Origin of the sequence: Streptomyces albiflavescens, from assembly GCF_014645835.1 — a bacterium.
Classification (GTDB): domain Bacteria; phylum Actinomycetota; class Actinomycetes; order Streptomycetales; family Streptomycetaceae; genus Streptomyces; species Streptomyces albiflavescens.
The window spans coordinates 315276-372946 of the sequence record NZ_BMMM01000012.1; the positions used below are offsets into that span (position 1 = coordinate 315276).

At 70.2% G+C, this 57671-nt stretch carries 44 protein-coding genes and 2 tRNA genes (1 of these 46 only partly in view); 11 read left to right on the plus strand and 35 right to left on the minus strand.

The genetic code is table 11. The features are described 5' to 3' along the window. Positions 1–147: 147 nt before the first annotated feature. Positions 148–540 carry a CBS domain-containing protein gene (locus IEY95_RS30455; protein ID WP_189189360.1) on the plus strand — a complete coding sequence of 131 codons (393 nt, stop codon included), beginning with the start codon at positions 148–150 and terminating at the stop codon, positions 538–540. A 70-nt stretch (positions 541–610) separates the two neighbouring features. Here IEY95_RS30455 and IEY95_RS30460 read toward each other — a convergent pair whose 3' ends face one another. Then, a complete protein-coding gene (locus IEY95_RS30460) occupies positions 611–2062 on the minus strand; it encodes a catalase (RefSeq protein WP_229703475.1) in 1452 nt (483 codons plus the stop codon). Positions 2063–2205: 143 nt separating this feature from the next. Here IEY95_RS30460 and IEY95_RS30465 point away from each other — a divergent pair, with 143 nt between their 5' ends. Next, positions 2206–2622, plus strand: coding sequence for a Fur family transcriptional regulator (locus tag IEY95_RS30465; protein WP_189189362.1), 417 nt, complete (start codon positions 2206–2208; stop codon positions 2620–2622). 143 nt (positions 2623–2765) lie between these two features. On the opposite strand, the gene IEY95_RS30470 is transcribed toward IEY95_RS30465, so the two are convergent. The 4 genes from IEY95_RS30470 to IEY95_RS30485 all read right to left on the minus strand — a co-directional run bounded on the left by IEY95_RS30470 (position 2766) and on the right by IEY95_RS30485 (position 8231). After that, positions 2766–2839, minus strand: a tRNA-Met gene (locus tag IEY95_RS30470). A gap of 261 nt (positions 2840–3100) precedes the next feature. Continuing rightward, on the minus strand, positions 3101–4969 hold the full coding sequence (locus IEY95_RS30475) for a tetratricopeptide repeat protein (RefSeq protein WP_189189363.1): 1869 nt from the start codon (positions 4967–4969) through the stop codon (positions 3101–3103). Between the two features lie 229 nt (positions 4970–5198). After that, a tRNA-Met gene (locus tag IEY95_RS30480) sits at positions 5199–5272 on the minus strand. A 43-nt stretch (positions 5273–5315) separates the two neighbouring features. Further along, entirely contained in the window at positions 5316–8231 is a 2916-nt protein-coding gene (locus IEY95_RS30485) for a UPF0182 family membrane protein (RefSeq protein WP_189189427.1), read from the minus strand. A gap of 163 nt (positions 8232–8394) precedes the next feature. Between IEY95_RS30485 and IEY95_RS30490 the strand changes: the two genes are divergently transcribed. Further along, positions 8395–8937: a PPA1309 family protein gene (locus tag IEY95_RS30490; RefSeq protein WP_189189364.1), complete on the plus strand. Its 543-nt coding sequence runs from the start codon at positions 8395–8397 to the stop codon at positions 8935–8937. A gap of 72 nt (positions 8938–9009) precedes the next feature. Here the strand turns inward: IEY95_RS30490 and IEY95_RS30495 are convergent, their stop codons facing one another. The 4 genes from IEY95_RS30495 to IEY95_RS30510 form a co-directional block, all read right to left on the minus strand. Further along, on the minus strand, positions 9010–10107 hold the full coding sequence (locus IEY95_RS30495) for a YlbL family protein (RefSeq protein WP_189189365.1): 1098 nt from the start codon (positions 10105–10107) through the stop codon (positions 9010–9012). Between the two features lie 118 nt (positions 10108–10225). Next, positions 10226–10429, minus strand: coding sequence for a hypothetical protein (locus tag IEY95_RS30500; protein ID WP_189189366.1), 204 nt, complete (start codon positions 10427–10429; stop codon positions 10226–10228). Positions 10430–10743: 314 nt separating this feature from the next. Then, complete coding sequence (locus IEY95_RS30505; protein ID WP_189189367.1) at positions 10744–11205, minus strand: molybdenum cofactor biosynthesis protein MoaE; 462 nt, start codon at positions 11203–11205, stop codon at positions 10744–10746. 128 nt (positions 11206–11333) lie between these two features. Further along, positions 11334–12446 (minus strand): SDR family oxidoreductase, encoded by a 1113-nt coding sequence (locus tag IEY95_RS30510; RefSeq protein WP_189189368.1) that lies wholly within the window; start codon positions 12444–12446, stop codon positions 11334–11336. 191 nt (positions 12447–12637) lie between these two features. Between IEY95_RS30510 and IEY95_RS30515 the strand changes: the two genes are divergently transcribed. Next, positions 12638–14068: a zinc-dependent metalloprotease gene (locus IEY95_RS30515; protein ID WP_189189369.1), complete on the plus strand. Its 1431-nt coding sequence runs from the start codon at positions 12638–12640 to the stop codon at positions 14066–14068. Continuing rightward, positions 14065–14586: an NUDIX hydrolase gene (locus IEY95_RS30520; RefSeq protein WP_189189370.1), complete on the plus strand. Its 522-nt coding sequence runs from the start codon at positions 14065–14067 to the stop codon at positions 14584–14586. Before IEY95_RS30515 ends, IEY95_RS30520 begins: the two co-directional genes overlap by 4 nt. Positions 14587–14667: 81 nt before the next feature. Here IEY95_RS30520 and IEY95_RS30525 read toward each other — a convergent pair whose 3' ends face one another. From IEY95_RS30525 to IEY95_RS30540, 4 genes are all read right to left on the minus strand, one after another. Further along, positions 14668–15423 carry an AIM24 family protein gene (locus IEY95_RS30525; protein ID WP_189189371.1) on the minus strand — a complete coding sequence of 252 codons (756 nt, stop codon included), beginning with the start codon at positions 15421–15423 and terminating at the stop codon, positions 14668–14670. Between the two features lie 16 nt (positions 15424–15439). After that, on the minus strand, positions 15440–16120 hold the full coding sequence (locus tag IEY95_RS30530) for an AIM24 family protein (RefSeq protein ID WP_189189372.1): 681 nt from the start codon (positions 16118–16120) through the stop codon (positions 15440–15442). An 11-nt stretch (positions 16121–16131) separates the two neighbouring features. Beyond that, positions 16132–17880, minus strand: coding sequence for a TerD family protein (locus IEY95_RS30535; protein ID WP_189189373.1), 1749 nt, complete (start codon positions 17878–17880; stop codon positions 16132–16134). Positions 17881–18002: 122 nt separating this feature from the next. Further along, a complete protein-coding gene (locus IEY95_RS30540) occupies positions 18003–18599 on the minus strand; it encodes a M48 metallopeptidase family protein (RefSeq protein ID WP_189189374.1) in 597 nt (198 codons plus the stop codon). A 217-nt stretch (positions 18600–18816) separates the two neighbouring features. Between IEY95_RS30540 and IEY95_RS30545 the strand changes: the two genes are divergently transcribed. Then, positions 18817–20022: a TOMM precursor leader peptide-binding protein gene (locus tag IEY95_RS30545; RefSeq protein WP_189189375.1), complete on the plus strand. Its 1206-nt coding sequence runs from the start codon at positions 18817–18819 to the stop codon at positions 20020–20022. Further along, positions 20015–21379, plus strand: coding sequence for an ABC1 kinase family protein (locus IEY95_RS30550; protein ID WP_189189376.1), 1365 nt, complete (start codon positions 20015–20017; stop codon positions 21377–21379). Before IEY95_RS30545 ends, IEY95_RS30550 begins: the two co-directional genes overlap by 8 nt. An 18-nt stretch (positions 21380–21397) precedes the next feature. Here the strand turns inward: IEY95_RS30550 and IEY95_RS30555 are convergent, their stop codons facing one another. From IEY95_RS30555 to IEY95_RS30575, 5 genes are all read right to left on the minus strand, one after another. Next, entirely contained in the window at positions 21398–21622 is a 225-nt protein-coding gene (locus tag IEY95_RS30555; protein ID WP_189189377.1) for a hypothetical protein, read from the minus strand. A 118-nt stretch (positions 21623–21740) separates the two neighbouring features. Beyond that, positions 21741–22064, minus strand: a complete 324-nt coding sequence (locus IEY95_RS30560; protein ID WP_189189378.1) for a putative WhiB-interacting protein — start codon at positions 22062–22064, stop codon at positions 21741–21743. Further along, on the minus strand, positions 22061–22429 hold the full coding sequence (locus tag IEY95_RS30565; RefSeq protein ID WP_054228178.1) for a WhiB family transcriptional regulator: 369 nt from the start codon (positions 22427–22429) through the stop codon (positions 22061–22063). The genes IEY95_RS30560 and IEY95_RS30565 overlap by 4 nt, the downstream gene beginning before the upstream one ends. 174 nt (positions 22430–22603) lie before the next feature. Next, positions 22604–22927: a hypothetical protein gene (locus IEY95_RS30570; protein ID WP_189189379.1), complete on the minus strand. Its 324-nt coding sequence runs from the start codon at positions 22925–22927 to the stop codon at positions 22604–22606. A gap of 163 nt (positions 22928–23090) precedes the next feature. Beyond that, positions 23091–25286, minus strand: coding sequence for an ATP-dependent DNA helicase UvrD2 (locus tag IEY95_RS30575; protein ID WP_189189380.1), 2196 nt, complete (start codon positions 25284–25286; stop codon positions 23091–23093). A gap of 195 nt (positions 25287–25481) precedes the next feature. Here IEY95_RS30575 and IEY95_RS30580 point away from each other — a divergent pair, with 195 nt between their 5' ends. Beyond that, the gene (locus IEY95_RS30580; RefSeq protein ID WP_081219297.1) at positions 25482–25724 is read left to right on the plus strand and encodes a mycoredoxin; all 243 of its coding nucleotides are present in this window, start codon (positions 25482–25484) and stop codon (positions 25722–25724) included. A gap of 6 nt (positions 25725–25730) precedes the next feature. On the opposite strand, the gene nudC is transcribed toward IEY95_RS30580, so the two are convergent. The 5 genes from nudC to IEY95_RS30605 all read right to left on the minus strand — a co-directional run bounded on the left by nudC (position 25731) and on the right by IEY95_RS30605 (position 36101). After that, positions 25731–26678, minus strand: coding sequence for an NAD(+) diphosphatase (gene nudC, locus IEY95_RS30585; RefSeq protein WP_189189381.1), 948 nt, complete (start codon positions 26676–26678; stop codon positions 25731–25733). A 121-nt stretch (positions 26679–26799) separates the two neighbouring features. After that, the gene (locus IEY95_RS30590) at positions 26800–28212 is read right to left on the minus strand and encodes a dipeptidase (protein WP_189189382.1); all 1413 of its coding nucleotides are present in this window, start codon (positions 28210–28212) and stop codon (positions 26800–26802) included. Between the two features lie 10 nt (positions 28213–28222). Then, on the minus strand, positions 28223–31834 hold the full coding sequence (locus IEY95_RS30595) for a UvrD-helicase domain-containing protein (protein WP_189189383.1): 3612 nt from the start codon (positions 31832–31834) through the stop codon (positions 28223–28225). 122 nt (positions 31835–31956) lie between these two features. Then, a complete protein-coding gene (locus tag IEY95_RS30600; RefSeq protein ID WP_189189384.1) occupies positions 31957–35433 on the minus strand; it encodes an ATP-dependent helicase in 3477 nt (1158 codons plus the stop codon). Positions 35434–35735: 302 nt separating this feature from the next. Continuing rightward, a complete protein-coding gene (locus tag IEY95_RS30605) occupies positions 35736–36101 on the minus strand; it encodes an MGMT family protein (RefSeq protein WP_189189385.1) in 366 nt (121 codons plus the stop codon). Positions 36102–36287: 186 nt separating this feature from the next. On the opposite strand from IEY95_RS30605, the gene IEY95_RS30610 reads away from it, so the two are divergent. From IEY95_RS30610 to IEY95_RS30620, 3 genes are all read left to right on the plus strand, one after another. Next, positions 36288–39113 (plus strand): lysylphosphatidylglycerol synthase domain-containing protein, encoded by a 2826-nt coding sequence (locus tag IEY95_RS30610; protein ID WP_189189386.1) that lies wholly within the window; start codon positions 36288–36290, stop codon positions 39111–39113. Between the two features lie 207 nt (positions 39114–39320). After that, the gene (locus IEY95_RS30615) at positions 39321–40868 is read left to right on the plus strand and encodes an alpha/beta hydrolase (protein WP_189189387.1); all 1548 of its coding nucleotides are present in this window, start codon (positions 39321–39323) and stop codon (positions 40866–40868) included. A gap of 115 nt (positions 40869–40983) precedes the next feature. Further along, positions 40984–42540, plus strand: a complete 1557-nt coding sequence (locus tag IEY95_RS30620; protein ID WP_189189388.1) for an alpha/beta hydrolase — start codon at positions 40984–40986, stop codon at positions 42538–42540. Between the two features lie 161 nt (positions 42541–42701). Here the strand turns inward: IEY95_RS30620 and moeZ are convergent, their stop codons facing one another. The 12 genes from moeZ to IEY95_RS30675 all read right to left on the minus strand — a co-directional run. Continuing rightward, positions 42702–43880 (minus strand): adenylyltransferase/sulfurtransferase MoeZ, encoded by a 1179-nt coding sequence (moeZ, locus tag IEY95_RS30625; protein WP_189189389.1) that lies wholly within the window; start codon positions 43878–43880, stop codon positions 42702–42704. 63 nt (positions 43881–43943) lie between these two features. After that, positions 43944–44693, minus strand: coding sequence for a spherulation-specific family 4 protein (locus tag IEY95_RS30630; protein ID WP_189189390.1), 750 nt, complete (start codon positions 44691–44693; stop codon positions 43944–43946). Then, positions 44681–45640 carry an NAD-dependent epimerase/dehydratase family protein gene (locus IEY95_RS30635; RefSeq protein WP_189189391.1) on the minus strand — a complete coding sequence of 320 codons (960 nt, stop codon included), beginning with the start codon at positions 45638–45640 and terminating at the stop codon, positions 44681–44683. Before IEY95_RS30635 ends, IEY95_RS30630 begins: the two co-directional genes overlap by 13 nt. Positions 45641–46144: 504 nt before the next feature. Then, the gene (locus tag IEY95_RS30640; RefSeq protein WP_229703476.1) at positions 46145–47641 is read right to left on the minus strand and encodes a hypothetical protein; all 1497 of its coding nucleotides are present in this window, start codon (positions 47639–47641) and stop codon (positions 46145–46147) included. After that, entirely contained in the window at positions 47641–49413 is a 1773-nt protein-coding gene (locus IEY95_RS30645; protein ID WP_229703477.1) for a DUF3492 domain-containing protein, read from the minus strand. Before IEY95_RS30645 ends, IEY95_RS30640 begins: the two co-directional genes overlap by 1 nt. A gap of 304 nt (positions 49414–49717) precedes the next feature. Beyond that, positions 49718–51313 carry a dipeptide ABC transporter ATP-binding protein gene (locus IEY95_RS30650; RefSeq protein WP_189189393.1) on the minus strand — a complete coding sequence of 532 codons (1596 nt, stop codon included), beginning with the start codon at positions 51311–51313 and terminating at the stop codon, positions 49718–49720. Continuing rightward, the gene (locus IEY95_RS30655) at positions 51310–52308 is read right to left on the minus strand and encodes an ABC transporter permease (RefSeq protein WP_189189394.1); all 999 of its coding nucleotides are present in this window, start codon (positions 52306–52308) and stop codon (positions 51310–51312) included. The genes IEY95_RS30650 and IEY95_RS30655 overlap by 4 nt, the downstream gene beginning before the upstream one ends. After that, entirely contained in the window at positions 52305–53444 is a 1140-nt protein-coding gene (locus IEY95_RS30660) for an ABC transporter permease (protein ID WP_189189395.1), read from the minus strand. Before IEY95_RS30660 ends, IEY95_RS30655 begins: the two co-directional genes overlap by 4 nt. Before the next feature lie 4 nt (positions 53445–53448). After that, positions 53449–55167, minus strand: a complete 1719-nt coding sequence (locus IEY95_RS30665) for an ABC transporter substrate-binding protein (protein ID WP_189189396.1) — start codon at positions 55165–55167, stop codon at positions 53449–53451. A gap of 193 nt (positions 55168–55360) precedes the next feature. Beyond that, on the minus strand, positions 55361–55453 hold the full coding sequence (locus IEY95_RS50795) for an Ms4533A family Cys-rich leader peptide (RefSeq protein WP_361527425.1): 93 nt from the start codon (positions 55451–55453) through the stop codon (positions 55361–55363). A 56-nt stretch (positions 55454–55509) separates the two neighbouring features. Then, positions 55510–57153 (minus strand): DUF3152 domain-containing protein, encoded by a 1644-nt coding sequence (locus IEY95_RS30670; protein ID WP_229703478.1) that lies wholly within the window; start codon positions 57151–57153, stop codon positions 55510–55512. Positions 57154–57160: 7 nt separating this feature from the next. Next, positions 57161–57671, minus strand: partial view of an alpha/beta fold hydrolase gene (locus IEY95_RS30675; protein WP_189189398.1) — the 3' portion only. 479 nt of this gene lie beyond the right edge of the window; 511 of the gene's 990 nt are visible here — the last part of the coding sequence; its start codon lies off the right edge, out of view; the stop codon is at positions 57161–57163.

The following is a 57671-nucleotide window of genomic DNA, read 5'->3' on the forward strand; positions in this document are numbered from 1 at the left end:
ACTATTGAGTAACCCCCGGGCGCCCCCGAACTCACCGCACGCGCCCCCTTGTTGACCCTCCCTTTAACTGCGACTCTGAGAGTCCCCCCACTTGTGAACTTGTGAATCGCTTCTCTTGGCGTTTCACCAAGGAGGTGGCTCCAGCCCATGCTCGTCCGCGACGCCATGAGCACGGTGGTTCTGACCATCGGCCCGGCACACACCCTCCGCCAGGCGGCCCGACTGATGTCCGCACGCCACGTCGGCGCGGCCGTGGTCCTCGACGAGGACTCGTCCGGCCTTGGCATCCTCACTGAGCGCGACATCCTCAATTCCCTTGCCCTCGGTCAGAACCCGGACACGGAGACCGCAGGCACCCACACCACCACCGACGTCGTCTTCGCGGCCCCCGCCTGGACCCTGGAGGAGGCCGCGACCGCGATGTCGCACGGCGGCTTCCGTCATCTGATCGTGCTCGACTCGGCCGGCCCGGTCGGCATCGTCTCGGTCCGCGACATCATCCGCTGCTGGGCACCGACGCGACAGCAGGTACCGGCCTGAGCATGTGAGTGGGCCGGAATCCCGAAGGATTCCGGCCCGTCACCCACGACAAGCGTTCCAGTGCTGGTTGTCAGCCGCGCAGGGCCTGGACCGCGGCTTCCAGCCGCTTGCCGAAGTCGCCGTCCGCCTGGCGGAAGTTGTTGATCGCGCGCTCGGCGATGTCGTCACGGGAGACCTTGGCGACGAAGCCCGCCAGGTTCTCGACCAGGCGGCCCTTCTCGTCCTCGGACATCAGGCGGTAGAGGTTGCCCGCCTGCACGAAGTCGTCGTCCTCGGCGTGGACCGGAGCCGCGGTGTCGCCGGTGACCCCGGTGACCGGGATCGGCTGCCACAGCGGACGGTCCGTCTGGAACGGGCCGCCGAAGCTGTTCGGCTCGTAGTTCTTCGCACCCTTGTGGCGGCCGTCGTACAGGAAGCCGTCACGGGAGTTGGTGCGCGCCTCGGTAGCGTGCGGGCGGTTCACCGGAAGGTGGTCGGCGTTGATGCCGACGCGGTAGCGGTGCGCGTCGCCGTACGCGAAAAGACGGCCCTGGAGCATCTTGTCGGGCGAAGGACCGATGCCCGGCACGAAGTGAGCCGGCGAGAAGATGGACTGCTCGACCTCGGCGAAGATGTTCTCCGGGTTGCGGTTGAGCTCCAGCTTGCCGATCTCGATCGGCGGGTAGTCCTCGTGCGGCCACACCTTGGTGAGGTCGAACGGGTTGAAGCGGTACGTCGCCGCGTCCGCCGCCGGCATGATCTGCACCTGCACGGTCCACGTCGGGAAGTCGCCGCGCTCGATGGCCTCGCGCAGGTCGCGCTGGTGGGAGTCGGGGTCCTCACCGGCGAGCTTGTTGGCCTCGGCCTGGGTGAGGTTCTTGATGCCCTGGTCGGTCTTGAAGTGGTACTTGACCCAGAAGACCTCGCCGGCCTCGTTGTTCCACTGGTACGTGTGCGAGCCGTAGCCGTTCATGTGACGGTACGAGGCCGGGATGCCCCGGTCCCCGAACAGCCAGGTCACCTGGTGCGTGGACTCGGGGGACAGCCCCCAGAAGTCCCACACGTTGTCCGCCTCCTGCGAGCCCGTGTACGGGTCGCGCTTCTGGGTGTGGATGAAGTCGGGGAACTTGATGGCGTCCTTGATGAAGAACACCGGGGTGTTGTTGCCGACGAGGTCGTAGTTGCCCTCTTCGGTGTAGAACTTCAGCGCCCAGCCACGGGGGTCACGGACGGCGTCCGCGGCACCGAGGTTGCCGGCCACGGTCGAGAAGCGCAGGAACGTCTCGGTCTGCTTGCCGATCTCGGAGAGGAACGTGGCACGCGTGTACGGGGTGACATCGGCGGTGACCGTGAAGGTGCCGTAGGCACCGGCGCCACGAGCGTGCACGACACGCTCCGGTATGCGCTCACGGTTGAAGTGCGCGAGCTTTTCCAGCAGCAGCTGGTCCTGCACGAGGACGGGCCCGCCGACGCCCGCGGTCTCGCTGTTCTGGTTGTCGGCCACCGGCGCGCCGGCCTCCGTCGTAAGCGGTCCCTGCGTCACGTGCGCCTCCTGCGTCATTCCAGGCCAGTCCTGCCCCTTGGCCAATGCCGGTCTCGATCCTACAATGGACATTGTCCAAGTCAAGTGCAGCTCCAAAGTCACACCTGTTCGGGATCTGGTCCCCTTGCTGTTAGGCTGTCCGTATGAGTGACCTGTTGGAACGGCTGCGCGGACGCGGATGGCGAATGACCGCGCAGCGACGTGTCGTGGCCGAGGTCCTCGACGGCGATCACGTCCACCTGACGGCCGACGAGGTACATGCGCGTGCCGTCGCCAAGCTGCCCGAGATCTCCCGGGCGACCGTCTACAACACGCTGGGTGAGCTGGTCTCACTCGGCGAGGTGCTGGAAGTCGCCACGGACAAGCGCGCCAAGCGGTACGACCCGAACGCGCACCGTCCGCACCACCACCTGGTCTGCGCCCAGTGCGGCGCCATCCGGGATGTCCACCCGACCGGCAATCCGCTCGCCGACCTCCCGGCCTCGGAGCGCTTCGGCTTCACGGTCTCGGACGTCGAGGTGACGTACCGCGGCGTCTGCCCGAACTGCGCGGCAGGCTGAGCCCCGCCACGTCCACGAAAGCCCCGGCACGCGACGCGCGCCGGGGCTTCTGCTGTTCGCCGTCCACAGCGGCGTCTCTGCTCCACCGTCCATGAACACACCGAGGGCCGGAATCCTGTCGGATTCCGGCCCTCAGCCTTCAGTAGCGGGGACAGGATTTGAACCTGCGACCTCTGGGTTATGAGCCCAGCGAGCTACCGAGCTGCTCCACCCCGCGTCGATGAACTGAACAGTACGTCAACTGGGTGGACCAGCGCAAATCCCTTGATCAAGCGCCCCGACATGCACCTTTGCAGCTCCGGCCGACGATCACGTGTCAGCCCCTCCGGCGTTCGAGGACCAGACGGTCACAGCCGACAGCGGGGGCATGGGGGCGACAGAGGTGGTCCGGGAAAGCCAGCCCCCAGATACGGGACGGGCAGAGGCGGAGGGGTGAAACCGGCCTGGACCCCGGCCCTACCCCACCTCAGCCCCACCGTCACGCGGACAACTCCTCCCGCAGGGCATCCCGCAGCCGAGCCGCCCGCTCCGACACCTCCGCCGGTCCGAGAGAGACGGCACGGTCGGCCCACCGCTGCCCCTCGGCAAGCTCCCCCTGCCTCGCGTAGACGAGCGCCAGCCGAAGCGCGGCCCGCCCGTGCCCCGCGTCAGCGGCCCGCGTCCACCACAACGCGGCCTCCGGCTCACTCCCCTCCCGAGCCAGCAGCAGCCCAAGATTGAACGCCCCGTTCCGAGACCCGGCCTCGGCGGCCTCGCGGTACCACCGAGCCGCCTCCACCACATCGCCCCGCGCGGCGGCCAGCATCCCGACCCGCACCTGCGCCCGCCGATGCCCCTGGGACGCCGCCCGCTCGTACCACTCCTCGCACTCGCTCTTCTCCTGAGCGGGCTCCCCCAGCTCATGAGCGGGCGCCGGCGGCCGCCGCGCGTCGAGCACGGCGGCAAGCCGGTACGCGGCCTCCGCGCTACCGCCCCCCGCCGCAGACCGCAGATGCCGCTCGGCGGCCGGCTCGTCCCCCTCCCGGAGCCTCGCGATGGCGACCTGGAGTGCCGCCTCGGTGTGCCCGGCGGCGGCAGCCCGCTCGTACCAGCGCAGCGCGGCCGCGTCGTCGTCCTCGCTCCCCCGCCCGGCATGCAGAATTCCGAGGTTGAACGCGGCGTCCACACTTCCGGCCTCGGCGGCCTTGGAGAACCAGGGCTCGGCCCCGGCCGCGTCGCCGACCTGCAGCAACAGGATCGCCAAGGCATTCGCGGCCTCGCGATGACCGGCGTACGCGGCCCGTCGATACCACTGCTCGGCCTGCGCGGTCCGCCCCTGCTCGGCGCAGAGCAGTCCGAGGTTGTACGCCCCGTTCACATCGCCCGCGTCCATCGCGGCCCGGTACCACCGCTCGGCGGTCTGCGTCTCACCTCGCTCGGCGTGCAGCGCGCCCAGGGCGTTCGCGGCGTTCCCGTCCCCGTCCTGCGCGGCTCGCAGCCACCAGACGGCGGCGCTCTCCGTGTCCCCCGCGTCCCGCAGCAGGAACCCGAGCGCGCAGGCGGCCCGCGCCTCGCCGTCCTTGGCGGACGTCAGATACCAGCGCCCGGCCTCCTTGAGGTCACCCCGCTTCTCCAGAATCGCCCCGAGGTGCAGCGCGGCCCTCCGGTGACCGCGCGCGGCGGCCTGCCGGTACCACTGCTCGGCCTCTTCACCCGCAGCGCCGATGACACCGATGACACCGATGACACCGTTGTCAGCGCCGACCTGGACCGCGTCCGCGGCCTTGCGATCAAGCGTCCGCGCCAGCCGGTAGGCGGCCTCGCGGTGCCCGCGCTCGGCGGCGGCCCGCATCCACTGCTCGGCCCCGACATCACTGCGGTGCTCCAGCAGGTCGGCGAGTGCGTATGCGCCGAGGGCGTGTCCCTGCTCGGCGGACTGGCGCAGCCAGTACTCGGCGGCGGGCTCGTCGCCGCGCTCGCGATGGTGCCGCCCGAGCGCGTGCGCGGCGGCCGCGGAACCCGCGACCGCGGCGATCCGCCACCATCCGGCGGCCTCGTCGGCGTACCCGCGCTGATGCAGGAGGACACCCAGGTTGTTGGCGGCGGCGCGGTCACCGGCGGCGGTGGCAGCGCGCAACTGAGGCTCGGCTCCGTCGAGATCACCGCGGCGCAGCAGCATGGCCCCGAGGACGCTCATCGCCTCGACGTCGCCGGCTTCGGCCGCGAGCCTTTGGCGCGTTTCCTCGACAGCCTCGCCGGTTTCGTCCCGGTCGGAAGGCTGCGTGAGATCCGCAGGCTGCGCAAAGTCGGCATGCTGCGCAAACCGCCCCGTATCCAACAGAGTTGCCTTGTCCCCCATAACGTCCATCGTCGCACCACCTGCAACCTGGGTACACCTGGTATACCGCAGCCAGTGAGGTCACTTCAGCGTTTTGTCGACATGCCCACAGAGAGACAAGTCAAACACAGATTTCCCAACTCCCCCCGCATGGCGCAGCACTTCACGCAAGTCGCCAGGTCACCAGGGGCGCCTCGGCGTGGCGCGGCACACGTCGAAGGCCCGGATCCATGATCAGGATCCGGGCCTTCGACTTCAGTAGCGGGGACAGGATTTGAACCTGCGACCTCTGGGTTATGAGCCCAGCGAGCTACCGAGCTGCTCCACCCCGCGCCGTTGTGCTGCAACCGTACCACGGCGCGGGGTGGGCTCCTGATCAGCCGCTTCCGGAGCTCTTGTCGCTGCTCTTACTTCCATCGCTGCTAGTGCCACCGCTGGTTTTGTCGGCCGTGGCCTGCGCGTCCTCCGCTCGTTTCAGCGCGTCCTCAAGATCCTTCTGTGCCTGGCCGTACGCCGGCCAGTCGCCCTTCTTCAGGGCTTCCTGTCCCTGATCGAAGGCCTTCTGGGCGTCCTTGAGCGCCTCTTGGACCGTTGGGTTGCTCGACGTGGGCGGCTTCGTGGTCCCCCCGTCGGACGGCGGGGTGGTCGAACCGTCCGCTCCGAAGACCTTGTTGAGCGCCTTGTCGAGTGTGTCCTCGAAGGCGGTGCTGCCTCCGTAGGTCACCAGCACCTTGCGCAGCAGTGGGTACTTGAGGTCACCACCGCGTACGTAGACGGGCTCCACATAGAGCAGTCCTCCGTCGAGCGGAACCGTCAGCAGGTTGCCGTACTCGATGTCCGAGTCACCGCCCTTGAGGAGTCTGATGGACTCGGCGATGGATGGCTCGGAGTTGAACTGGCTCTGCACCCGTTTGGGTCCGTCGACGGTTCTGCCCGTCGGCAGTTTCAGGATGCTGATCTTGCCGTAACCGGGCTTGCCCGCTTCGGCGTTGACGGACACGAAGCCACTCAGGTTGTCACGGCCGTTGGGCGTCATCGTCGTCGTCAGCGAGAACGACTGCGTCGTCTCGCCGGGCAGCTTCATGCTCAGGTAGTAAGGCGGCACGGGCCCCGACTTGTTGGTCGGGTCGTCGGGGACCTGCCACACCTCACTGCCGCTGAGGAACGTCTGCGCGTCCTTGACGTGGTAGCGGGTGAGCAGTTCGCGCTGGACCTTGAACAGGTCCTGCGGATACCGCAGATGAGCCATCAGCGACGGCGAGATCGAGTCCTTGGACTCCACCGTGTTCGGGAACGCCTTCATCCAGGTCTTCAGGACCGGGTCCTTGGTGTCCCACTGGTAGAGCTTGACCTCGCCGGTGTACGCGTCGACGGTCGCCTTCACCGAGTTGCGGATGTAGTTGACCTGGTTCTGCTGGGCCACCACCGCGCGCTGGTTGTTGGCCGCCGTCAGCGAGTCCGCCGTCGTGTCACCGAGCGTGGTGCGGGAGGCGTACGGATAGCCGTTGGTGGTCGTGTACGCGTCGACGATCCACTGGATCTTCCCGTCGACGACCGCCGGGTAGGCGTCGCCGTCGATGGTCAGCCAGGGGGCGACCGCCTCGACCCGCTCCTTGGGCGTGCGGTTGTAGAGGATCCGCGAACCCTCGCCGATCGCACCGGAGTACAGGATCTGCGGCTCGCCGAACGCCACCGCGTACGCGGCCCGGTTGATCGGGCTGGAGAGGCTGACGCCGCTCTTGCCCTTGTAGCTGGTGGTCTTCTCGCCGCTGTCGTCGGAGTAGTCGATCTCCTTCTGGGGACCGCCGACGATCGAGTACTGGGTGGTCTTCTCGCCGTAGTAGATCTGCTGCTGATACGTGCCCAGGTCGCCCTTGGACGGCAGGTTGTACTCGGTGAAGACCGGGCGGCCCTCGCTGTCGGCCGAGGTGCCCTTGGCCGCGACGACGCCGTATCCGTGGGTGTAGCGGAAGTGGTCGTTGATCCAGTTGTTCTTCGGGATGCCCTGGAGGTTCAGCTCACGCAGACCGATGACCGTGTCCTGGGCCTTGCCGTCCTTGGTGTACCGGTCGACGTCCAGGTTCGACGGGAAGCCGTAGTAGTTCCGCACCTGCTGGAGCTGCTGGAAGGTCGGCGACACGATGTTCGGGTCCATCAGACGGAGGCTCGCGGCGTTGTTCGCGTCGTCGCGCAGCGCGGCCTTGTCCTTGGTGTTGCTCGTGCCCGGGTAGTCCGTCACCTTGGTGCCGTCGATCCCGTACGCCTCGCGGGTCGCCTTCAGGTTCTTCTCGACGTACGGCGCTTCCTTGGCCTGCTCGTTCGGCTGGACCTGGAACTTCTGGACGATCGCCGGGTACAGGCCGCCGATGAGGATCGCCGAGAGCACCATCAGGCCGAAGCCAATGACGGGCAGCTGCCAGGTGCGCCGCCACAGGGTGGCGAAGAAGAGCAGCGCGCAGATGACGGCGATGCAGAACAGGATCGTCTTGGCGGGCAGATACGCGTTCGCGTCCACGTACCTCAGGCCCGTCCAGTTGCCGGTCGCCTTGAAGTCACTGGACTTCACGGCGAGTCCGTACCGGTCCAGCCAGTAGGCGACCGCCTTCAGCGCGACGAAGATGCCGAGGAGCACCGAGAGGTGCCCGGTGGCCGCGCCCGTGGCGCGCGCCCCCGGGCTGGTGATCCGCAGCCCGCCGTACAGGTAGTGCGTGAGCGCGGCGGCGATCAGCGAGAGCACCGCGGCCGCGAAGCCGAAGCCGAGCAGGAAGCGGTACCAGGGCAGGTCGAAGGCGTAGAAGGAGACGTCGAGGTGGAACTGGGGGTCCTTCTGGTGGAAGGGCACCCCGTTCACCCACATCAGCCAGGTGCGCCACTGGCCCGAGGCGGATGCTCCGGCGATCAGCCCCACCAGGGAGGTGATGCCGAGCAGCAGCCACGTCTTGTAGGGCGCGATGCCCATCCGGTACCGGTCGAGGCTCTGCTGCTCCATCGACATGGCGCTGAGCGGCGGGCGCAGCCGGTGCGCCAGCCAGATGTTCACGCCGACCGAGACCGCCATCAGCAGGCCGAAGACGAAGAAGAGCCCGACCTTGGTCCACAGGGTGGTCGTGAAGACGGACGAGTAATGAACCGATCGGTACCAGAGCCAGTCCGTCCAGAACCCCGCGAACATGACGAAGGCCATGGCCAGCACGGCCAGCACACCCAACGTCATGAGCAGGGTCCGGACACGCCGGGAGGGTCGGCCCACTCTGATCCGTGGCCCCGTCGGGCCTCCGCCGCGGTCCGGCATCTGGAAAGCCAAGGTGCGCACCTCGAAGTCGCTGTTGATCCGTCAGGCCCCCGTGATGGTGGACCGTCCGTAAGGCTCCGTGATCGTGGGGCCTCATCTATGCAACTTACTCACGCTTTACTCGGTTCCCGCTTCCGGGTATTAACGAGGCAGGATTGTGACCATGTCCAACACTCCCATGGCAGCGAGCCCGCTCACCCGGGCCGTACTCGAAATCGACGAGTACGCCTCCGGCCTCGGCTGGGACCAGCCCGCTCGCCTCTTCGCCCTCGTAGACACCGCGCGACTGCGGGCCCAGGAACCCGGCCTCGCGGCCCAGCTCGGCCTGCAGGACGAACCGGAGACCACCGGTCTCACCCCCATCGAGCAGGACGAGATCCCTGCCGACAAGCCGCTCGACGAGTTCCTCGGCACCATCGCCTGGCCGGACGCCGTGGTCGGCTGCGCGCTCACGGTGGAGCGGCTGATGCTGCCGCCGTCCGCGGAAGCCTCCGTCCCGGAGGGCCTCAGCGAGAAGAAGCTCGCCAAGTGGGTCGCCGAGCACCCGGACCGTCAGGAGGTACGCATGACGGTCGGCGTCCTGCGCGACGGCACCCGCGACTCGGCGCTCCGTCTGCGCGAGAAGGACGCGCCCACGGAGGTGCTCACGGGGTCGGGCCTGGTGCCGGGTCTGGCGGAGGCACTGTCGGCGACGTTCGCGGACTGATCTCTCGCTGTACGTGGCTGGGGGCGCCCCCTGATTCCGGGGCGCCCCCAGCCACGCACAACCCGATGTCCGTCAGCCCTTGGTGGTGCACTTCGGCAGGTCGGCCGTGTTGCCGGAGCTGATGTCCTTGAGGGCGCTCATCGCGTCGTCGATGGTGTTGACCTTGACGAGAGTGAGCCCCTTGGGGGTGTCCTTGGCGGCGGCCGCGCAGTTGTCCTTGGGCGTCAGGAAGTACTGGGCGCCCTTCTCGCGCGCGCCCACCGTCTTCATCTCGATGCCGCCGATCGGGCCGACCTTGCCGTCGTCGTCGATGGTGCCCGTGCCGGCCACGAACTTGCCGCCGGTGAGGTTCCCCGGGGTGATCTTGTCCACTATGCCGAGCGCGAACATCAGACCGGCGCTCGGTCCGCCGACGTCTGCCAGCTTGATGTCGATGGTGAACGGGAACGTGTGATCGGTCCCGGCCGAGATCCCGACGATCGCCCGATCCTTACCACTGTCGTCGGACTTGGTCGTGGTGATCGTCACATCCTTGGTCGCCGTCGCCGTCTTGTTCTCCTTCTCGGCGGCGGCCTGCTCCTTGGCGGGCACGATCGTGAAGACGACCTTGTCGCCCGGCTTGTGCTTGGTGACCAGCTTCGCGACCTCGTCGGGCGCCTTCACCGTCGTACCGTCGACGGCCTTGATGACGTCTCCGGCGTGCAGGCGGCCTTCGGCCGGGGAGCCCTTGAGGACCGTGGAGACGATCACCCAGGACTTCACCGGGATGTTCAGCTCCTTGAGGGCGGCCACCTTGGCGCTCTCCTGGGACTGGCTGAACTCCTCGGCGTTCTCCTGCGTCGACTGCTCCTCGGTCTTGCCGTCGGGGTAGAGCGTGTCGTGCGGCACGACCTTGTTGTCATGCGCCAGCCACCCGTACACGGCCTCGACGAGGTTCATGTTGTAGTCGGCGCTGGTGACCCGGACCGTGGTCATGTTCAGATTCCCGGTGGCCGGATACGTCTTGTGCCCGGAGATCTGCAGCACCGGCTCGCCGTCGTGCTCGCCCAGTGTGTTCACCGTGGGGCCCGGTGACATCTCCGAGTACGGCACTTTGATGAACACTCCCGCGCACAGGAGCGCGATCAGGATCAGAGTGGAGGCGAGCATCGTCGCGGTGCGGCGTGGCATGGAACGACAGTACGGGACGGTGCTGTAAGCGCACCGTCGGGGCCGTCCGTACGGGGTGGGACGGAGACGGGCTCACAGGCCGGGAGGGCGGTGGATACGGGGTCGGAGTGCGGAGGACTCACACGGCGTCGGAGTGGGACTTCTCGCCGTCCGCGGACCTCTCGATGGCGTCGGGCCTCTCCATGGCTTCACGGAAGCGCGTGTACCCCGCGAGCTCGATACCGTCTCCCGCCGTCTTGCGATTCCGGCCGGCCCAACTGCCCCACAGTCCGGCACCGACCGCAGCCACAAGCGGGATCAGCAACCAGGTGAGCGCCGCCATGTCGACCTCCCAACCCCATGAGCGACCGCAACTGACTGATCAGCAGATTACCCATCCGCAGTGCTAACGCTCACGGCAGGGGCCCGGTTACGCAACCGGAGGGCAGGTGAGAGGTTGGTTAACCCTCAAGGCCGAATGAGCGGCCGAATTCTCTGGCCGAACGAGAAGCCGGATCGTCGGCCGAATGCCCCGGCGGATCCTCGGGCTCAACGACCGGGCGGATCCTCGGGCCGAACCACCGGGCCGAACGACCGGGCCGACCCCCTCGGGCCGAACGAGCGGGCCGATCCCCTCGGGCCGAATGACGGGCGGCCTCAGCAGGCTCCGACCCACTCCTCCGTGCCGTCGGAGAACTTCTGGTGCTTCCAGATGGGCACTTCGTGCTTCAGGTCGTCGATGAGCTTGCGACACGCCTCGAAGGCCTCGCCCCGATGCGGGCACGAAACGGCGACGACGACCGCGAGGTCACCCACGGCCAGGTCCCCGATGCGGTGCACGGCGGCCAACGCCCGCACCGGATACTCGGCGACCACCTTCTCGGCGACCCGCAGCATCTCCGCCTCTGCGCTGGGGTGACACGAATACCCCAGCTCATCGACGTCGGCACCCCCGTCATGATTCCGGACGGTCCCCACGAACAGCGCGGTCCCCCCGGAGGCGTCGTCCCCCACCGCCTTGAAGACCTCGTCCAAGGAGAGCGGCGTCTCGCGAATGGCGATCAACTTGATCGCGTCCTGCGCCGCCTGCTCACCGGGATGGTCGTTCATGGATGCCATGGGCCCATCGTGCCCCACACCACTGACAACACGAAATAGAGGTTTCACCCGGCACACGCGCGTGCGCCTTTGGAGCCTCCTACAGGAGATCGTTCAGCCCGTGCCACCCAGGCCGGACCCAGACCCCCTCAGACCCGCCGCCGAGCCTTCCGAGCCCGCCGGACCACGGCAGCGGCACCCAGCAGCGCCACCGTCGCCCCCGCGGCCCCAGCCGCGGTCGCGTCCTTGCGCCCGAGCCGCCGCCCGGCCACGGTGTGCCGCCCGGCAACCTCCTCCAGCAGCTCCGCGAGGACCTCCTCATTGGTCCACTGCGGCCGCCACCCGGCGTCGTGCAGCCGACTCCCGCTCACCACCCAGGGATACATCGTGTACGCCAGGTCCCCGGCGGGCGAAGGAGTGAGCCCGATCCGGTGAAGCCGAGCGGCGGCCCCCAGAGCGACGGCGGACGGCAGTTCCATCCGCCGAATGCCGCTCAGCTCCTCGACCTCCTCCTGCTCCAGCCATCCGTCACACCCGACGGCGAGCTCCCCCTCCACCTTCTCCACGACGGCGTACTCCAGAGCGCTGCACAGGTCCTCGACGTGGCAGAACTGCCAGGCAGGCCGGGATCCCGCCACCACGAGCAGTCGAGGCGACTCGAAATACCTGGTCAGAGCGGTATCGGTGCCACCGACGAGCACGGCCGGCCGCACGACGGTGACATTGAGACCCGGATGCGCCCGCGGCGCCCGCCGCGCGAGCCGCTCGATCTCCAGAAGGTCGCCGACGCCCGTGGCCTCGGCCGTCGCCCGCAATTCGGCGTCCTCGGAGAGCGGCAGTTCGTTGTCGGGCAGCGCCCCGTAGACCATCGCGGACGTGCACAGCACCACGCGATGGACCCCGGCCGCGGCAGCGGCCGTGAGCACGGTCTGCGTCCCCCGAACGTTGTATGCCGTCCGCGCCGCCGCGTCCGTCTCCAGATCGAGGTCCAGCGCGAGATGCACCACGACATCCGCCCCGCGCAGCTTCTCGGCGATCGCCGGGTCCCGGACGTCCAGGATGTGCCACTGAGCGGCCGCGCACTCGCCGCGCCGCTCGTCGATGGCGATGACCTGCTTGATCTCCTCGCTGGCGGCGAGCCGCTCGGTGAGCAGCGCACCCACACCGGAAGCGGCGCCGGTGACCGCGACGACGGGCCCGCGTGGAGCTGGGCTGGTTGAGTGGTTTCGCGCTGCGCGAACCTGCGGATCTGGGGAACTCACCGGGCGTCTCCAGCGGTTGTCTTCAGTAACGGACACGCGTGACGCGTCCGTACCAGGTGGCATCCATCCTGCCGCAGGCCAAGAGTCGGCGAAGCACCGACGCCCGATCGGGCTGTGGTGTCTACGCTGGGTGGTGTTGTCGGGCAGCCGCCGTCGGAACGAACCGGCGGCCTTACCAGCCGAGGAATCCCGTGAGTGACACCCCATTCGGATTCGGCCTTCCGCCGGAGGAGCCGGAGAACGGCGACGAGGGCAAGAAGAAGGACCAGGAGAGCGGCGGTGGTCAGGGACCGTTCGGTTTCGGGCTGCCCGGAGCCGGTGGTCCCGGAGCCGACAATCCGCTCGCAGCCATGTTCGGTTCCATGAACCCCAATGATCTGGGCGCCGCGTTCCAGCAGCTGGGCCAGATGCTCTCGTACGAGGGCGGGCCGGTGAACTGGGACATGGCCAAGCAGATCGCCCGTCAGACGGTCTCCCAGGGCGCCCCTGGTGGCACCAAGGACGCGAGTATCGGTCCCTCCGAGCGCTCCGCGGTCGAGGAGGCCGTGCGCCTGGCCGACCTGTGGCTGGACGACGCGACATCGCTGCCGTCCGGCGCCGGCTCCGCCGTGGCCTGGAGCCGCGCGGAGTGGGTCGAGGCGACCCTGCCCGTGTGGAAGGAGCTCGTCGACCCGGTCGCCGAGCGCGTCGGCGCGGCCATGGGCGACGTCCTGCCGGAGGAGATGCAGGCCATGGCGGGCCCGCTCATCGGCATGATGCGCTCCATGGGCGGCGCCATGTTCGGCACGCAGATCGGGCAGGCCGTCGGCGTGCTCGCGGGCGAGGTCGTCGGCTCGACCGACATCGGCCTGCCGCTGGGCCCGGCGGGCAAGGCCGCGCTGCTGCCGCTGAACATCGAGTCGTTCGGCAAGGACCTGGGCGTCCCCCAGGAGGAGGTACGGCTCTACCTCGCCCTGCGCGAGGCCGCCCACCAGCGCCTCTTCGCACACGTGCCGTGGCTGCGTTCGCACCTGTTCGGCGCGGTCGAGGGCTTCGCGCGCGGCATCAAGGTCGACACGGCCAAGCTGGAGGACGTGGTCGGCCAGTTCGACCCGCAGAACCCGGAGGAGCTCCAGCAGGCGCTCCAGCAGGGCATGTTCCAGCCGGAGGACACCCCGGAGCAGAAGGCCGCGCTGGCCCGTCTGGAGACGGCGCTCGCGCTGGTCGAGGGCTGGGTGGACGCGGTCGTGCACTCGGCCGCCAAGCCGCGTCTGTCGTCCGCCGACGCGCTGCGTGAGACCCTGCGCCGCCGGCGTGCCACGGGCGGCCCCGCCGAGCAGACGTTCGCCACGCTGATCGGCCTGGAGCTGCGCCCGCGCCGACTGCGGGACGCCTCGCGGCTGTGGGCCTCGCTCACGGACGCGCGCGGCGTCGACGGCCGCGACGGCCTGTGGGCCCACCCGGACATGCTGCCGACCGCGTCCGACCTGGACGACCCGGACGGCTTCGTGCACCGCGAGCAGCTGGACTTCTCCGAGATCGACAAGATGCTCGGCGAGGCGGCGAGCGGCTCCGCCGAGAAGCCGAACCTGACGAAGGACGACGCCCCCAAGGACGACGACAAGGGCGACGACGCCGAGTGAGCCTTCACGACGACGCGGTCCTCGTACTGAAGAGCTACGAGGACCAGGAAGAGCTGCGCCAGGCCTATCTGGACCACCTGGCGGCGCACCCCGACGGCATGTGGAAGTCGTGCCACTCCGGGCACGTCACGGCGAGCGCCCTGGTGATCGATCCCGAGGGCGGCCGGGTGCTGCTCACGCTCCACAAGAAGCTGCGGATGTGGCTGCAGATGGGCGGCCACTGCGAGCCGGGTGACGCGTCCCTGGAGGCCGCGGCCCTGCGCGAGGCCACGGAGGAGTCCGGTGTCGCGGGGCTGACGCTGCTTCCGGGCGGGCCGGTCCGCCTCGACCGCCATCCGATTCCGCCGCCGTGCCACTGCCACTTCGACGTCCAGTACGCCGTGCTGGCACCGCCGGACGCGGTGCACGCGATCAGTGATGAGTCGCTCGACGTGCGCTGGTTCGCGTACGACGAGGTGGCGGACGTGGCCGACGAGTCCGTCGTACGCCTGCTGGAAGCGACGCGCGCCAGGCTCTGAACGGGCCACAGGCTCTGAACCTGTAAGGGGCGACCGCCATGACGGTCGCCCCTTACGTTTGCCTGCCGGCCTGCCGGGTGGTCAGCTCCAGACGTTGCCCTGGTTCTGCCCGTGCGCGCCGTGCTGGCCCATCCCGTACTGAGCGGCGAGGCCCTGTCCGATCACGGCATTCTGCGGCGGCAGCAGTTCGCTGGGCTGCACGAGCGCGTAGCCGTTGCCCATGAAGCTGAGCTCCCAGCCCTCACCGGTGTTGCCACGCCGCCGGAACACGCCCGAAGAGTGCGTCTGGGCCTGCATCTGCACGCGCAGACTCGTGGACCACGCGACGATCGCGTCGGCGTCGCAGTTGACGTACCGGTCCGGCGTGACCTGCATCATCAGCGGCATACCGGAGGTCATCAGCGCGACCTTGCCACGCCCCGTGATGTTGAGCTGGTACTTGCCGGAGCCGGAGATGCCGTACTGGCTGTCCACGGCGATGACCTCGTAGTGCAGCGCGGAGTCCATCGCCAGGACGTAGCTGCTGTCGACGGTGAGGCCGTCCTGGTCCACGTCCACCACATGCACATGCTGGCCGAGGTTGGCGAGGTAGACCGTCCCCTGCCCGTGACAGCGCATCAGGTCGAGGCCCTCACCGGTGTACGCACGCGCGCGGTGCTGGCTGTTGTTCTGGTACTCGGCGTCGAACTCGACGAGCCCCTGGTACGCGACCATGGTGCCCTTGCGGGCGAGCATGTCGTCGTGGCCCTCCAGGACGACGCGCAGCATCTGCGAGTTCTGCAGGCTGTAACGCTCCTGGGTCTGCTGCTCGTTGTAGCCGAAAAGCGGGCTCTGCATGGTGTCGTACTCCCCCTCAGCCCCGGACTCGGAGGCGGTCGGTGCTGTCCTCGCTGGGCTGGACGACGACGATGCCCTGCCCGGAGAACGCCATCTGGTACGCCTCGCCGCTGCCGCGTCCGATCAGCGACTGTGCCTTGAAGCTGCGCTTGCCCTTGACCTTCAGGTTCGGGGACCAGGCGACGAGCGCGTCCGGGTCGACGTACGTCTCGTCCTCACCGCCGCCGCAGTCGACGACGATCGGCTTGCCCCGGGAGGTCAGCGCGACCCATCCCTGGCCGGAGATCTTGGTGTTCCACAGTCCCTGTCCGGCGAACTTGGCGAGCCCCTTCACCCGTTCGACGCCCCACTGGAGGTGGGCGTCGAAGGCGAGCAGGTTGGTGGCGTTGACGGAGATCGCGTCCCCGTTGAGGTTGATGACGACGACGTTCGCCCCGTAGTCGGCGAGGTAGAGCAGGCCGTCACCGGAGCACTTCATCAACGGCGCGCCCTCGCCGGTGACCCAGTCGCGCGCGATCTGGCGTACGGCGGGCGGGTTGGGCTCGTACTGGACGAACCCTTCGTAGGCGACCATCGACCCCACGCGCGCGAGGAGGTCGTTTCCGGTCTGCATGGCGACCTTCAGCATGTGGTTGCCGTGGTTCTCCATGCGGGCGGTGACGGGTGCCGGGGCGAAGCCCGCGAGTGGCTGGTTCATGACGGGCTCCCTCAGACCTCGTACGGCTGGACGACGATGAAATTGCCGGGCGCGGCACGGAACTGAAGGTTCACGCTCTCTCCGGTGTCGCCGGGGTAGGCGTTGCGGCGCATCCGCACCTGGCTGGAGACGATCACCTGTGCGGCCGCGGACCAGGCGACGACCGCGTTGCAGTCGGCGAAGGTCGTGGGCGTCACCGGCAGCACGACGGGAGCACCGTGGGTCTTCACGACGATGGTGCCGGTCCCCTGGAACTGCATCGTGAACAGCGCGCCTCCGGGGATGCCGTGTCCCTCGATCCGGCGCACCTCGTACTGGAGCGACTCGTCGAAGGCGAGCACGTTCTCCGCGGACACACAGATCGCGTCACCCTGCAGCTCGATGGGGTGCAGCATCGTGGAGTTCTCCGCGAGGAACACCTGGCCCTGGCCGGTACAGCGCATCAGCTGCATCTCCTGGCCGGTCGCGTTGCCCACGATCCGGCCGGCGAATCCGGCGCCCTTGTAGCTGAAGTCGACCTTGCCCTGGTAGAGCACCATGCTGCCCTGGCGGGCCAGCACGGGCTGGCCGCCGATGCCGAGGTCCACCCGGATGAGCTTCTTGTTCTGCTGGGTCCACCGCTGGCCGGTGGGCGTCTCCTTGAAGGCTCCCAGCGCGGCGGCCACACCGGCGCCGCCCTGCGGAGCGCCCTGCGGAGCACCGTACGGGGAGGGTGCGCCGGGCTGGCCGGGGTACTGTCCGGGCGCCTGGCCCGGGACCTGCCCGTACTGCGGCTGCTGACCATAGCCAGGAGGCGCGGTCGGCGCCTGCTGACCGTAACCGGGAGGGGCGGTGGGCGCCTGCTGACCGTAACCGGGCGGCATCGGAGCCGTCTGGCCGGGAGGCTGCTGGCCGTATCCGGGCGGCGGACCGGGCTGCCCGGGCGGCTGCGCGTACGGCGCGGGGCCCGGCGGCGGCACGGCGCCGCCCGGTGGGGTGTGCAGGGGCCCGACGATGGTCGGCGCGGCGTGCACCGAGGGCGCGGCGGGCGCCGGAGCGGGCGGCGGCGTGACTCCCGGGGGCGGCGCGAAGCCTTGCGCGGCGGGCTGCGGCGCGGGCGCCGGAGCCGGGGCCGGCGCGGGTGCCGGGGCGGGCGCGGCCGGGGCACCGAACACGGGCGGCGCGGTGGCCTGGGCCGGCGGCGCGAAGGACGGTGCGGCCGCGGCCTGCGGCTGCTGCGCGGCGGGCTCCTCCTCCGCGACCTCGCCACCGAAGTTCTTCAGCAGCGCGTCGAGGCCGCCGTCGAAGCCCTGTCCCACGGCGGCGAACCGCCAGACGTCCTTCAAGTAGAAGTCGCCCAGCATCACGGCACGTTCCGTGGAGAACTCCGCGCCGTTGAACGCGTACCGCGCCACCTCCTCGCCACCGGCGACAACACGGAGGTATCCGGGGGCGATCTGCGACATCTGCCCGGCACCGTCGATGGTCGCCGTGAAGGACAGCTTCTGGATCTGTGCCGGGATCCGGTCGAGGGTCACGCGGAAGGACTCCGTGTCGCCCGACTGGGCGCCGAGGAGTTGGATGGACTCCTCAGGGGTCTTCGGCTGATTGAAGAAGACGAAGTACCGGTCGTCCGACAGCCGTTCGTCGGCGTCCAGACCGAAGCAACTGATGTCGAAGGTCAGTCCGGGGCCGGTGATCTGCACGCCTACGTACAGATCGGTGCCCGCGGTGAGGTCACTGATCTTGGCCTTGTGGCCGCGTTGGAATTCCCTGGCCATGCGTAACGACCGTCCCCCATCCCGAATACAAGTGCGTCGCGTCAGGCTAACGGCAAACTCTCGGAGTGGACGAAGCCGGTACAGACCCGGTACACAATCGCCCTCTTGAGGGCGGACCCGCTCTACTCGTCGCGCGCGGCGGGCAGATGGGGCAGCCGGTCGGCGGCGACGACCCCTTCGAGGTAACCGCGCGCACGTTCGGTACGCGGATACGCCTCGAGCAGCTGCCAGAAGCGGGGCCCGTGTCCGGGCACGAGCAGGTGGGCCAGTTCGTGGACGAGGACGTAGTCGACGACGTACTCGGGCATGCCCTGCAACCGGTGCGACAGACGGATGCTGCCCTCGGACGGGGTGCACGAGCCCCAGCGCGTGTTCTGATTCGTGACCCAGCGCACCGACGTGGGCCGGGCCCGGCCGTCGAAGTACTGGACCGACAAGCGCTCCGCACGCTCGGTCAGCTCGGCATCGCCGAGCACCCTCTTGTTCTCCTGGGCGGCCAGTTTGTCGAGCATGACGGTCACCCAGCGCTGCTCCTCCGCCTCGGACATCCGAGCGGGGATGAGCACGACGGTGCGATCGCCCTCGCGGTACGCGGAGACCGTTCTGCGCCGTCGCGTGCTCCTGCGGACCTCGATCGCGCTCGCCCCCGAGCCGCTTGGCGGCGGGCTCGTCGTGCTGCGCTGTGGACTTCCGGCGCGGTGCAGTGGGTCGGCGGGCACGCCCTGACGTTACCCGCTGCACACGGGGGAAGTCCCGCCCCCGGGACGGTTCGATGCCGATCCGCACTCCGTGCGCTTGATTTGTATGACGAACAGTGCAGCCTGTGGACAACTTTCGGCACCGTTCGGCCCGGAGGGGCATGCTGGCATTCGATCGGTGACGCAGCAGGCACACCGCCGAGACACGGGGACGGTCTATGGGCTACGGGGGTAAGTCATGCATCCGATGGTGAAGCCCGCGTTGCGGCGCGGCTGGCGGGATCTCAACACCGTGCAGTTCGGGATGGCACCCGCACACGCGATGGTGCTGGGCCCGATGGACACGGCGACGGGCAGTTTCCTGGACCTGCTCAACGGGGCACGCGGGATGCCGCTCCTGCGCGAGGAGGGACGCAGGATGGGGCTGCCCGAAGGCCATGTCGACGCGCTGGTGGAACGGCTGGCCCGCTCCGGCCTGCTGGACGACGCGACCGGAGGCGGTGCGGCCGCGGACGCCTTGCGCAAGAAGAAGGGTGTGCTGGAGCGGCTGCGCCCCGACCTCGCCTCCCTCTCCCTTGTCGCGCGCGAACCGGGCGCCGCCGTCGACCGGCTGGCCGCCCGCCGCTCACTGCGCGTACAGGTGCGCGGCGCAGGCCGGGTGGGAGTCGTCCTGGCCTCGCTGCTCGCAGGCGCGGGGGTGGGCGAGATCGATGTGCGCGACGTCGGTCGCGTCGAGCCGTGGGACGTGGCACCGGGCGGGCTGCCCGCCGAGTCCATCGGTCAGCGCCGTGAGGCGGCCGCCCATCGGGCGGTGCGCCGAGCGGCACCGGACCGTCCACTTCGGGCATCCTCGCAGGGGACCTCCTCGAACGAGGAGGACAAGGACAAGGAACGGGGACTGGCGCTGGTGATCCTCACCCCCCGGGACGGCCTCGGCATCCACGCGCCCGATCCCGCGGCGGCCGAGACTCTGATCGCCTCAGGGACGCCCCATCTCTACGCGGGTGTAGTGGAAGGCACCGGAGTCGTCGGCCCCTTGGTCCTGCCCGGCGACACCGGCTGCGCGGGCTGCCTCGACCGGGGACGCGTCGACCGGGATCCGACATGGCCTCGTCTGGTCGCGCAGTGGCGCTCCGGGCGGCAGCGGCAGGTACCGGCGTGCGACCTCCCGCTGGCGGCAGGCGTAGCCGGTCTGGCCGCCGGACACGCGCTGGCCTTCCTGGACGGCGCATTGCCCTCCAGCGCGGGGGCCCGCTGGGAGACATCGGTCCCGGGCCTCGACTGGCACGCGAGACCGGTCTGGTCGCATCCGGCATGCCCGTGCGGCGCATCGGAAAAAGCTAAGGGGGAGCGCGCCTCCGAGGACGGCGAGCCGCACGAGACAATGGCGGAGCAACGGCCGCACGCGGCACGGCTGTCTGGGACTTGGAGGGCGCATGTCTGATCTTCCCCGGAAGGCGGTCACCCGTACCGCCAAACTCGCCGCGCTGCCGCTCGGCTTCGCCGGGCGGGCGACCTGGGGGCTCGGCAAACGGATCGGCGGGAAATCGGCGGAGATCGTGGGCCGCGAGCTCCAGCAGCGCACGGCGGAGCAGCTGTTCAAGGTGCTCGGCGAGCTCAAGGGCGGCGCGATGAAGTTCGGGCAGGCACTGTCCGTCTTCGAGTCCGCGCTGCCCGAGGAGGTCGCGGGGCCGTATCGCGCGGCGCTGACGAAACTCCAGGAAGCAGCGCCGCCCATGCCGACACACTCGGTCCACTCCGCCCTGGAGGAGCGGCTCGGCGAGAACTGGTCCGAGCTGTTCCTGGAGTTCGAGGACAAGCCGTCCGCGGCGGCCTCGATCGGCCAGGTGCACCGGGCGGTGTGGCACGACGGGCGCGAGGTCGCCGTCAAGGTGCAGTACCCCGGGGCGGGCGAGGCCCTGCTGTCCGATCTGACCCAGCTCAGCCGATTCGCCAGACTTCTGGGCCCCCTGATCCCCGGCATGGACATCAAGCCGCTCATCACCGAACTGCGCGACCGGGTGTCCGAGGAGCTCGACTACGGGCTGGAGGCGCAGGCTCAGACGGCACACGCGGAGGAGTTCGCGGGCGACCCGGACGTCCTCGTCCCGGCGGTGGTCCACCAGTGCGACCAGATCCTGGTGACCGAATGGATCGACGGGACACCGCTGTCGGAGGTGATCGCCGACGGCACCCAGGAGCAACGGGACCGCGCCGGCCAGTTGCTGGCGCGCTTCCTCTTCTCGGGACCGGCTCGCACGGGCCTGCTCCACGCCGATCCGCACCCGGGCAACTTCCGTCTCCTGCCGGACGAGAAGAACGGCTGGCGCCTGGGTGTCCTGGACTTCGGAACGGTCGACCGCCTCCCGGGGGGCCTGCCCCTGCCGATCGGCGACTCCCTCCGTATGACCCTCGACGGCGATGCCAAGGCGGTCTACGAACTGCTCTGCGAGGAGGGCTTCGTCAAGGAGTCCATAGACCTCGAACCCGACGCGGTCCTGGACTACCTCCTGCCGATCATCGAACCGGCCGCGGCGGACGAGTTCACCTTCACCCGGACCTGGATGCGCAGCCAGGCCGCCCGAGTGGCCGACCCCCGCTCCCCCGCCTACCAACTGGGCAAGCAGCTCAACCTGCCCCCGGCCTACCTCCTGATACACCGCGTGACCCTGAGCACCATCGGCGTCCTGTGCCAACTGGGCGCCACGGTCCGCCTACGCGATGAACTGGAGGAGTGGCTGCCGGGGTTCCTGCCGGACGAGGAGCTGCTGGGCGACGAGGAATCGGCAGTTGAGGCGTGAGCGGGCGGGCCTACCGGCCTACCACCACGCCGAGTCCAGACGGCCCTCGATCGCTCTGAGGTTGATGCGGGCGCAACTGTCGCAGAAGTAGTGGCGGGTGCCGTTCTCGACGGAACAGGTCCAGGTCGGCCGGGGGCCCTCGGCCGGGATGCCGCAACGGGCGCACACGATGTGCTGGGCCTCGCCCGCGTCGCGTCGCGGTGCAGAGCCGGTGCTGTCACTGTCCCCGGAAAGACTCGTCACTCCGCGACGATAACGCCGTCGTCCACGGTTCGCTCGGCACAACGCACCGCGGGGGCCGGTCCGTTCGGACCGACCCCCGCGAGGATTCACTGTCTGGTACTGCCGCGACTGCAGTGGGCTACTGCATGACCGCCATGGCCAGCGCGCGCCGGGCTCGCATCGAGGCGCGCTCGGCCCGGCGCTGCATGCGGCGGGCGGTCGCCAGGCGCACGGCCCGGCGTTCCTGCTCGGCCTGGTGCAGTCGCTCGTGCATATGCGCACGAGCCAGGGCTTCTGGGATGAGTTGCATCTCTCGGGTCCTGTTCTGACGCGAGTCGTTCGCGCCGGTGGTGGTGAAGTCTGGGATCGCGGAGCCTGCGGGCTCGCTGGTGGACGGCTTCATCGGTGCCTGCTTCTTGGGGTCGTGCGTCTGGGGGCGGTCGATCGTTCCTCGGGCGTTCATGCCGCAACCGGGTTCTTGCGCGGGCGGCCACGCGGCCGCTTGCGGGCCACGACAACGCCCTGGACGAAGAGCTCGCCACCCCAGACGCCCCAGGGCTCACGCCGCTCCTTGGCGCCGGCGAGGCAGGCCTCGATCAGCGGGCAGGTGCGGCAGAGGGACTTGGCGTACTCGACATCGGCCGGCGACTCGGCGAAGAAGACCTCCGGGTCGTAGGAGCGGCAGGGGACGGGTACGCCGAGGTTCTCGATGGCGTCGTCGAGCGCGGTGAGCGCGGTGAGCGGGATCAAGGTGGAGTCCTCCGTGAGGCCGGGCGGGGGGATCGTTTCGGAAGGCGGTACGGACGGGGCGTGCGCTTCGAGTTGCACGGTTCGTCTTCCTCGTCTGGTCGTGCCGGCCGGTTGGCCGGTTGGCGGCTGGTACCGGGTTCTTTTCTTGTCCCGAGGCCCCTTCGCTCTGCCGTCCCCGGTCGGGGACAAACAGAAGGGCCGCGGATCCCGGGTGGGGTTCCGCGGCCCTGAAGGCGCCGGCCTGATCGAGGATCAGGCTGGATCACTCCAGGGTTCAGGCCCACGGAAGGCCCACATCGTGTGGTGCTGCGTCGTCTGCTTCAGGGCTCCGGCACCGGCTGCCGCAAAGGCATAGGCCTGGGCCTCTGCCACTACTGCTGCTTCCAGTGCCTGCGTCGGTCGCTCATTGCGCTCACGGATGGGAAGACCCGCGAGAGACAGGGAGGACGCCGGCCGGGCGGCACGAATGCCGGACAGACCGGTGCCCAGGTTCGAGACGCCGAGCATGCACGTGGAGACGACCGAGCGATCGGTCATTTTGACGGTGCTGATGGAGCTGGTGGTGATGCTGATCACTGGAATCGCCTCCTCTCGGCGTCTAAGGGGACCGGGGTGAGCCAGTCCGACGGTTATTAAGTACAGCACGAAACCAGGGCCTTGGAGAAGGCCGCCGTTTCCGTGCTTAGAACCTATGGGGATCGCTGGGGCATGCGCAAACTATTTTTTCGACGAGTTTGTATCAGTCACCATCTTCGTCCCCTCCAAGCACCTGACCTGCACAGATGGCCAGAACTTCGGCTCCGAAGCGGTTGAGCTTGCGTACTCCGACGCCGGGGATCCGCGCCAGCTCGCCCTCGTCGTCGGGGACGGCCTCGGCGATCGCCATCAGTGTCTTGTCGGTGAAGACACAGAACGCGGGCTGCCCACTGCGCTGCGCATGCACCGCGCGCCACTCGCGCAGCCGTTCGTAGAGACCCTCGTCCATGTCGGAGGGGCAGTCCTCACAGCGCATCAGTTTCATCTCGCCCGCGTCGGTCAGGGTGCGGCCGCAGACCCTGCACCGGGCGGGGGTTCGACTCGTCCGCCGTACGACGGTGCCGCCGCTGCTTCCGAAGCCGCGCTCGATGCCTCCCGTACCGCCGCCGCTGCCGCGGCCCGCGGTGGCGACGGAGCCCGGTCGCAGTCCGTCGAGGAAGCGGCTGGGCCGGCGGTTGGGTCTGCCGCCGGGTGAGCGGGACAACGCCCACGAGACGAACAGGTGCTCTCTGGCGCGGGTGACGCCGACATAGAGGAGGCGGCGTTCCTCCTCGATCTGTTCGTCGGTCTTTGCGTAGGTGATCGGCATCATGCCCTCAGCCACGCCGACCAGGAAGACCACGTCCCACTCAAGGCCCTTGGCGGAGTGCAGCGAGGCAAGCGTGACGCCCTGGACGGTCGGGGCGTGCTGGGCGCTCGCGCGTTCGTCGAGCTCCGCCACCAGGTCACCGAGAGTGGCGCCGGCCTTGGCGGCGGCGAAGTCCTGTGCCAGGTACACAAGGGCGGCCAGCGACTCCCAGCGCTCTCTGACCGCGCCGGAGCCGGCCGGGGGCTGGCTGGTCCAGCCTTCGCCGGACAGCACGGCACGAACCTGTGAGGGCAGGTCGACAGCGTCGTCGAGCAGGGAGTCATTGCCCCCGAAGCGGGCCGCGGCACGCAGGGCGGCACCGGCCTTGCGCACTTCGGGGCGGTCGAAGAACCGCTCGGCGCCGCGCAGCTGGTAGGGCACTCCGGCGTCGGCGAGGGCCTGTTCGTAGATCTCGGACTGGGAGTTCGTACGGAAGAGGATCGCGATCCCGCCCGCGGGGACGCCGGAGGCGATGAGGTCGCGGATGCGGCGGGCGGCTCCCTCGGCCTCGGCGGGCTCGTCCGTGTACTCGGCGTAGACGGGCTCCGGGCCCGGGGCACGCTGGGAGATCAGTTCCAAGCGGTGCTCTGCGGCCCGGCCGCGGGCCTGGGCGAGCAGTCCGTTGGCGAGGTGGACGACCTGGGGCGAGGAGCGGTAGTCGCGGACGAGCTTGACGACGGTGGCTCCGGGGTGGCGGGTACGGAAGTCGAGAAGGTGGTCGGGAGTTGCACCGGTGAACGAATAGATCGTCTGGCTGGCGTCACCGACGACGCACAGGCTGTCGCGCTCACCGAGCCACAACTCCAGGAGTCGCTGCTGGAGCGGGCTGACGTCCTGGTACTCGTCGACCACGAAGTGCTGGTACTGGGAGCGGACCTGCTCGGCGATGTCGTGCCGGTCCTGGAGGATGGCGACCGTCAGCAGCAGGACGTCCTCGAAGTCGATGACCGCGCGGTCGCGTTTGAGGTCCTCGTACGTCGCGTAGAGCTGGGCGATCTCGGCCGGATCGCGGGGGGCTTCGCGACCGGCCTTGGCGACGGCGGCCGCGTAGTCGGCGGGGATGGTCTGGGTGACCTTGGACCACTCGATCTCGCCGGTGACATCGCGCAGTTCGCCCCGGTCGAGGCGGATGCGGCAGGCGGCTGCCGCATCGGCTACGAGCTGGATCTTGCGGTCGACCAGCCGGGGCAGACTGCCACCGACTGCTTTCGGCCAGAAGTACTGAAGTTGGCGGAGCGCGGCGGAGTGGAAGGTGCGGGCTTGTACCCCGCCGGCGCCGAGCTGACGGAGGCGGCCGCGCATCTCGCCCGCGGCGCGGTTGGTGAAGGTGACGGCCAGCACGCTGGAAGGCTGCAGGATCCCCGCGCGCACCCCGTAGGCGATGCGGTGGGTGATGGCCCGCGTCTTGCCCGTGCCGGCGCCCGCCAGCACGCACACCGGACCGTGCAGGGCGGTGGCGACCTCGCGCTGCTCGGGGTCGAGCCCGTCGAGCACCGCGTCGGCCGTGTCCGGAACCTGCGGGAAGAGGGTGGAGTGCGTTGCTGCTGTCACCCCGCCATGCTGCCAGGTCGCCGGAGACGGATGAGCTGGTTGTCCACAGGGAGGCACCTGCAGTCGTACTAATGCGGCAGGCGTCACGTCCCAAGCCGGGACACTCGGATACCCCCTACGGGAATGGCGGCCAGGTCACATACGTTGCACTGCCAGCGACCACGCACCCCGAAGCCGTGAAGGAGCGCAAACGACATGCAGGGCACTGTGACGATGTACAGCACCACGTGGTGTGGCTACTGCCGTCGGCTGAAGAGCCAGATGGACCGCGAGGGCATCACGTACAACGAGATCAACATCGAGCAGGACCCGCAGTCCGCGGCGTTCGTGGAGAAGGCGAACGGCGGAAACCAGACGGTTCCCACCGTTCTCTTCCCGGACGGTTCGACGCTCACGAACCCTTCGCTGGCACAGGTCAAGCAGAAGATCGGCGTCTGAGCGACGTCAGGCGGCTGCCCCTCGCGTCGGCAGGGGCTTGCCGTACCAGAGCTCGATGAGGCGGGCCGCGATCGAGATTCCATAGGGAGGCAGCACCTCCCCGGACTCGAAGGCGGCCCGCAGGTCTTCCCGGGAGAACCAGCGGGCCTCGTGGATCTCCTCGCCGTCGACGTTGATCTCGGACGAGGTGGCGCGGGCCATGAATCCCAGCATGAGGCTGGAGGGGAAGGGCCAGGGCTGGCTGGCGATGTACTCCACCTCACCGACCGTGACGCCCACCTCTTCGAAGACCTCGCGGCGCACGGACTGCTCGATGGACTCGCCGGGCTCGACGAAGCCGGCGAGCGTGGAGAAGCGGCCTTCGGGCCAGTGCACCTGACGGCCGAGCAGGATGCGGTCCTCGTCGTCCGTGACGGCCATGATCACAGCCGGGTCGGTGCGGGGGTAGTGCTCGGCTCCGCAGGCGGGGCAGCGGCGGATGTGACCGGCGGCCGCGATGACCGTGCGCTCGCCGCAGCGCGAGCAGAAGCGGTGCAGCCGCTGCCAGTTCTCCAGAGCGACCGCGTGCACCATCAGACCCGCGTCGCGGGGGGACAGCAGCAGCCCGGCCTCGCGCAGCCCCGCGGCGCGCGCCGACTGGTCGATACGGCCGGGAAGCGCGTCCTTCTGGAGTGCGAAGTAGCTCACACCGTCGTCGTCCGTGCCGAGGAAGTAGCGGTGCGCCTCCGTGAGCGGGGCCTCGAAGGAGGGGGTCATCACGAGTTCGGTGGTGCCGTCCGCCGTCTCGTCGATGAGCACCTGACCGCCGGAGACCACGAAGACACGGGTCGTGGGATGGCTCCAGGCCGCCGCGAGCCAGGCCTCGTCGAGCCGGTGGTGGGCGGCCCGGTCGATGCCGCTCGGGGCGGTGAGCGAGATGGGACGGTCGGCGGTGCGGTCGGTCCAGGTGGTCACGGGTGCTTCCAACTCCCCCGGTGGAACGGTTATTTCGGCGGGCGGTTCAGCAGGACGTACGGCGGTGCGGTGGTGCGGGGCGCTCTTCAGGACATGGATCGCCTTTTTCGTGGATGCCTGTTCAGTGTGCCTCGCGCCAGCTTTCGGCCAGATCGCCCCACAGGTGGGCGGTGGTTTCGACGCCCTTCATGAGGAGATCGAGCTCGACTTTCTCGTTGGGGGCGTGCCAGCCGTCGGAGGGGACGGAGATGCCCAGGAAGAGCACGGGGGCGCCGAGGACCTCCTGGAGGTCGGCCGCGGGTCCCGAGCCACCCTCACGGGTGAAGCGGATCGGCTGCTCGAAGGCCCGGCCCATCGCCCGTACGACGGACTGGAGGGCCGGGTGATCCAGCGGCGTCAGACACGGGCGCGTGGCCGCACCGAACGTGATCTCGTACCGGATCCCCGCGGGCACCTGCTCGGCGGCCCAGGCGCGTACGGCCTTCTCGATGTGCTCGGGGTCCTGTCCCGCGACCAGCCGGAAGGAGAGCTTCACCATGGCCGAGGACGGGATGATCGTCTTGCTGCCGGGGCCCTGGTAGCCGCCGCCGATGCCGTTGACCTCGGCGGTCGGGCGGGCCCAGATGCGCTCCAGGGTGGTGTGTCCGGCCTCTCCGTGAGTGGCCGTCGACTTGGCGGTGCGCAGCCACCGCTCCTCGTCGAAGGGCAGCTCGGCGAAGAGCTCCCGCTCCTGGTCGGTGAGTGCGGTGATGCCTTCGTAGAAGCCGGGTACGGCCACCCGCGCGTGCTCGTCGTGCAGGGCCGCGACAAGTCGGGCGGCGACGGTCGCCGGGTTGGGCACGGCACCGCCGAAGGATCCGGAGTGGATGTCCTGGTCGGGGCCGTACAGCTCGATCTCGCACTCCGCGAGGCCGCGCATCCCGGTACACACCGTGGGGGTGTCCTCGGACCACATGCCGGTGTCGGAGACGATCACGGCGTCGGCGGCCAGCCGCTGCGCCTTCGCTTCGACGAGGTCACGGAAGTGCGGGGAGCCGGATTCCTCCTCGCCCTCGATCAGGAGCTTGAGGTGGACGGCCGGGGCAGTGCGCCCAGTGGCGGCGAGGTGGGCGCGGACCCCGAGTGTGTGAAAGAACACCTGGCCCTTGTCGTCGGCAGCCCCGCGCGCGTAGAGGCGGTTTCCGCGGATCACCGGCTCGAAGGGCTCCGTGTCCCAGCCGTCCTCACGGGCGGCGGGCTGCACGTCGTGGTGCCCGTAGACCAGGACCGTAGGAGCTTCCGGGTCCTCGGAGGGCCACTCGGCGAAGACGGCCGGGGCGCCCGCGGTCGGCCAGACCTCGGTGGTCGGGAAGCCGGTCTCCCGGAGCTTGGCGGCAAGCCAGTCGGCGCTGCGCGCCACGTCCGCGGCGTGGTCGGGCTGCGCCGACACCGAGGGGATGCGCAGCCACTCCGCGAGGTCGTCGAGGAAGGCGGTGCGGTGGTTCTGGATGTACGTGCGGACGGTGCTGACGGCGTTGTCAACGGGCTTGCTCATGCTCACGAGCCTATCCGCCCACGGGGGCATGTTCGTCCGGCGGTTCTCCGGCAGCCCCTTCATGTGGGCCTGCTGGGTCTTCGATGAGCAGGCGCTCCAGTGCGGCACGGTCCGGGAGGTGGTCCGGCCGGACGACCTCGCCGCTGCGGACGTACAGGAACGCGGCCTTGACGGACTCCAGGGGCACGCCGTGCTGCTCGGCCCAGGCGAGACGGTAGAGCGCGAGCTGAAGGGGGTCGGCGGTGCGGCCGCGGCCCGTCTTCCAGTCGACGATCTCGTACGTCGTCCTGTCGCCGTCGCCCTCCCTGTACACGGCGTCGATACGGCCGCGTACGACGCGTCCCGCGATCGCGAGCTGGACGGGCGTCTCGACGCGATACGGGGTCCGGTGCGCGTACGGGCTGCGTTCGAAGGCGTCCTTGAGGGCCTCCAGGTCGCGCTCGTCAGCGATCTCGGCCTCGCTGCCGGGCAGCTCCTCCGGCTCCAGCATGGGCAACCGCAGCTCTTCGAAGCGGGACTCGATCCAGGCATGGAAGCGGGTGCCCTGGCGCGCGGCCGGCTGCGGGGGGCGCGGCATGGGGCGTGCCAGCTCCTGCGCGAAGCCGTCCGGATCGGCGGCCAGGCGCAGTAGCTGCGACGCGGTGAGCGACGGCGGCAGGGGTACGTCCGTGACGCTCACGCGGGCGCGCAGGAGCTCTCCGGTCAGCGCGTCCAGGTCACGGTCCCAGGAGGCGAGGGTGCGGGCCTCTTCGGGGGTGAGGTGCAAGGGATCCTCGGGGTGAGGACGAGCCTCCGGGGCGGGCGCCTGGTGCGGAACCGTCGGGCGGGCACTCATGCGATCGGTCGCCCGGTCCGTCGGGCGATCCGTCGGGCGGTCCGTCGGGCGATCCGTCGGGCGGTCCGTCGGGCGATCCATGGTCCAGGAGTCCCAGTCGGAGTCGTCCCCGTCGGGGAAGCCGTCGTCCCCGTCGGGGAAGCCGTCGTCCCCGTAGGGAATGGCGTCGTAGGAGGGGTCGTCGTCCTCCGGCGGAGGCGGCCAGTCCGGATCGTCGTACGAGGACGAGTCGTGCGAAGCCCTGGGGCGCCCCGCGGCCCCGGGGTGGACCTCCTCGTGCGACGCCACCCGCTCCAGGTGGGCGAGTACGGTCTCCGCGGCCGCGCGGCGGCGGGCGAGTGCCGCGTCGTCGAGCGGGAGCGGCCACGCGTGGTCGGCGGCCGCCTCGCGCAGGGCGGGGTTCTCCTCGTCCTCCGCGGGCTCGTCCGCCCAGACCTCGATCTCGCCGTGTCCGGCCGCGCAGTGCTCGTACAGGGCATGCAGGAAGTCCGAAGGGCCGCGGGGTTTCTTCTGGGAGGGGCCCCACCAGTGGCCGGAGCCGAGCAGGAGCGAGCGGGGGCGGGTGAAGGTGACGTAGCCGAGGCGGAGTTCCTCGGTGTGCTGGTGGTCCTTCATGGCCTCGTGGAAGGCCTTGATGCCCTTGGCGTCCCAGGCCTCGATGTCGGGCAGCGTGTCGGCGTCGCCGCGCAGTTCGTGCGGCAGGACCTTGCCCTGGGCGGTCCACTTCTCGCGGCCCTGGGTGCTGGGGAAGGTGCCGGTGACGAGGCCGGGGACCGCGACGACGTCCCATTCCAGGCCCTTGGACTTGTGCGCGGTCAGCACCTTGACGGTGTCCTCGCCGCCGGGCAGGGCGTTGTCGAGGCCCTTCTCGTACTGCGCGGCGGTGCGCAGGAAGCCGAGGAAGGCCAGCAGGGTCGCCTCTCCGTCGCCCGCGGCGAAGGACGCGGCGATGTCCAGGAAGTTCGACAGGGTCTCGCGGCGGCGGGCGGCCAGGGCGTGCGGCGACGCGGAGAGCTCGACCTCCAGGCCGGTGACGGCGAGCACCCGATGCAGGACGTCCATCAGCGGGTCGGCGAGGGAGCGGCGCAGGTCGCGCAGCTCGGCGGCGAGCCGCGCGAACCGCACTCGCGCGTCCGGCGAGAAGGGCAGCCCGTCGTCGTCCCCCTCGGCCTCGATGGGCATCTCCAGGAACGTGTCGAGCGCGTCGGCGAGCGATATCACCTCCGACGGATCGACCCCCTCGACCGCTGCGGCGAGTCGGCGGTCCGGATCGTCATCGGCCCCCACGCGCGCGTGGGACACCAGGAGGCGAGCACGCCGCCCCAGGAGGGCGAGGTCGCGCGGCCCGATCCGCCAGCGCGGACCGGTGAGCAGGCGTACCAAGGAGGCGTTGGCGCCCGGGTCCTGGAGAACCTCACAGACCGCTACGAGATCCGCGACCTCGGGAAGATGCAGCAGCCCGGAGAGGCCCACCACCTCGACCGGAATGTCACGGGCGACGAGCGCTCCCTGGATCTCGGCGAAGTCGGTGGCCGTACGGCACAGAACCGCGATCTCGCCGGCCGCCTTTCCGGTGCGTACGAGATGGGCGATGGAGTCGGCGAGCCAGTCGATCTCCTCGGCGTGAGTGGGCAGCAGCGCGCAGCGGACCACGCCGTCGCGCTCTGCTCCCGGGGCGGGGCGCAGGGACTCCACGCCCGCGTGCATGGCGCGCAGGGGCTCCGCGAGGCCGTTGGCAAGGTCGAGGAGGCGGCCGCCGCTGCGGCGGTTCTCGCTGAGCGCCTGGCGGGTCGCGGGGCGGCCGTCGGGGTGCGCGAAGTGCTCGGGAAAGTCGTCGAGGTTGGCGACGGAGGCGCCGCGCCAGCCGTAGATCGCCTGGCAGGGGTCGCCGACCGCGGTCACCGGGTGCCCGGTGCCGCCGCCGAACAGCCCCGCGAGCAGGACGCGTTGGGCCACCGAGGTGTCCTGGTACTCGTCCAACAGGACCACGCGGAACTCGTTGCGCAGGATCTCTCCGACTTCGGGCCGGGTGCGGGCGAGGGTGGCAGAAAGGGCGATCTGGTCGCCGAAGTCGAGCAGATCGCGCTCCCGCTTGGCCGCGCGGTAGCGGCCCACCAGCTCGGCGAGTTCACGTCGGGCCGCGGCCGCCTCGGGGACCTTGCGCAGATCGGCATTGGTGAGTTTGGCGCCCTCCAGGGAGCGCAACAGCTCGGCGTCGTACGCGCGCAGGTCCTCGGGGCGTACGAGGTGTTCGGCGAGCTCGGAGTCGAGCGTGAGGAGGTCGCCGACCAGGTCGGGGAAGGAACGGGTCAGCGCCGGGTACGGCCCCGGTGCCTCGCGCAGCACGCGCGCGGCGAGCTGATAGCGGGTGGCGTCGGCGAGCAGGCGGGACGTCGGTTCGAGTCCTATGCGCAGCCCGTGGTCGGTCAACAGGCGGCCCGCGAAGGCGTGGTAGGTGGAGATGACGGGCTCGCCCGGCGGATTGTCGGGGTCGATCACGTCCGGATCGGTGACGCCCGCCTTGATGAGCGCCTTGCGGACGCGCTCGGCGAGTTCACCCGCGGCCTTGTTGGTGAACGTCAGGCCGAGCACCTGCTCGGGAGCGACCTGTCCGGTGCCGACCAGCCACACCACGCGCGCCGCCATCACCGTGGTCTTGCCCGAACCGGCTCCGGCCACGATCACCTGCGGGGCGGGCGGTGCGGTGATGCAGGCCGTCTGCTCCGGGGTGAACGGGATGCCGAGGAGCTCCTTGAGCTGCTCGGGATCGGTGATACGGGCGGGCACGTCAGAGAGGCTAATGGCGCCCACTGACAGCCGGGGCCACATCGGCCGCCGAGGCGAAAGAACCGCTGGTCAGCACACGTGGTGCCGTACATCACTCGACCACAGGAGATCCCGCGGGCACCTCAGTCGACCACGTGCCGCCCCTCCGGTCGAGCGCTGCACGACGCCCGGAACGCGCAGTGTGTGCAGTGTTGTCCCGCAGTGGGCGAGAACCGTTCGTCGAGGACCTTGCCGGCGGCGGTGGCCAGGAGATCGCCGACCCACTCGCCCTCCAGGGGCTCCTGGGCCTGCACTTTGGGGAGGGTCTCGCCGCCGCTCTTCTTGGCGGCACCCTGGCGCAGCTGGACGAGTTCGGCGCCGCCCGGTTCAGGGCGTACGCCGTCGAAGGCGTCGTCGACGGCGCCCTCGTGGACGGCGAGCTGGTAGACGGCGAGCTGCGGGTGGTGCGCCACCTCGGCGGCGCTCGGCGCCTGCTTGCCGGTCTTGAAGTCGACCACGTAGGCGCGGCCTTCGGTGTCCGCCTCGACACGGTCCATGGAGCCGCGGATACGTACTTCGTAGGAACCCGCTTCGAGGGTCACGTCGAAGTCGTGCTCGCTGGCGACCGGCGTACGACCCGTGCGATCCATGACGTGCCACTTCAGGAAGCGTTCGAGGGCCACGCGCGCGTGCTCCTTCTCCTGCGCCGACTTCCAGGGGGCGTCGAAGGCGAGGGCGTTCCACACGGAGTCGAGGCGCTCCATGAGGACGGCGAGGTCGGCAGGGGTGCGTCCGGACGCGACCTCGTCGGCCAGGACGTGCACCACGTTCCCGAAGCCCTGGGCTGCCGTGGCCGGCGCGTCTGCCTTCACCTCGCGGCCCAGGAACCACTGCAGGGCACAGGTGTTGGCGAGCTGGTCGAGGGCGCTTCCCGAGAGCACGACCGGCTGGTCGCGATTGCGCAGCGGGACCTTGCTCTCGGTCGGCTCGTACATGCCCCACCAGCGGTAGGGGTGCGCGGACGGGACCAGGGGCCGGCCGTCCTCGTCGGCGAGCGCGGCGAGTCGGGCGAGGCGCTGTGCCGCGGCCTGCCTGAGGGTGTCCGAGACGCGCGGGTCGACGGTCGTGGCGCGCAGCTCGGCGACCAGTGCGGCGACAGACAGCGGGCGGCGCGGACGGCCCGTCACGTCCTTGGGTTCGACGCCGAGCTCGGTGAGAAAGCGGGAAGGCTGGTCGCCGTCGTCGGCAGGGGCCTTCACAGCGGTCACGACAAGGCGTTCGCGCGCACGCGTGGCGGCCACGTAGAACAAACGGCGCTCTTCGGAGAGGAGTGCTCCGGGTGTGAGGGGTTCGGCGAGCCCGTCACGTCCGATGCGGTCCGCCTCCAGCAGGGAGCCGCGGCGACGGAGATCCGGCCACAGGCCCTCCTGGACGCCCGCGACGACGACGAGGCGCCATTCCAGGCCCTTGGAGCGGTGCGCGGTCATCAGACGTACCGCGTCGGGGCGCACGGCCCTGCGGGTGAGCGTGTCGGCGGCGATGTCCTCGGCCTCGATCTCCTCCAGGAAGTTGAGGGCGCCACGGCCCCCGGTGCGCTCCTCGGCGCGCGCCGCGGTCGCGAACAGCGCGCACACGGCGTCGAGATCCCGGTCGGCGTTGCGCCCGGCCGCGCCGCCACGGCGGGCGGCCCGCTCCAGGCGCTGCGGCCATGGTGTGCCCTCCCACAGGTCCCAGAGCGCCTCCTCGGCCGTGCCGCCGCCCGCGAGGCGCTCCCGTGCCTTGCGCAGCAGCGCGCCGAGGCGCTGGGCTCCTCGGGCGTACGCCGGGTCGTGCGCGACGAGCCGCTCCGGCTCGGCCAGCGCACGGGCGAGCAGATCGTCGGACGGCGGCGGTACGAGGTTGCCGGCGGCGCGCTCCTCCTCGCGCAGTGCGCGGCCCAGGCGCCGCAGATCGGCGGCGTCCATGCTCGCGAGGGGCGAGGCGAGCAGGGTGAGCGCGGTTTCGGTGTCGAGCCAGGGCGGTGCTACGGACGCTTCGGAGGTGGCGCTCTCTTCGGGCTCGGCGGACTCGTCGACGGCATCGGCACCGCGGCCTTCCGGCGGTACCGCCGACTCGCCTTCTGCCGGTACGGCGGGCTCGCCTTCCGCCGATACGGCGGGCTCGGTGCCGGAGCCCTCCCCCAGCTCTGCTTCCTCCGCGTGCTCCGCTTCCTCCGCTCTCTCCCCCAGTTCTGCTTGTGCCACCGCCCGCAACGCCGTCAGCAGCGGCGCGACCGCCGGCTCGTGTCGCAGCGGCAGATCGTCGCCGTCGATGTCGAGTGGCACCCCGGCCGCGGTGAGCGCCCGTCGGACCGTCGGAATGGTGCGGGAGCCCGCGCGCACCAGGACGGCCATGTCACACCAGGGGACGCCGTCCTCCAGGTGGGCGCGGCGCAGGATGTCCGCGATGTTGTCGAGCTCCGTGCCGGGCGTCGGGTACGTGTAGACCTCGACGCTGCCCCCGCCCCGTACCGGGGACAGCTCGCGGTGGGCGCGTACCTTCTCCGCCGGGAGGCGGGTCAGCGGCATGCGCTGGGTCAGCAGGCGGGTGGCGGCCAGCAGGGCGGCTCCCGAGCGGCGGGACGTCCGGAGGACCTCGACCGGCGCCAGGCGGCCGTCCGCGCGCGGGAAGGCGTCGGGGAAGTCCAGGATGCCGTTCACATCGGCGCCCCGGAAGGCGTAGATCGACTGGTCGGGGTCACCGAAGGCGACGAGGGTGCGCCCGCCGCCCGCGAGGGCTCGCAGCAGCCGCACCTGCGCGGGATCGGTGTCCTGGTACTCATCCACGTAGACCGCGTCGTACTGGGCGGCAAGGCGCTGGGCGACCTCGGGACGCCGGGCGAGGAGCACCGCGCGGTGGACCAGTTCCGCGTAGTCGAGCACTCCTTGCATGTCGAGGACGTCGAGGTACTCGGCGAGGAAGGCGGCCGCCGCACCCCAGTCGGGGCGGCCGATGCGCCTGGCGAAGGCGTCCAGGGCGTCGGGGCTCAGGCCCAGCTCGCGGCTGCGGGCGAGCACCGCGCGGACCTCGTCGGCGAAGCCGCGGGTGGTCAGGCAGGCGCGCAGCTCGTCCGGCCAGCGCACATGGGCGAGGCCGAGCCGCTCCAAGCCGGGCTGGCCCGCGAGCAGCTCGCGCACCGCCACGTCCTGCTCGGGACCGGACAGCAGTCTCAGCGGCTCGACGAACAGGTCGCTGTCCTGGTGGGCGCGGACCAGGGCGTAGCAGAAGGAGTGGAAGGTGGTGGCCTGGGGCGCGCGGGCGGCCCCTATGCGCAGCGCCATGCGGTCGCGCAGCTCGACGGCTGCCTTCCTGCTGAACGTGAGCACCAGGACCCGCTCCGGGTCGCCGTCCCGTGCGATTCGGGCGGCCACGGACTCGACGAGCGTGGTCGTCTTGCCGGTGCCCGGACCTGCGAGAACGAGGAGCGGACCGCTCCTGTGGTCAACCACCGCGCGCTGCCCTGCGTCAAGACGAGGGGGATCCACCCGGGCCGGCGGGGTACGCACCAGTCGGTACGCGCCACGGGTCCCCTGGCGCACCTGGAGGTGCGTCAGGCGCCTGGTGGAAGAAGAGGAGCTCACGTGGTTCGCCGGTCCTGGTGGTTGTGCGGTTTGTCACTGCCGGCGCGGAGCGCCGTCGTTGAGGGGTGGTGGTCGGGTGACGGGTGGGAGGACTACCGCCTGTGGAGGGCGGTGACCGCGGGGTGAGGGGGATACGCGTCGACGACGCTACGCCGGTGGGCTTCCTGGAAGGAGGGCTTCCCCTTCTTCCCTCAAGCCACGTGCGTCCCTCGCTCCACGAACGTACGGCACGTCACGGATGTGCCTCATTTCCCCCGTACGGGCCACAGGTTCCCCTTCCGCACGTCCGATGCCGGAAGCTGTCAGGTGTGACCTTCCGCGCGCCCGCCGCCGTCCCATCGAGCCCGTCTCATGTCGACGCGCGGCAGATGCCCCTCGGAGGCTCGGCTTGCCTCCTTCAGGGGCGTGCCCTCGTCCCGGTAATGGGCCAGCGCCGCCAGTTCGTGGCCCGGGAGCAGCACGCCGTCCGCGCGTATGACACGCCACCAGGGCACCGCTCCTCCGTAGAGGGCCATCACGCGGCCCACCTGGCGCGGCCCGCCCTCCTCCAGCCATTCGGCGACGTCGCCGTACGTCATGACGCGTCCGGGCGGGATCAGCTCGGCGACCTCAAGCACACGCTCCGCGTACTCCGGCAGGGCATCCCCCGGAAGGCTCTCCTCGCTCATCCGCCCCATCCTGCCCCACCTCACCGACAATGTGACGCGGTCACGACTGTGCGTATCCCTCGCCCCGCGGCGACGCTTGGGGCAGACTGTGCGCCCCCGCATTTGCACCCTGATGCCCCCGTGTGTCGGTCGGGCATGCCACCATCGTGCGGGCGGTGACTGGTGATACGAGATCAAGAAGAGTCAATGAGGCAGCAGGGCGTGCACCCCGAAGACGCGGAGGGCACCTCCGAGGCCTTGTCACGCCCGGACACCGACGGCGTCGGCGAGAGGGACGCGGGCGGGGCGAAGAGCGAGCCCACGACCGCCAAGGCGAGCGAGGCCGCATCCACGGCGTCCACAAAGCCCGCCCCTAAGACGTACGAAAACGAGAAGCAGCAGGTCAAGCAGGACGCCGACTGCGCCGACGAGGCCCATGCCGACGAGGTCGAGGGCGACGAACCGCTACTCCCCGCGCGCGTGCACCGTCCGTCCGACCTGATGCGGCTCCTGGTCGGCTTCCTCGCGATCGTCGTGCTGCTCGCGATCGCCGCGTTCGCGCACGGCACCACCTCGGGGCTCGAACAGGACATCAACAAGGGCACGGGCCAGGCACCCGATCTGCTGATCAAGATCGCGGGTCTGGCGTCCAGTATCGCGATCCTCCTGGTGCCCGTCGCCTTCGCCATCGAGCGGCTGATCAAACGGGACGGGCTGCGCATCGCCGACGGCGTCCTCGCCGCCGTGCTGGCGCACGGAGTGACGCTCGCCACGGACCTGTGGGTCGCGAAGGCCGCCCCCGAGTCCATCCAGGAGGCGCTCACCCAGCCCTCGCCGGGGGACATCCACGCCCTCACCGACCCCGTGCACGGTTATCTCGCACCGGTCATCGCGTACATGACGGCCGTCGGCATGTCCCGCAGACCGCGCTGGCGCGCGGTGCTGTGGGTGGTGCTGCTCCTGGACGCCTTCTCCATGCTGGTCACCGGCTACACGACGCCGTTCTCGATCATTCTGACGGTGCTGATCGGCTGGACCGTCGCATACGGGACCCTGTACGCGGTCGGCTCGCCGAACGTGCGGCCCACCGGACGGACGTTGATGGCGGGCCTGCGGCACGTGGGCTTCCACCCGGTGAGTGCGGCCCGCGAGGAAGCGCCGGAGGCCACGGAGAATGGCGACCGCGGCCGACGCTACTTCGTCACCCTGGAGGACGGCCCACCGCTGGACGTCACGGTGGTCGACCGCGAGCAGCAGGCGCAGGGCTTCTTCTACCGGGTGTGGCGCAGGCTGACGCTGCGCGGCATCACCACGCGCCGCAGCCTCCAGTCGCTGCGCCAGGCCCTGGAGCAGGAGGCCCTCCTCGCGTATGCGGCCATCGCGGCCGGGGCGAACGCGCCCAAGCTGATCGCGACCTCCGAACTCGGTCCGGACGCCGTGATGCTCGTCTACGAGCACACCGGTGGCCGCACGCTCGACTCGCTGCCCGACGAGTTCATCACCGACGATCTGCTGCGCGACACCTGGCATCAGGTGCAGGCACTGCAGTCCCGGCGCATCGCGCACCGCAGGCTCGCGGGTGACGCGATCTTGGTGGATCGTTCCGGCACGGTGGTCCTCACCGATCTGCGCGGCGGCGAGATCGCGGCCGGGGACCTGCTGCTGCGCATGGACATCGCCCAGCTGGTCACCACGATCGGTCTGCGCGTGGGCGCGGAGCGCGCGGTGGCGTCGGCGGTGGGCGTACTCGGCCCGGACGCGGTCGCCGACTGCCTGCCGATGCTGCAGCCGATCGCGTTGTCACGCTCCACGCGCGCGACGCTGCGGAAGCTGGCCCGCGAGCGCGCACAGCGCGAGCGTGACGCCGTGCTGGAGGCTTCCCGGCAGGACAAGCTCGCTCGCGCCGAGGAGGCCAAGGAAGACACCGGGGTCGTACTGGAAAAGCCCGGCAAGAAGGCCGTACGCGCCGAGCAGCGGGCCGAGAAGCGGGCGATGGACGAGGCTCTGGACGAGGCACGCGAGGAGGATCTGCTCACCCAGATCCGCCACCAGGTGCTACGGATCAGGCCGCAGGCACCGGTCGAGCCGGCCCGCCTGGAGCGCGTCCGGCCCCGCACCCTGATCAGTTTCATCGCCGGCGCCATCGGCGCGTACTTCCTGCTGACACAGCTCACCCATATCGAGTTCGGGACCCTGTTCGACAGCGCCGAGTGGGGCTGGGTCGCCGCGGCGGTGCTGTTCTCGGCGTTGAGCTACTTCGCGGCGGCGATGAGTCTGCTCGGCTTCGTGCCCGAGCGGGTCCCGTTCCTGCGGACCGTGGCGGCACAGGTCGCCGGCTCGTTCGTGAAGATCGTGGCCCCCGCGGCGGTCGGCGGTGTCGCCCTGAACACGCGCTTCCTGCAGCGCGCCGGGGTGCGGCCGGGGCTCGCGGTGGCGAGCGTCGGCGCGTCGCAGTTGTTCGGGCTCGGCTGCCACGTCCTGATGCTGCTGTCCTTCGGCTATCTGACCGGCACCGAGAAGACGCCGTCCCTGTCTCCGTCCCGCACGGTCATCGCGGGTCTGCTGACCGTCGCGGTGCTGGTTCTCGTGGTGACGTCGGTGCCCTTCCTGCGCAAATTCATCGTCACGCGCGTGAGGTCGCTGTTCGCGGGCGTCGTACCGCGCATGCTCGATGTGCTGCAGCGGCCGCAGAAGCTGGTCACCGGCATCGGCGGCATGCTGCTGCTCACCGCCTGCTTCGTGATGTGCCTGGACGCATCGATCCGAGCGTTCGGCCACGAGGAGACCACCACACTCAGCCTCGCCAGCGTCGCCGTCGTCTTCCTCGCCGGCAACGCGCTGGGCTCGGCGGCGCCGACCCCCGGCGGTGTGGGTGCGGTCGAGGCCAGCCTCACGCTCGGTCTCATCGCCGTCGGTCTGCCCAAGGAGGTCGCGGCGCCCGCGGTGCTGCTGTACCGACTGCTGACGCTGTGGCTTCCGGTGCTGCCGGGATGGCTGTTCTTCAACCACCTGACTCGCAAGGGCGCGCTGTAGGTCGCGTACGGGGCCATCGGTGCGAGTCCAAGAGCCGTCGTCCCGTGCGCGCCCCCTGGCCATCCCGTACGAGTCCAGGGCCGTCCCATCGCGTCCACTGGCCGTCCCGTACGCATCCCCTGGCTGTCCCGTACGGTGCACGGCGGGCCCTCACCCACACGGCTCGCGCCCCGAGCATCCTGCCCCGCACGCCCGCAGGATGGGAGCATGCCGAACCCTCCCCAGCCGCGCGCCGCTGCCCTGACCTTCACCGCCGTCCTGCTGTTCTCCTTGATGACGGGTTGCAGCGACGGTTCCAAGAAGGAGGAGGACCTGACGGCTCAGAAGCTGAACTGGAAGGAGTGCCCGGCACCGTCCGAGTCCGAGGGCGGAGGCAACGCTCCCTCACCCCTGCCGGGCGGTACGGAGTGGCAGTGCGCCACCCTGAAGGTGCCTCTCGACTGGGCCCACCCCAAGGGCGACACGATCGGGCTCGCACTGATCCGGGCGAAGACGAGCGGCGACCCGAGCAAGCGCATCGGCTCGCTCATCTTCAACTTCGGCGGGCCGGGCGGCTCGGGCGTCACCACACTGCCCGCCTTCGGCGAGGACTACGCCAAGCTGCGCACCCGCTACGACCTGGTGAGCTTCGACCCGCGCGGGGTCGGCCGCAGCGCGGGCGTGAAGTGCGAGGACGACAGCCAGCTCGACGCGTTCTTCCAGCAGGACGCCACCCCGGACGACGCCGCCGAGCAGCAGAAGCTGCTGAAGAACACCAAGACGTTCAACGCGGCCTGCGAGAAGAACTCCGGCAAGATCCTCCCCCACGTCCCCACGACCGACGCTGCCCGTGACATGGACCTGATGCGGCAGGTGCTCGGCGACGCCAAGCTGTACTACTTCGGCATCTCGTACGGCACCGAACTGGGCGGCGTCTACGCCCACCTGTTCCCCAAGAAGGTGGGACGCGCCGTCTTCGACGCGGTCGTCGACCCGACGCAGAACTCCGAGCAGAGCTCGCTCGGGCAGGCCAGGGGCTTCCAGCTCGCCCTCGACAACTTCGCCGAGGACTGCACCTCGAAGACCGAGGACTGCCCGATCGGCGACACCGCGCAGGACGTCAAGGACCGCATCGCCAAACTGCTGAAGGACCTCGACAGCAAGCCGATCCCCGGCGTCTTCCCTCGCCAGCTCACCCAGACCGCCGCGACGAACGGCATCGCTCAGGCGCTGTACTCCAAAGACTTCTGGGAGTACCTGACGGAGGGCCTCGAGCAGGCGTACGACGGTGACGGCAAGGTGTTGATGCTGCTGTCGGACTCGATGAACGGACGCAGCGAGAACGGCCAGTACAGCAACCTCGTCCCGGCGAACATCTCCATCAACTGCGCCGACGACAAGCCGCGTTACACCTCGAGCTTCGTGGAGTCGAGGCTTCCGGAGTTCCGGGCCGCCTCGCCGTTGTTCGGCGACTATCTGGCCTGGGGCCTGGTCAGCTGCACCGACTGGGCCGTGGCGGGCGCGGCCGACCATCCGGACGTCAGCGCCGCCGGTGCGGCGCCGATTCTCGTCGTCGGCAACACGGGCGACCCGGCCACACCGTACGAGGGTGCGAAGAAGATGGTGAACGCGCTGGGCAAGGGCGTCGGCGTCGAGCTGACGTACAAGGGCCAGGGGCACGGGGCGTACGACAGCAAGAACAAATGCGTGCAAGGCGCCGTGAACGGCTACCTGCTGGAGGGGACCGTACCGCCGGCCGGAACCGTCTGCTCATAGAAAGTCACAGGTCACAGCGTTATCCACAGGGCTCGGCGGCAGCTGAGCGACGACGCCTAATATGGCTTGCATGTGATCCGCGACTTCGAGCGGATCACGGGCGAGGGGGAAGCTGATGACACGTTTGGCACGGTGGACAGCTGCGACGGCCGCCGCGTTGCTGGTGGCCGGCTGCAGCAGCGGCTCGTCGGGGGACGGCACGGACGAGGGGAAGAACAGCGATACGTCCTCGGCCGCCGCGCCCTCTTCCGGCACGACCTCGGGTCTGCCCGCCTCGCTCACCTCGCAGAAGCTCGACTGGGGCCGCTGCAAGGGCACTTCGGACACCCCGGCACCGGGCGGCGACTGGCAGTGCGCGACGCTGAAGGTGCCCCTGGACTACGCGAAGCCCGACGGCGGGACGATCGGCCTCGCCCTGATCCGTTCGAAGGCCACCGGCGGCCAGAGCAAGCGCATCGGCTCCCTCCTGTTCAATTTCGGCGGCCCCGGCGGCTCGGGCGTCTCCACGATGCCCGCGTACGAAAGCGTCGTCGGCACGCTCCACGAGCGGTACGACCTGGTGAGCTGGGATCCGCGCGGCGTCGCCGCCAGCGAGGGCGTGCGCTGCCGCAGTGACAAGGCGATCCAGGCCGCCGAGTCGGTGGACGCCACACCGGACGACCCGGCCGAGGAAGCGGCTTACTTCAAGGACGCCGCCGACTTCGGCAAGGGCTGCGAGAAGGCCGCGGGAAAGCTGCTGTCACACGTCTCGACGACGGACACGGCCCGCGACATGGACCTGATGCGCCAAGTCCTCGGCGACCAGAAGATGCACTACTTCGGCATCTCCTACGGCACCGAACTCGGCGGGGTGTACGCCCACTTGTTCCCGAAGAACGTGGGCCGTCTGATCCTGGACGCGGTCGTCGACCCGAGCGCCGACACGGTGGGGCACGCGAAGAACCAGACCCTGGGCTTCCAGCGCGCACTGGACGACTACCTCAAGTCCACGGGCCAGGACCCGAAGCAGGGCTCCCAGAAGATCGTGGACCTGCTGAACCGGATCGATGCCAAGCCGCTTCCGACATCCAGCGGACGCAAGCTCACTCAAACTCTCGCGCTCACCGGCATCGTCCTGCCGCTGTACAGCAAGGAGGGCTGGTCACACCTGACCAGCGCGCTCAAGGACGCCGAGGACGGGGACGGTTCTGAGCTGCTGGGGTTGGCCGACGGCTACAACGATCGTGACGCCTCGGGCCACTACGGCACGACGACGCACTCACAACGGGTCATATCGTGCTTGGACGACAAGCAGCGGCCGACCCCGGAGGAGACGAAGAAGCTGCTGCCCGAGTTCGAGAAGATCTCGCCCGTCTTCGGGGACTTCATGGGCTGGGACACGGCCGGTTGGTGCCACGACTGGCCAGTGGCCGGACAGTACGACACCCCGGAGGCGAGCGCGCCGGGAGCCGAGCCCATCCTGGTCGTCGGCAACACCGGGGACCCGGCGACGCCGTACGAGGGCGCTCGCAGGATGGCCGACGAGCTGGGCAAGGGCGTCGGGGTGGAGCTCACCTGGAAGGGCGAGGGCCATGGGGCGTACGGGAGTGGCAGCGACTGCGTCGACTCGACCGTGAACAGCTATCTGCTGAAGGGGACGGTGCCGAAGGACGGCAAGGTCTGCGCGTCATAGCAGTCCCTGCCCCTCGGCGGCACCTGCCTCGAGCCGCACGGATCGCCCCGTGTGCAGCCGCACGGATCGCCCCGTGTGCAGCGGCGCGGATCGTCCCGTGTGCAGCGGAAAGGGGCCCGGCACCTGCAGTGCCGAGCCCCTCGTCCGAAGAAGGTGTACGCCTAGTACACCGGCTTGTCCGGCTCGATCTGGTTGACCCAGCCGATCACGCCGCCGCCGACGTGGACGGCGTCCGAGAAGCCCGCGGACTTCAGGACGGCAAGGACCTCCGCACTGCGGACACCCGTCTTGCAGTGCAGGACGATCTTCTTGTCCTGCGGCAGGGTCTCCAGGGCGGTGCCCATGAGGAACTCGTTCTTCGGGATCAGCTTGGCGCCGGGGATCGAGACGATCTCGTACTCGTTGATCTCGCGGACGTCGATGATCTCGATGTTCTCACCGTCGTCGATCCACTCCTTGAGCTGCTTGGGAGTGATCGTCGAGCCGGCGGCCGCTTCCTGGGCCTCCTCGGACACGACGCCGCAGAAGGCCTCGTAGTCGATGAGCTCGGTGACGGTGGGGTTCTCGCCGCAGACCGCGCAGTTCGGGTCCTTGCGGACCTTGACCTGGCGGTACTGCATCTCCAGGGCGTCATAGATCATCAGGCGGCCGACGAGCGGCTCGCCCGTGCCGGTGAGGACCTTGATCGCCTCGGTGACCTGGATGGAGCCGATGGACGCGCACAGCACGCCCAGGACGCCGCCCTCGGCGCAGGAGGGAACCATGCCCGGCGGCGGGGGCTCCGGGTAGAGGCAGCGGTAGCAGGGGCCGTACTCGGACCAGAAGACCGAGGCCTGACCGTCGAAACGGTAGATCGAGCCCCACACGTACGGCTTGTTGAGGAGCACACACGCGTCGTTGACCAGGTAGCGGGTCGCGAAGTTGTCCGTGCCGTCGACGATCAGGTCGTACTGGCTGAAGATGTCCATCACGTTCTCGGCTTCGAGCCGCTCTTCGTGAAGGATCACGTTCACGTACGGGTTGATGCCCAGCACGGAGTCGCGGGCCGATTCGGCCTTGGAGCGGCCGATGTCCGCCTGGCTGTGGATGATCTGGCGCTGCAGGTTCGACTCGTCGACCTCGTCGAACTCCACGATGCCGAGCGTGCCCACGCCCGCGGCGGCCAGGTACATCAGCGCCGGCGAACCGAGGCCGCCGGCGCCCACACAGAGCACCTTGGCGTTCTTCAGCCGCTTCTGCCCGTCCATGCCCACGTCGGGGATGATCAGGTGGCGGGAGTACCTGCGGACCTCGTCTACGGTGAGCTCAGGAGCTGGCTCGACCAGGGGTGGCAGCGACACGGGGGCTCCGTTGGTCGGTCAATCACTACGGTTGTTCTCTCCGTAACACTGCCACGCCCTTCTTCATTCCGAGACACCCGTTCCGATCCGCGAGACGATTTCGTCCCAGTAGCCGGGCATCGTCTCCCAGGGGTCGGCTCGACCGCCGTGGTCCGTGCGGTCGGTGAAGTAGATCGTCGAGGCGCCCTGCCAGCGGGCGATGCGCAGCGCCTCGTCCAGGTGGCCGCGGGGCACACCGTGGACGAAGTGGCAGAAGCGCTCGGGCGGATAGTCGGCGGTCCACTCGGCGACCTGCGACCAGCGGTAGTCGCTCCAGGGGCCGGAGAAGGTCACCAACTGGTCGGCGTGCTCCGCATACCCGGGGTACGGGTGGCCGCCGTGGCCGAGCACGATGTGCGCGCCGTCGCGGAGCGCGCGGAGCCTGGTGATCGTGTGGCGGACCTCGGGGAGCGCGGCGCGCTCGGTGGGGCAGCGGTCCAGGAGGAAGCCGTCGACCCGGTACCAGTCGAGATACCGGTGGGCGTCGGAGATCAACTCGCCGAAGCAGCGTGCGCCGTAGGTGGTGTTCAGGTGTCCGAGGATCCGGACCCCCGCGTTGCGCAACCGTCCGGCGGCCTCCAGGCAGTGCGGGTCGGGGCGCGTTCCGGGGCCGCCCGCCACATTCAGGACGACCCAGTGCAAGGGGGTGCCCGGGCGGGTGAGTTCGCCCCACTCCATGGGAGCGACGAGGGGGTGCGCATAGCCGGGGATGCCGAAGCCGAGGCCTAAGTCGGTGCTCGCGGTGCCTGTTGCGGTGCTGGTCAGATACGGCATGCCGCCTCCATCCAGATATCGGCGAGGGATTCCTCGAGGTTGATCCGGGGCCGCCAGCCGAGCCGGTCGCGTGCGGTGCGCACGTCGGCCTGCTGCCAGCTGCCGCAGCCGTCCGGATAGGGGTACGCGACCGGGGCCGCGTGGTCTGGTTCGGTGCGGGGGTGGCCGATGGATGGCCTCATGGGTCCGGGCGGGCCGTCGAGTTCGTGCAGAGCGCCGCCGTAACCGGCCACACGAGCGAGGACGGCGGCGGCGTCGCGGAGGCGTACGGCACGGCCCGAGCCGATGTTGATCACGCCTTGCGCGGCCGAGAGCGAGGCGGCGTGGACGGCGCGGGCGACGTCACGTACGTCGATGAAGTCGCGTTGGACGCCGAGGCCGCCGAGTTTGAGTTCGCCGTCGCCCGACTGCATGGCGCGGCGCAGGGCCTCGGCGAGGCGGCCGAGTGGGGATCCGGCGGGGGTGCCGGGACCCGCGGGCGAGAAGACGCGGAGCACGACGGCGTCCAGGCCGGATCCGAGGACCAGTTCGGTGGCGGCGAGCTTGCTCACGCCGTAGGGGCCGCCCGGGCGAGGCACGGCGTCCTCGGCGGTGGAAGAGCCGGGCTGGCTGGGCCCGTACTCTGCGCCGCAGCCGATCTGGACAAGCCGGGCCCCGCAGCCACTGCGGCGCAGAGCCTCGCAGACGGTGGCGACGGCGACGGTGTTGTGCCGGGTCAGTTCGCGGGCGCCGCCGCGGGTGGCGCCCGCGCAGTTGATGACGACTCCGGGGTGCACCGCGTCCAGGAAGCGGGTGAGTGCGCCGGGGCTGCCCGAGGCGAGGTCGAACCGTACGTCGGCGTCGTCGCCCCGGCCGAGCGCGGTGAGCTGTACGGCCGGGTCGGCGAGCAGTCTGTCGGCGACGAATCGGCCCAGGTATCCGTTGGCTCCGATCAGCAGGACCCTCATCGGGCGGCTCCCGGGGCGGATTCTCCGGTTCGGGAGGTGATCATCTGGCGTTCTCCTTCGAGGTGATGCCGTAGGTCGGGGAGAGGGCCCGCGGTGTCGGCCCCGCGGGAGATGGGTGCGGGCGCCTCCGGCGTGGAGCGCCCGCGGGCTTGTGGGGTTGCGGCCGCCGGGCGTTCTCGCGGCCGCTGTGGGGCGCCTGCGTGCTTGTGGAGTTGCGGCCGCCGGGCGTTCTCGAGCCGTGGCAGGGTGCATGCGGCCGGCAGGGGCGTCGTGGGTCCTCACCGCTGTCGCGGGGCGCGTGCGGTCGGGGGCGGGGCGAGGCCGTGCCGGTCCATCCACCCGTTGCGGGGCGGGCGCTTCTGCCACGCTCAACCTGGCTGGGGTGAGCAACGGACATGCGATGCAGCCGTACCGGTACGGCCCGTTCCGCCGGTTCGGCGACTGCGGGTGCGTGGGGGCTTGCGGCCGCCGCGACGAGGCGCCCGTCTGCGCTCCGGTGGCCCGTCACAGCGGCTCGCCCGGCGGCGTCGCGTGGGCCGAGGCCCGGGTCAGGGTGCGAGTCGAGTGGATGAGGAGGACGAGGGCTGCCGCACCGCACACCAGCGCCGGTACGGCGCCCGCTCCCCAGGCATCGACGACGGTCTCGACGGGGACGGTCAGGAACGAGCAGCCGGGGAGTCGGCCCGCGAAGACCGTGGCCAGGGCCGTCGCCTCGGCCGCGCCCGCTGCGGCGAGCACGACGGCCGGGGCGTGGGTGAAGCCTCGCGCCGTGAGCAGCCGGGCGAGCAGGAGCAGTGCGCCGAGGGCTCCGGCTCCGGCGTACGCCGCGGGCTCGCCCAGTGCGGCGCCGCACAGCGCGAGCAGCCCGACGAGGGCGCACAGGAACAGGCCGAACACCCCGAGGAGCAGGGGCTGTACGGAGGCGGCGAACTCCTCGAGGCCGCGGCTCGCGGTCAGCCGTCGGCTCGCGCGTACGGCGAAGAGATGAGCGCACCAGGCTGCCGGGGCGCAGGCCAGCGCGAGCGCCAGTACCGGTGCGGTGGCCAGGGGCCAGGGGCCGTCGGGGCCGCCGTCGAGACCGGCGCTCAGCAGTCCGTTGCCGAGGAGGGCGTATGCGATGAGCCAGCACGTCCACGCGCGCGTGGCGACTGTCGTGCGGTGGCCGGTGCTCAGGGGACCGCGGCGCAGAGCGACCCGGAGGCCGAACGCCACGGCCAGGGCACCCACCGCGGCGACCGCGAGGCGCGGCCTGCCGTCGGTGATCCGCAGCCCCACCACGGCTGCCGCGCAGAGGGCACCCGGCACCAGGGCGAGCGCCGCCCAGTCGGCGCGTGCCCCGGGGCGCCCCGGGGTCTCCGGACGGGGCACGGGCTCCCCGTCACGCGCGACGCGCGCGTACATCTCCTCGGCGAGCGAGAACACGTCCCGGTGCCGGAACCGCACGGCGGTCCGGTCGGTCACCCCGTGCGCCTCCAGACCTGCCGCGATCTCCAACGGGTCAACAGCCCGCTCACAGAGCTCACGGTGCCGATGCATCAGGGCTTTCACGGGGTCGACGGCACCACGACGCCCGGGGGAGGCAGGCGCGGAAGAGGGAGACGTAGTGGGGGCGGGGGAGGCAGTGGACGCGGCGGGCTTGCGGGTATCGCCTCCCGTGCGGGCCGCACCACCGGCTCCGCCTGCATCGCCCGTATTGCCTGTATCGCCCAAACCGCCTGACCCGGCGAGTGAACCGCCCGCACCGCCCGAGCCACCCGAACCGTCCCACCCGGCGTGTGAACCACCCGCGCCTCCCGCGCCGGCGCGCACACCCCTCACGTCGTCGCTCGCTTCTCGGGACAGGGCGCCGGCCCGGCCGGCGATGTCGGCCCCCTCGACCATCCCCTCCGCCGGTACGTCCATCTCCCCGCCCCCCGCCACAAGCCACTCCCCCGACCGTGCATCCCAGTCGCCAGGGCTGACCGGCCTCTCTGGGTGGTCCAGTGATCCGAGTTCGCTCATCACGCGCCCTCCCCGGCGACCAGGGGAACCGTGGCCCGCACCGGCGCACCGGCCGCCCAGCGCGGTCGGCCCGTGGACATGAGGCGCGTCTCGGTCCAGCGGCCGGGTACATGGGCCTCGGCCGGCACTCCGAAGGGCAGCGGCTCACCCTCGTCGTCCACGACCACCCGACGTACCGGGGAGTGCGAGACGATCTCCAGGTAAATGCCGTGAAATGCTGCGATGTTCTGCTCGACGGTGAAGAGTTCGAGGGCGCGTGCGCGAGCAGCCGCGCCCAGGCGCTCACGGCGCTCGCTGTCGCGCAGCAGCGCCACGCACGCCTCGGCGAGCGCCCGCGGATTGCGTGGCGGTACGACAAGACCCGTACCGCCGATGACTTCGACGACGGCGCCCACATCCGTGGAGACCGTGGCGCGGCCGCAGAACATGGCCTCGACGAGGCTGATCGGGAAGCCCTCGACGACGCTGGACAGGACGATCACCGCTCCGGAGGCGTACGCCTCCGCGAGGCTCGGGACCTCCGGGCCGCCGATCTCCTCGAAGGACACCGGGTTGTCGCCGACCGCGTGCACGCCCTCCGCCTCGTCGGGGAAGAGTTGCGCGGCCAGCGCCTTGCAGTGGGCCAGATAGGTCGTGCCCTCCGGCCCGTCGGCGGCCGCGCCGACGATCCGCAGCCGGGTCTTCGGTTCCTCCTTGCGGATCTCCGCGAAGGAGTGCAGCAGCGAGATCAGATCCTTGGCCGGTTCGATGCGGCCGACCCACACCAGCGTGTCCGGGTCGGCGCACCTGCTGCCCTCCGCGTTCTCCCCCACCTCCGCGAAGCGGGAGGCCTCCATACCGGGATAGACGGTGCGCAGCTTGGCGCGGTCGGCGCCGCAGCGTTCCTGCCAGCGACGGGCGTGCGTATTGCCGGGCGTGATGAGCGCGGCCGCGCGGTAGACCTCGGCGGCGAGTCTGCCGTGGAACGCGGCGAGCAGCGCCCGTACGGCGGGAACCTCCCCGACAGTGGTGGAAGCCAGGTAGTGCGCCCGTAACTGCACCCCGTACTCCGTGACCAGCAGGGGAACACCGGAGAAGTGCCGGGCGAGGAGGCCGGGCAGCGCCGCCGCGCCGCCGGCCGCGGCGTGGCACAGGTCGACCGAGTCGAGCCCGTCGTCCTCGTACCAGTCCAGCGAGAGGGGGCGCAGCGCGCGCTCGACATGGGCGGCGACGGCGAGCAGATCGGGTACGCGCGCGGTGCGGGCAGCGCGTAGTGCGCCGGGCGCGCGACAGGCGCGCTCCAACGCACGCACGGCGCCTTCGGAGCGCAGCGCTCCGACCAGGCCGCCCTCGTCCCTGGCGAGTTCGGCGAGCCCGTACAGCGCGCTGCCGAAACGGTCCGCCTCAACGCCGTCAGATGCCGCCGGGCCGCCAGGAGCCTCCGCACGACCAGCGACCCCCGGTCCGCCGGTCGCTCTCACGTCGGCGTCGGGAATCCCCGGTCCCTCGCACATCGCCGCGGCCAGTTCCCCGTACGCGTCCGCGAACCGCCGACGCGCCCGCCGCCCGTACACCATCCCGTCGTCCTCGGCGGTCCACAGCGGGGCCGTCCGTACCCGGCTGACCTGGGGCGGCAGCTGGATCCAGCCCTCGTCCTCCTGCCGCTCGCTGCGGCTGAGCGCGTAGATGTCGAACTCGTGCTGCCCGAGCCCGCGCACGAGCCGGTCGCACCAGAGTCTGGCGTCACCGCTCACATACGGATAGCCACCCTCCGTAAGCAGTCCGATGCGCACGAGTGCACCCCCGATCTCCCGTATGGGGAGCCGCCGTTGACCCGGCGGCTCGCAGCGGGACGAACGTATGCGGACATGACGGTGGCGCGACGGACGGTTGTCCATCGCGCCACCAAAAGGGGTGAACGGTCGTAACTTTCTCGTGCGGGTCGCGTTCCGTCGCGCTAAGAGATCAAGCAGTTACGTTTCGTTGAGCTCAACCCCTGGCCGTCCCTCTCACACTGCCCGGCCCTCTCACACCGCGCGGCCCGCTCACGCCCTCAGTCCCGCCACGTCCTCAGTCCCGCTCACGCCGTCGGGCCGCTCACGCCGCGGTCAGCTCCCTTCGGGCCGTGCGACGCCGTGCCGCGACCTCCGGATCGAGCGCCGGTACGGCGGCCAGCAGCTGCTTGGTGTACGGGTCCTGCGGGGATTCGTACACCTCGTCGGCGGGCCCGTACTCGACGATTCGCCCACGCCGCATCACCGCCACTCGGTCGCTGACCTGGCGTACGACCGCGAGATCGTGCGCCACGAACACCAGCGCGAGCCCCAGTTCCCGCTGCAAATCGCCCAACAGGGCGACGACCTGGGCCTGCGTGGTGACGTCGAGCGCGGAGACCGGCTCGTCGCACACGATGACGCGCGGTTCGGCGGCGAGCGCCCGCGCGATGCCGACGCGCTGGCGCTGACCGCCGCTGAACTCGTGCGGGTAGCGGTCGTAGTGCGCCGCTTCGAGCCCCACGCGCTCGAGGAGTTCCCGTACCCGCCCCCGAATGCGCCCCTCGTCCCGTTCGCCGCGCGCCCGCAGCGGGTCGGCGATGGACTCGCCCACGCTGCGCCGGGGGTTGAGCGAGGAGACCGGGTCCTGGAAGACCATCTGCACGGAGGGGCTTACGCCGGACTGCGCGCGCCCCTCGTAGCGGACCGCACCGGTCGTGGGCTCCAGGAGCCCCACGAGCATCCGGCCCAGGGTCGTCTTCCCGCTGCCGCTCTCACCGACGATGCCGAGGGTCTCGCCCCGGTGGATCGCGAGCGACACGTCGTCGACCGCCGCGAACTGCCGCTTCCCGTGCCCGAATTCGCGTCGCAGTTCCACCGCTTCGAGGACGACCTCGTCCGACACGCCACCGTCCGACTCACGCGATGCGTCCACGCGCGGCACCGCGCCCAGCAACTCCTGCGTGTACGTCTCCCCTGGCGCCCCGAGCACCGATGCGACCGGCCCGTGCTCGACCGCGCGGCCGTGGCGCATGACGAGGATCTCGTCCACGCTCCCGGCGGCGACCCCGACGTCGTGCGTGACCAGCAGCAGACCCATCCCGGTCTCCTCCCGCAGGGTGTGCAGGAGGTCGAGGATCTGGGCCTGGACGGTCACGTCGAGGGCGGTGGTCGGCTCGTCGGCGATCAGCAGGTCGGGTTCGCAGGCCAGAGCCATCGCGATGAGGGCGCGTTGGCGCATGCCACCGCTGAACTCGTGCGGGCGCGAGCGGGCACGACGAGCCGCGTCCGGTATGCCGACGCGGTCGAGCACCTCGACGGCACGCGCGCGTGCCGCTCGCCGGGATGCCTTCACGTGCACCCGGTACACCTCGGCGATCTGATCGCCGACGGCGTAGTACGGGTCGAGGGACGACAGGGGGTCCTGGAAGACCATGGCGGCCTTCCCGCCGCGCAGCCGCCGCAGTTCGTCGTCGGACGCCCGCTGTACGTCGGTGCCGGCCACGCGCACGGCGCCGCCGACGACGGCACCTGTCCCCCGGTGCAGCCCCAACAGGGCGGACGCGACGGTCGACTTGCCCGAGCCGGACTCGCCGACCAGGCCCAGTGCGGCGCCTTTCTCCAGCCGGAAGGAGAGCCCGTCGACGGCGCTCAGCGGCCCGAATCCGACCGTCAGGTCGGTGACTTCCACCAGGCTCATACGAGCACCACCCGTCGGTCGGCCACCGCGTACAGGACGTCCGCGACGGCGTTGGCGAGAACCACGAAGAAGCCGATGACCAGGACCATGCCGACGACCACCGGCAGGTCGACGACGTTCACCGCGTGCACCAGTTCCTGTCCGATGCCCGGGAGTCCGAAGAGCGTCTCGGTGAGCACCGCACCGCCGACCGCCGAGCCGACGTTGTTGGCGTTCAGCGCGATGACCGGCGCGAACGCCCCGCGCAGCGCGTGCCGCCCGATGATCGACCGCTCGCCGACGCCGTAGGCGCGGAAGGTCCTGATGTGGTCCTCGGCGAGCGTCTCCAGCATCGACGCCCTGGTCAGCCGGGCGAACGCGGCGGCCTCGATCAGGGCGAGCGAGAACCAGGGCAGCAGCAGGTTCCACGCCCACTGCTCGGGGTCGTCGGTGAAGTCGACGTACTGCGGGAAGGGCAGCAGCTGCAACTGGCCACAGACGACGATCATCAGCACCAGGCCGATCACGAAGACGGGAGTGGCCACGCCCGCGAGCGTGATGCCGGTCAGCATGCGCTCGCTCAGCCGGCCGCGCCGCCATGCGGAGAGCACGCCGGTGCCGACGCCGAGGACCAGCCACAGCACCATCGCGCCGAACACCAGCGAAAGGCTGACCGGCAGCTTGGTCAGGATCAGCTGCGTGACCTGCTGGTCGGTCTGGTACGACAGGCCGAGGCAGGGCGCCGAGCAGTGCTGCACCGACGTACCCGTCGAGTAGTCCTGGCCGACGACGATGCCCTGAAGGAAGTGCCAGTAACGCACGTACAGCGGGTCGTCGAGATGCAGTTGCTGGGCGACCTGGTGGACCTGGACCGGAGAGCAGCGCGGGCCACAGGTGATCTGGGCGACGTTGCCGGGGGTGGCGTAGAAGACCAGGTAGATGATCACCGAGATGGCGAACAGGGTGACTACGGTGCCGATGGCGCGGCGCAGCACGAAGCCGCCGAAGCCGTTCACGCCTTGGCCTCCTTCGTCGCACTCGCGTCCGCCGACCCGGTACTCGCGTCCGCCGACCCGGAACTCGCGTGGACCGTCCCGGAACTCGCGTGGACCGTCCCGGCGCCGGCGTCCGCCGTCGTGGCGCCCGCGCTCGCTCCCGCGTCCGCCATCGCCTCGCGCCTGCGCCCCGTGCCGACGCGCAGCCGCGAGGCCGCGCGCGGGTCGAGTGCCGTGCGCACGCCGTCGCCGAGGACGGTCAGGGCGAGAACGGTGACGAACAGCGCGCCGGCAGGCAGCAGCAGGTACTGCGGAGCCGCCTGGTACCAGACGTCGGCGGCGGTGAGCATCTGCCCCCACGACGGCGTCGGCGGTTTCACACCGACCCCGAGGAACGACAGGGCGGCCTCGACGCTGATGTTCTGCGGTACGAGGAGGGCGGAGTAGGTGATGACGGGCGCGGCAAGGCCGGGCAGCAGCTCACGGCGGGCGATCCGCCAGGCGCCCCAGCCACTGAGCCGGGCGGCGGAGACGTAGTCGAGCTCCTTGAGGGTGAGCGTCTGGGCGCGCACGATCTTCGCGATGTTGCCCCAGGCGATCAGGCCGATGACGAGCGCGACCAGCACGGGCCGCGGGAAACTGCTGGGCACGATGGCCAGCAGCGCGAGCGACATGATCATCAGTGGCATCGCAACGATGATGTCGGTGGCACGGCTCAACAGTTGATCAACCCATCGGTTCCCGAGCGCGGCCGCGACACCCACCACGACACCGATGAACACCTGCACCAGCGTCGCCGCCAGTGCGACACCCAGGGAGACCCGGGCGCCGTACGCGAGCCGTGCGAACAGATCGCGTCCGGTCTGTGGTTCGACGCCGAGCCAGTGGTCGCCGCCGATGCCGCCGAGTGATCCGACGGGCACGCCGCCACGCGCCGAGTCGATCAACGAGGGGTGGTACGTGGTCGGGTCCTGGCCCTCGATCGCCGTGAGCAGCGGCGCGGCGAGCGCGACCAGGACGAGCAGTGCGACGATGCCCGCCGCGACGAGGGCGGCGCGCTGCGCTCGCAGCCGTCGCCAGAACTGACGAGCCCCCGAGACCCCCGGGACGGACGTGTCCGTCCCGGGGGCCCGAGAGGCGACAAGTGCCTCGCTCACGGTGCTACTTCACCGCGACCTGGGAGATGTCCAGAACGCCGGTCCAGTCGCTGATCACGATGTTCTTGACGGCGCTTCCGTACAGCCGCTTGTAGACGGGGTGGAACAGCGGCACGGTCAGGGCCTGCTCGCCGATCTTCTTGTCCAGTGCACCCCAGCGCTTGGCGGCCTCGTCAAGATTCGTCAACTTGTTGATCGCGTCAATCTCGTCATTGACCGACTTGTCATTGAGGAAGCCGGTGTTGAAGTTGGCGCCGTCCTTGACGATCTGCCGGCCGTCGAAGATCGGGGCCAGGAAGGGGCCGCCCGAGGGCCAGTCGGCACCCCAGTGGGCGAGGAAGAAGCCCGGCTCCGTCTTGACGCTGTGGATCTTGTCCTTGTAGTCGTTGATCTCCAGACCCTGGAGCTTGACCGTGATCCCGGCCTTCTTCAGGGCGTCCTGGACGGCGGTCGCGATCTCCGGGCTGGTCTCGAAGTCCTTGTCGTTGGAGTGCGTGAGCGTGATCGTGAGCCCGTTCTTGTAACCGGCCGCCTCCAGCAGCTCCTTGGCCTTGGCCGGGTTGCCGGACTTGCCCGCCGGGAAGAGGTCGTACGGCGTGTAGCCGAAGGACTTCTGGTTCGGCAGATACGTCGTCGCGGGCTCGGCGAGCGACGAGCCGCCCGCCGCGTTGATGACCGACGTACGGTCGATGGCGTACGAGATCGCCTGGCGCACCTTGGGGTTGTTGAACGGCTTCACCTTCGGGTTGAAGGCGATGTAGTTGGTGTAGCCGAAGTGTCCGGTGCCGACGCGCGAAGCAAGGTCCTTGTCACCCGTCACCTTGGCGAGCTCGGCGGGGCCGAGGTTGGTGTCCGTCGTGACAGCGGTGGCGTCCGCACCTTGAGACGCGGACAGCCGCTGGTTGATCACGGACGAGTCCAGACCCGACCGTACGTCGATCTTGTCCGGGTAGGCCTTGCGCTCGGCGTCGGTCGACGCGGACCAGTACGTGTTGCGTTCCAGCGTGAGCCGCTCGCCGTCGTTCTCGTTCTTGACGACCTTGTAGGGACCCGACGAGATCGGGTGCTCCTCGTACTTGGTGCCGTTGTCCTTGGCCTTCGGCACGGGCGCGAACTGCGTCTGCGTGGCCAGGTAGGGGAACTCGCCCTCGGGCTTGTCGAGGTGGAAGACGATGGTCACGTCGTCCGGCGTCTCGATCGAGTCGAGGCCCTTCTTGTCCTTGTACGGACCCTGGTAGTCGGCGCCGCCGATCAGCCAGTCCCTCAGGTAGGGAGCTCCACCGGAGAGTTCGGCGGCGAAGGAGCGCTCGATGCCGTACTTGATGTCGGCGGAGGTGATGGGCGTGCCGTCCTCGTACTTGAGGCCCTTCTTCAGGGTGTACGTCCACACGGTCGCGTTCTTGCTCGGACGACCGGTGTCCGTGGCGAGGTCGGGAACGACCTCGGCGCCGGCGGCACCGCTCTCACGGTTGCGCGTGGTGAGCGTGCGGAAGACGAGGGAGGGGACGTTGCCACCGCCGGAGGTGTAGAGCCGCGCCGGGTCGAAGTCCTCCTGCGGGTTCGCGTTCAGGACGGTGAGCGTGCCGCCCTTCTGCGGCTTGGCGTCGCCACCGGAGCTCTTGGCATCGTTGTCCTTCGGCCCGCAGGCGGCGACGCCCGCTGCCACGACCAGGCTGACGGATGCCGCGGCCACGCGGCGCGCTATGACGGACGGATGACGCATCGGAAGACGACCTCTCGGATGGTGAGACGGATTGACGCAGAGTGAGACGGAAGAGCGCAGAGCTCGCCCAAGGCGTCAGGCGTCGACATCCGACCGAGAGAGACCAGGGTTGACCGGACCGGAAGAGACCCGCGCGCCACAACGGGCGCACGGACAAAACGGGAGAAAGCGACGCACTCGCCAGGGGCGGGCGTCAGCGACAGTGAATGTCGGCCACGCAGAGCGCGGTCACGCCGATCAGCGCCAGCTCAATGGCTGCGCGGACGGAGACGTGACGAGGCGACATGCGGAGAAATATGAACGAACTTTCGCCGCATGTCAACGTGACCTGTGAGGCCCCTGTCAACTCCCGGGATACGGCCAGGGGTTGGCTCTGCAGTGGATCCCGTCATGGTCGAGGAACTTGGTCTGCTGTTGCATGACGGGAGCGAGTTCGCCGTCCTTGCCGCAGGTGACGTGGCCGTATCCGAGCCGGTGGCCGACCTCGTGGTTGATCAGCATCTGCCGGTACGCGTGAATTTGATCACCGTAGGTCTTGGAGCCCTGGGCCCAGCGATACGCGTTGATCATGACGCGATCGGTGGACGCCGAGTCGCACGACACGTTGTCCTCCGTCGTGTCGAGCCCCGACTTGGCGCACCACTTCGCGGTGGTGCCCGGGCTCGCCAGCGTGATCACGAAGTCGGGCTTGCCGGAAGAGATCCGCTCGAAGGTACGGCCGCCGTTGTGGGCCCAACTCCGGTCGTCGTTCAGGGTCTTCTGCACGGCCTGCGCGAAGAGGGCGCCGTCCAGGCCGAGGCCCTGCTCCACGTCGATGCGATAGGTGTACTTGCGGCCCTTGCCCGGCGCCTTGTCGAAGCCGAGGACCGCGTCGAACTCCCCCGACCCCGTGAGCGTGGCGCCGAGCGCGTACTTCTTGGCCATCTTCTGGTCGTACGTCAGTGTCGCCGCGCTCGGTGTCCCCGACTGGGTCGGCCGGTCGTTCCCGCGCGAGGCCGAGTCGTGGGTCTCGCGGTCGTTGCCGCCGGCGGACCGTGCGCTCGCGTCGGCGTCCTGCCGCCCGGTGGCGACCTGCCCGGCCACGACGACGGCCAGCACGGTCGTGACGGCGGCCGCCGCGATCCCGGTGAACGCCCGCCCCTTGGCCGCCTTGCCCTTCGGCGGCTCCTCGACCTCGGGCAGCGGCTTCTCGTCGGCCTCCGTGTCCCAGTCCGTGACGGAGCCGTACGGGTCGGTGGGGTGCGCCGCCGCGTCGCGGGGCGCGAAGACGTCGACGTCCTCGTCGGCGTCGAGGTCGAAGGCGTCGACGTAGGACTGCTGGGGACCCTGCCCGGACTCCTGGCGCTGACGGGGGATCCGGGGTCCGGGAGGGCCGGACGGCACGCCGTACGGAGCGCCCTGCGGCGCCCCCGGCGACGCGGTCTGCGGCCCGCCGCGCGGCACACCGCCGCCGAACTCGCCCCAGCCGCCGCCCGGTTCACGCTGTTCGGGGTGACCGCCACGTACGCGGGGGACGCCGTGGGCGGGGGTCCCGTCGGGAAAACGGGGGACGCCGTGCGCCGGAGTCCCGTCGGGAAAGCGAGGCACCCCGTGCGCCGGAGTCCCGTCGGGGAAACGCGGCACCCCGCGCGCGGGGGTCCCGTCGGCCATGCGCGGAATCCCGCGCGCCGGAGTTCCGTCCGGGAGGCGAGGCACGCCGTGAGCGGGCGTCCCGTCCGGGAAGCGGGGCACGCCCTGTGCCGGAGTCCCGTCCGGGAAGCGGGGCACGCCGTGCGCGGGCGTCCCGTCCGGAAGACGCGGCATTCCGTGCGCCGGCGTCCCACCCAGCGGAGGCCGTGGACCCGGCGCGCCCGGAGGCGGAGTCGCCGTACGACGAGAGGGGGCAGGTCCCGGCGTCGGGGCCCTTGTCGCGTCCTGCGCCGGAAACGCGGGTATCTCGGAGGTATCGGTCTTGCCTGCCCGCCCCCGACGGCTGTGACGTCCCACCCCCGCCTCAGCTCCCCGCGCCGACAGCGGACGATGATACCAACTCGCCCGTGTCCGTGAGGAGTTCATGGAAGGCCGTGGCCACGGTCTCCGGGTACTCCATCATCGCGACATGCCCCGCCTCCGGCAGGGACAGCAACCGGGAGTCACGGAAGGCGCGGGCCGCACGGTGGGCCATGCGGTAGCCGACGAGCTGGTCGCGGCCGCCGTAGATGAGCAGCGTCGGCGCGAGCACGCGCTCGGCCTGGCGCCACAGTCCGTGCTGGCCGCCCAGCGTGTACGCGTTCACCAGCCCGCGCGACGAGCGTGTCATGGCGTCCCAGAAGTACGGGAGGGCGAGCCGCCGCTCCAGCTCCTCGACCGCCTCGCGGAACGCCTCGGGCGTCACGATGCCGGGATCCCCGTAACAGAGCGCCATGACCCCGCGCACGCGCTGCTCGGCGCTCCACTCCTTGGTGAGGCTGGTGAACAGCCGCGCCACACCGGGCACCGCGAGCAGCGCGGTCGGCCAGGCGGTG

What these genes read in the sequence shown, in the direction of transcription:
- IEY95_RS30580 (WP_081219297.1), top strand. Translation starts at nt 25,482, where the DNA reads ATGCAGGGCACTGTGACGATGTACAGCACCACGTGGTGTGGCTACTGC.
- IEY95_RS30620 (WP_189189388.1), top strand. Translation starts at nt 40,984, where the DNA reads ATGACACGTTTGGCACGGTGGACAGCTGCGACGGCCGCCGCGTTGCTG.
- IEY95_RS30495 (WP_189189365.1), bottom strand. Translation starts at nt 10,107, where the DNA reads ATGCCACGCCGCACCGCGACGATGCTCGCCTCCACTCTGATCCTGATC.
- IEY95_RS30630 (WP_189189390.1), bottom strand. Translation starts at nt 44,693, where the DNA reads ATGCCGTATCTGACCAGCACCGCAACAGGCACCGCGAGCACCGACTTA.
- IEY95_RS30490 (WP_189189364.1), top strand. Translation starts at nt 8,395, where the DNA reads ATGTCCAACACTCCCATGGCAGCGAGCCCGCTCACCCGGGCCGTACTC.
- IEY95_RS50795 (WP_361527425.1), bottom strand. Translation starts at nt 55,453, where the DNA reads ATGTCGCCTCGTCACGTCTCCGTCCGCGCAGCCATTGAGCTGGCGCTG.
- IEY95_RS30500 (WP_189189366.1), bottom strand. Translation starts at nt 10,429, where the DNA reads ATGGCGGCGCTCACCTGGTTGCTGATCCCGCTTGTGGCTGCGGTCGGT.
- IEY95_RS30635 (WP_189189391.1), bottom strand. Translation starts at nt 45,640, where the DNA reads ATGAGGGTCCTGCTGATCGGAGCCAACGGATACCTGGGCCGATTCGTC.
- IEY95_RS30640 (WP_229703476.1), bottom strand. Translation starts at nt 47,641, where the DNA reads ATGAGCGAACTCGGATCACTGGACCACCCAGAGAGGCCGGTCAGCCCT.
- IEY95_RS30465 (WP_189189362.1), top strand. Translation starts at nt 2,206, where the DNA reads ATGAGTGACCTGTTGGAACGGCTGCGCGGACGCGGATGGCGAATGACC.
- IEY95_RS30455 (WP_189189360.1), top strand. Translation starts at nt 148, where the DNA reads ATGCTCGTCCGCGACGCCATGAGCACGGTGGTTCTGACCATCGGCCCG.
- IEY95_RS30525 (WP_189189371.1), bottom strand. Translation starts at nt 15,423, where the DNA reads ATGCAGAGCCCGCTTTTCGGCTACAACGAGCAGCAGACCCAGGAGCGT.
- IEY95_RS30605 (WP_189189385.1), bottom strand. Translation starts at nt 36,101, where the DNA reads ATGAGCGAGGAGAGCCTTCCGGGGGATGCCCTGCCGGAGTACGCGGAG.
- IEY95_RS30665 (WP_189189396.1), bottom strand. Translation starts at nt 55,167, where the DNA reads ATGCGTCATCCGTCCGTCATAGCGCGCCGCGTGGCCGCGGCATCCGTC.
- IEY95_RS30615 (WP_189189387.1), top strand. Translation starts at nt 39,321, where the DNA reads ATGCCGAACCCTCCCCAGCCGCGCGCCGCTGCCCTGACCTTCACCGCC.
- IEY95_RS30485 (WP_189189427.1), bottom strand. Translation starts at nt 8,231, where the DNA reads ATGCCGGACCGCGGCGGAGGCCCGACGGGGCCACGGATCAGAGTGGGC.
- IEY95_RS30550 (WP_189189376.1), top strand. Translation starts at nt 20,015, where the DNA reads ATGTCTGATCTTCCCCGGAAGGCGGTCACCCGTACCGCCAAACTCGCC.
- IEY95_RS30545 (WP_189189375.1), top strand. Translation starts at nt 18,817, where the DNA reads ATGCATCCGATGGTGAAGCCCGCGTTGCGGCGCGGCTGGCGGGATCTC.
- IEY95_RS30610 (WP_189189386.1), top strand. Translation starts at nt 36,288, where the DNA reads ATGAGGCAGCAGGGCGTGCACCCCGAAGACGCGGAGGGCACCTCCGAG.
- IEY95_RS30530 (WP_189189372.1), bottom strand. Translation starts at nt 16,120, where the DNA reads ATGAACCAGCCACTCGCGGGCTTCGCCCCGGCACCCGTCACCGCCCGC.
- IEY95_RS30535 (WP_189189373.1), bottom strand. Translation starts at nt 17,880, where the DNA reads ATGGCCAGGGAATTCCAACGCGGCCACAAGGCCAAGATCAGTGACCTC.
- IEY95_RS30560 (WP_189189378.1), bottom strand. Translation starts at nt 22,064, where the DNA reads ATGAACGCCCGAGGAACGATCGACCGCCCCCAGACGCACGACCCCAAG.
- IEY95_RS30505 (WP_189189367.1), bottom strand. Translation starts at nt 11,205, where the DNA reads ATGGCATCCATGAACGACCATCCCGGTGAGCAGGCGGCGCAGGACGCG.
- IEY95_RS30590 (WP_189189382.1), bottom strand. Translation starts at nt 28,212, where the DNA reads ATGAGCAAGCCCGTTGACAACGCCGTCAGCACCGTCCGCACGTACATC.
- IEY95_RS30650 (WP_189189393.1), bottom strand. Translation starts at nt 51,313, where the DNA reads ATGAGCCTGGTGGAAGTCACCGACCTGACGGTCGGATTCGGGCCGCTG.
- IEY95_RS30475 (WP_189189363.1), bottom strand. Translation starts at nt 4,969, where the DNA reads ATGGACGTTATGGGGGACAAGGCAACTCTGTTGGATACGGGGCGGTTT.